General features: G+C 61.4%; 49 protein-coding genes and 2 tRNA genes (2 of these 51 running past the window's edge). 25 read left to right on the forward strand and 26 right to left on the reverse strand.

Annotated features, from left to right (window positions below):
* The 3 genes in view from ACN19L_RS09975 to ACN19L_RS09985 are tightly spaced (at most 3 nt apart) and all read right to left on the reverse strand, a layout consistent with a single transcriptional unit that may run on beyond the window.
* On the reverse strand, window positions 1-325 hold the 5' end (the start) of the coding sequence (locus ACN19L_RS09975; protein WP_426493335.1) for a hypothetical protein. The gene continues 1,085 nt to the left of window position 1, outside the view; the window shows 325 of its 1,410 coding nt (coding positions 1-325); the start codon lies at window positions 323-325; its stop codon lies off the left edge, out of view.
* The gene (locus ACN19L_RS09980) at window positions 276-833 is read right to left on the reverse strand and encodes an acyltransferase (protein WP_426493336.1); all 558 of its coding nucleotides are present in this window, start codon (window positions 831-833) and stop codon (window positions 276-278) included. Before ACN19L_RS09980 ends, ACN19L_RS09975 begins: the two co-directional genes overlap by 50 nt.
* A 3-nt stretch (window positions 834-836) precedes the next feature.
* Window positions 837-1,817, reverse strand: coding sequence for an AAA family ATPase (locus tag ACN19L_RS09985; RefSeq protein ID WP_426493575.1), 981 nt, complete (start codon window positions 1,815-1,817; stop codon window positions 837-839).
* A gap of 415 nt (window positions 1,818-2,232) precedes the next feature.
* Here ACN19L_RS09985 and ACN19L_RS09990 point away from each other — a divergent pair, with 415 nt between their 5' ends.
* Complete coding sequence (locus tag ACN19L_RS09990; RefSeq protein WP_426493337.1) at window positions 2,233-3,897, forward strand: hypothetical protein; 1,665 nt, start codon at window positions 2,233-2,235, stop codon at window positions 3,895-3,897.
* A gap of 84 nt (window positions 3,898-3,981) precedes the next feature.
* Here ACN19L_RS09990 and ACN19L_RS09995 read toward each other — a convergent pair.
* The 3 genes from ACN19L_RS09995 to mutS form a co-directional block, all read right to left on the reverse strand.
* Window positions 3,982-4,064, reverse strand: a tRNA-Leu gene (locus ACN19L_RS09995).
* A 140-nt stretch (window positions 4,065-4,204) separates the two neighbouring features.
* Window positions 4,205-4,280 (reverse strand) — tRNA-Gly (locus ACN19L_RS10000).
* Between the two features lie 275 nt (window positions 4,281-4,555).
* Complete coding sequence (mutS, locus tag ACN19L_RS10005) at window positions 4,556-7,273, reverse strand: DNA mismatch repair protein MutS (RefSeq protein ID WP_426493576.1); 2,718 nt, start codon at window positions 7,271-7,273, stop codon at window positions 4,556-4,558.
* A 201-nt stretch (window positions 7,274-7,474) separates the two neighbouring features.
* Here mutS and ACN19L_RS10010 point away from each other — a divergent pair, with 201 nt between their 5' ends.
* The 3 genes from ACN19L_RS10010 to ACN19L_RS10020 all read left to right on the forward strand — a co-directional run bounded on the left by ACN19L_RS10010 (window position 7,475) and on the right by ACN19L_RS10020 (window position 11,354).
* A complete protein-coding gene (locus ACN19L_RS10010; protein ID WP_426493338.1) occupies window positions 7,475-8,008 on the forward strand; it encodes an RNA methyltransferase in 534 nt (177 codons plus the stop codon).
* Between the two features lie 163 nt (window positions 8,009-8,171).
* The gene (locus tag ACN19L_RS10015) at window positions 8,172-10,871 is read left to right on the forward strand and encodes a T9SS-dependent M36 family metallopeptidase (protein ID WP_426493339.1); all 2,700 of its coding nucleotides are present in this window, start codon (window positions 8,172-8,174) and stop codon (window positions 10,869-10,871) included.
* A gap of 72 nt (window positions 10,872-10,943) precedes the next feature.
* A complete protein-coding gene (locus ACN19L_RS10020) occupies window positions 10,944-11,354 on the forward strand; it encodes a hypothetical protein (RefSeq protein ID WP_426493340.1) in 411 nt (136 codons plus the stop codon).
* A gap of 81 nt (window positions 11,355-11,435) precedes the next feature.
* Here the strand turns inward: ACN19L_RS10020 and ACN19L_RS10025 are convergent.
* The 3 genes from ACN19L_RS10025 to ACN19L_RS10035 all read right to left on the reverse strand — a co-directional run bounded on the left by ACN19L_RS10025 (window position 11,436) and on the right by ACN19L_RS10035 (window position 13,531).
* Window positions 11,436-12,190, reverse strand: a protein-coding gene (locus ACN19L_RS10025) for an IS5 family transposase (protein ID WP_426489868.1) whose coding sequence is annotated in 2 segments (ribosomal slippage) — window positions 11,436-11,860 and window positions 11,860-12,190 — 756 coding nt in all. Because the reading frame shifts where the segments join, the coding sequence is not laid out codon by codon here.
* Between the two features lie 28 nt (window positions 12,191-12,218).
* Window positions 12,219-12,989: a TerC family protein gene (locus ACN19L_RS10030; RefSeq protein WP_426493341.1), complete on the reverse strand. Its 771-nt coding sequence runs from the start codon at window positions 12,987-12,989 to the stop codon at window positions 12,219-12,221.
* 50 nt (window positions 12,990-13,039) lie between these two features.
* The gene (locus tag ACN19L_RS10035) at window positions 13,040-13,531 is read right to left on the reverse strand and encodes a YajQ family cyclic di-GMP-binding protein (protein ID WP_426493342.1); all 492 of its coding nucleotides are present in this window, start codon (window positions 13,529-13,531) and stop codon (window positions 13,040-13,042) included.
* A gap of 137 nt (window positions 13,532-13,668) precedes the next feature.
* On the opposite strand from ACN19L_RS10035, the gene ACN19L_RS10040 reads away from it, so the two are divergent.
* Together ACN19L_RS10040 and ACN19L_RS10045 are read left to right on the forward strand one after the other, a co-directional pair.
* Window positions 13,669-14,115 (forward strand): GNAT family N-acetyltransferase, encoded by a 447-nt coding sequence (locus ACN19L_RS10040; protein ID WP_426493343.1) that lies wholly within the window; start codon window positions 13,669-13,671, stop codon window positions 14,113-14,115.
* A gap of 151 nt (window positions 14,116-14,266) precedes the next feature.
* On the forward strand, window positions 14,267-14,734 hold the full coding sequence (locus tag ACN19L_RS10045; RefSeq protein ID WP_426493344.1) for a PaaI family thioesterase: 468 nt from the start codon (window positions 14,267-14,269) through the stop codon (window positions 14,732-14,734).
* 93 nt (window positions 14,735-14,827) lie between these two features.
* Here the strand turns inward: ACN19L_RS10045 and ACN19L_RS10050 are convergent, their stop codons facing one another.
* The 3 genes from ACN19L_RS10050 to ACN19L_RS10060 form a co-directional block, all read right to left on the reverse strand.
* On the reverse strand, window positions 14,828-15,817 hold the full coding sequence (locus ACN19L_RS10050) for an NYN domain-containing protein (protein WP_426493345.1): 990 nt from the start codon (window positions 15,815-15,817) through the stop codon (window positions 14,828-14,830).
* Window positions 15,818-16,463: 646 nt separating this feature from the next.
* Window positions 16,464-17,195: a metal-dependent hydrolase gene (locus tag ACN19L_RS10055; protein ID WP_426493346.1), complete on the reverse strand. Its 732-nt coding sequence runs from the start codon at window positions 17,193-17,195 to the stop codon at window positions 16,464-16,466.
* Between the two features lie 97 nt (window positions 17,196-17,292).
* Entirely contained in the window at window positions 17,293-17,505 is a 213-nt protein-coding gene (locus ACN19L_RS10060; RefSeq protein WP_426493347.1) for a hypothetical protein, read from the reverse strand.
* A 345-nt stretch (window positions 17,506-17,850) separates the two neighbouring features.
* On the opposite strand from ACN19L_RS10060, the gene mfd reads away from it, so the two are divergent.
* From mfd to ACN19L_RS10080, 4 genes are all read left to right on the forward strand, one after another.
* Entirely contained in the window at window positions 17,851-21,363 is a 3,513-nt protein-coding gene (gene mfd / locus ACN19L_RS10065; protein ID WP_426493348.1) for a transcription-repair coupling factor, read from the forward strand.
* A 156-nt stretch (window positions 21,364-21,519) separates the two neighbouring features.
* Window positions 21,520-21,912 carry a hypothetical protein gene (locus tag ACN19L_RS10070; protein WP_426493349.1) on the forward strand — a complete coding sequence of 131 codons (393 nt, stop codon included), beginning with the start codon at window positions 21,520-21,522 and terminating at the stop codon, window positions 21,910-21,912.
* Window positions 21,912-22,148 carry a type II toxin-antitoxin system HicA family toxin gene (locus ACN19L_RS10075; protein ID WP_426493350.1) on the forward strand — a complete coding sequence of 79 codons (237 nt, stop codon included), beginning with the start codon at window positions 21,912-21,914 and terminating at the stop codon, window positions 22,146-22,148. Before ACN19L_RS10070 ends, ACN19L_RS10075 begins: the two co-directional genes overlap by 1 nt.
* Entirely contained in the window at window positions 22,138-22,392 is a 255-nt protein-coding gene (locus ACN19L_RS10080) for a hypothetical protein (RefSeq protein WP_426493351.1), read from the forward strand. Before ACN19L_RS10075 ends, ACN19L_RS10080 begins: the two co-directional genes overlap by 11 nt.
* A 54-nt stretch (window positions 22,393-22,446) precedes the next feature.
* Here ACN19L_RS10080 and ACN19L_RS10085 read toward each other — a convergent pair whose 3' ends face one another.
* A complete protein-coding gene (locus ACN19L_RS10085; RefSeq protein ID WP_426493352.1) occupies window positions 22,447-23,055 on the reverse strand; it encodes a DUF4276 family protein in 609 nt (202 codons plus the stop codon).
* Window position 23,056: 1 nt separating this feature from the next.
* Window positions 23,057-24,316, reverse strand: a complete 1,260-nt coding sequence (locus tag ACN19L_RS10090; RefSeq protein ID WP_426493353.1) for an AAA family ATPase — start codon at window positions 24,314-24,316, stop codon at window positions 23,057-23,059.
* Between the two features lie 118 nt (window positions 24,317-24,434).
* Here ACN19L_RS10090 and ACN19L_RS10095 point away from each other — a divergent pair, with 118 nt between their 5' ends.
* Window positions 24,435-24,962 carry a hypothetical protein gene (locus ACN19L_RS10095; RefSeq protein ID WP_426493354.1) on the forward strand — a complete coding sequence of 176 codons (528 nt, stop codon included), beginning with the start codon at window positions 24,435-24,437 and terminating at the stop codon, window positions 24,960-24,962.
* 48 nt (window positions 24,963-25,010) lie between these two features.
* On the opposite strand, the gene ACN19L_RS10100 is transcribed toward ACN19L_RS10095, so the two are convergent.
* The 3 genes from ACN19L_RS10100 to ACN19L_RS10110 all read right to left on the reverse strand — a co-directional run bounded on the left by ACN19L_RS10100 (window position 25,011) and on the right by ACN19L_RS10110 (window position 28,639).
* On the reverse strand, window positions 25,011-26,639 hold the full coding sequence (locus ACN19L_RS10100) for an amidohydrolase (protein ID WP_426493355.1): 1,629 nt from the start codon (window positions 26,637-26,639) through the stop codon (window positions 25,011-25,013).
* Between the two features lie 143 nt (window positions 26,640-26,782).
* Window positions 26,783-27,886 carry a spore photoproduct lyase family protein gene (locus ACN19L_RS10105; protein ID WP_426493356.1) on the reverse strand — a complete coding sequence of 368 codons (1,104 nt, stop codon included), beginning with the start codon at window positions 27,884-27,886 and terminating at the stop codon, window positions 26,783-26,785.
* Window positions 27,887-27,991: 105 nt separating this feature from the next.
* On the reverse strand, window positions 27,992-28,639 hold the full coding sequence (locus ACN19L_RS10110) for a GAF domain-containing protein (RefSeq protein WP_426493357.1): 648 nt from the start codon (window positions 28,637-28,639) through the stop codon (window positions 27,992-27,994).
* Window positions 28,640-29,068: 429 nt separating this feature from the next.
* Between ACN19L_RS10110 and ACN19L_RS10115 the strand changes: the two genes are divergently transcribed.
* Window positions 29,069-29,401, forward strand: coding sequence for a hypothetical protein (locus ACN19L_RS10115; RefSeq protein ID WP_426493358.1), 333 nt, complete (start codon window positions 29,069-29,071; stop codon window positions 29,399-29,401).
* A 381-nt stretch (window positions 29,402-29,782) separates the two neighbouring features.
* Entirely contained in the window at window positions 29,783-30,094 is a 312-nt protein-coding gene (locus ACN19L_RS10120) for a hypothetical protein (protein WP_426493359.1), read from the forward strand.
* 328 nt (window positions 30,095-30,422) lie between these two features.
* Here the strand turns inward: ACN19L_RS10120 and ACN19L_RS10125 are convergent, their stop codons facing one another.
* Both ACN19L_RS10125 and ACN19L_RS10130 read right to left on the reverse strand, forming a co-directional pair.
* The gene (locus ACN19L_RS10125) at window positions 30,423-31,022 is read right to left on the reverse strand and encodes a DUF4136 domain-containing protein (RefSeq protein WP_426493360.1); all 600 of its coding nucleotides are present in this window, start codon (window positions 31,020-31,022) and stop codon (window positions 30,423-30,425) included.
* Between the two features lie 244 nt (window positions 31,023-31,266).
* A complete protein-coding gene (locus ACN19L_RS10130) occupies window positions 31,267-31,968 on the reverse strand; it encodes a DsbA family oxidoreductase (RefSeq protein ID WP_426493361.1) in 702 nt (233 codons plus the stop codon).
* Between the two features lie 82 nt (window positions 31,969-32,050).
* On the opposite strand from ACN19L_RS10130, the gene ACN19L_RS10135 reads away from it, so the two are divergent.
* Window positions 32,051-32,539: a YdeI/OmpD-associated family protein gene (locus ACN19L_RS10135; RefSeq protein WP_426493362.1), complete on the forward strand. Its 489-nt coding sequence runs from the start codon at window positions 32,051-32,053 to the stop codon at window positions 32,537-32,539.
* On the opposite strand, the gene ACN19L_RS10140 is transcribed toward ACN19L_RS10135, so the two are convergent.
* A complete protein-coding gene (locus ACN19L_RS10140; RefSeq protein WP_426493363.1) occupies window positions 32,536-32,982 on the reverse strand; it encodes a DUF2141 domain-containing protein in 447 nt (148 codons plus the stop codon). The genes ACN19L_RS10135 and ACN19L_RS10140 overlap by 4 nt on opposite strands.
* 91 nt (window positions 32,983-33,073) lie before the next feature.
* Entirely contained in the window at window positions 33,074-33,484 is a 411-nt protein-coding gene (locus ACN19L_RS10145) for a hypothetical protein (protein ID WP_426493364.1), read from the reverse strand.
* A 536-nt stretch (window positions 33,485-34,020) separates the two neighbouring features.
* Between ACN19L_RS10145 and ACN19L_RS10150 the strand changes: the two genes are divergently transcribed.
* Window positions 34,021-34,455, forward strand: coding sequence for an META domain-containing protein (locus tag ACN19L_RS10150; protein WP_426493365.1), 435 nt, complete (start codon window positions 34,021-34,023; stop codon window positions 34,453-34,455).
* Here ACN19L_RS10150 and ACN19L_RS10155 read toward each other — a convergent pair.
* Together ACN19L_RS10155 and ACN19L_RS10160 are read right to left on the reverse strand one after the other, a co-directional pair.
* The gene (locus ACN19L_RS10155) at window positions 34,452-36,974 is read right to left on the reverse strand and encodes a TonB-dependent receptor plug domain-containing protein (RefSeq protein ID WP_426493366.1); all 2,523 of its coding nucleotides are present in this window, start codon (window positions 36,972-36,974) and stop codon (window positions 34,452-34,454) included. The two genes, ACN19L_RS10150 and ACN19L_RS10155, sit on opposite strands and share 4 nt — an antisense overlap.
* A gap of 82 nt (window positions 36,975-37,056) precedes the next feature.
* Window positions 37,057-39,930 (reverse strand): hypothetical protein, encoded by a 2,874-nt coding sequence (locus tag ACN19L_RS10160; RefSeq protein WP_426493367.1) that lies wholly within the window; start codon window positions 39,928-39,930, stop codon window positions 37,057-37,059.
* A 143-nt stretch (window positions 39,931-40,073) separates the two neighbouring features.
* Here ACN19L_RS10160 and msrA point away from each other — a divergent pair, with 143 nt between their 5' ends.
* From msrA to ACN19L_RS10195, 7 genes are all read left to right on the forward strand, one after another.
* A complete protein-coding gene (gene msrA, locus ACN19L_RS10165; RefSeq protein WP_426493368.1) occupies window positions 40,074-40,757 on the forward strand; it encodes a peptide-methionine (S)-S-oxide reductase MsrA in 684 nt (227 codons plus the stop codon).
* Between the two features lie 322 nt (window positions 40,758-41,079).
* A complete protein-coding gene (locus tag ACN19L_RS10170) occupies window positions 41,080-41,739 on the forward strand; it encodes a hypothetical protein (protein ID WP_426493369.1) in 660 nt (219 codons plus the stop codon).
* 271 nt (window positions 41,740-42,010) lie between these two features.
* The gene (locus tag ACN19L_RS10175) at window positions 42,011-42,550 is read left to right on the forward strand and encodes a hypothetical protein (RefSeq protein ID WP_426493370.1); all 540 of its coding nucleotides are present in this window, start codon (window positions 42,011-42,013) and stop codon (window positions 42,548-42,550) included.
* A 280-nt stretch (window positions 42,551-42,830) separates the two neighbouring features.
* The gene (locus ACN19L_RS10180) at window positions 42,831-45,752 is read left to right on the forward strand and encodes a T9SS type A sorting domain-containing protein (RefSeq protein ID WP_426493371.1); all 2,922 of its coding nucleotides are present in this window, start codon (window positions 42,831-42,833) and stop codon (window positions 45,750-45,752) included.
* A gap of 178 nt (window positions 45,753-45,930) precedes the next feature.
* A complete protein-coding gene (locus ACN19L_RS10185) occupies window positions 45,931-46,416 on the forward strand; it encodes a hypothetical protein (protein WP_426493372.1) in 486 nt (161 codons plus the stop codon).
* Window positions 46,417-47,174: 758 nt separating this feature from the next.
* Window positions 47,175-48,332: a methionine aminotransferase gene (locus tag ACN19L_RS10190; protein WP_426493373.1), complete on the forward strand. Its 1,158-nt coding sequence runs from the start codon at window positions 47,175-47,177 to the stop codon at window positions 48,330-48,332.
* Between the two features lie 103 nt (window positions 48,333-48,435).
* On the forward strand, window positions 48,436-49,221 hold the full coding sequence (locus tag ACN19L_RS10195) for an amidohydrolase (RefSeq protein WP_426493374.1): 786 nt from the start codon (window positions 48,436-48,438) through the stop codon (window positions 49,219-49,221).
* A gap of 150 nt (window positions 49,222-49,371) precedes the next feature.
* Here the strand turns inward: ACN19L_RS10195 and ACN19L_RS10200 are convergent, their stop codons facing one another.
* The gene (locus ACN19L_RS10200; RefSeq protein WP_426493375.1) at window positions 49,372-51,666 is read right to left on the reverse strand and encodes a T9SS type A sorting domain-containing protein; all 2,295 of its coding nucleotides are present in this window, start codon (window positions 51,664-51,666) and stop codon (window positions 49,372-49,374) included.
* 64 nt (window positions 51,667-51,730) lie between these two features.
* On the opposite strand from ACN19L_RS10200, the gene ACN19L_RS10205 reads away from it, so the two are divergent.
* A complete protein-coding gene (locus tag ACN19L_RS10205) occupies window positions 51,731-53,035 on the forward strand; it encodes a UDP-N-acetylmuramoyl-tripeptide--D-alanyl-D-alanine ligase (protein WP_426493376.1) in 1,305 nt (434 codons plus the stop codon).
* A gap of 67 nt (window positions 53,036-53,102) precedes the next feature.
* On the opposite strand, the gene rfbC is transcribed toward ACN19L_RS10205, so the two are convergent.
* Both rfbC and ACN19L_RS10215 read right to left on the reverse strand, forming a co-directional pair.
* Entirely contained in the window at window positions 53,103-53,645 is a 543-nt protein-coding gene (rfbC, locus tag ACN19L_RS10210) for a dTDP-4-dehydrorhamnose 3,5-epimerase (RefSeq protein WP_426493377.1), read from the reverse strand.
* A gap of 51 nt (window positions 53,646-53,696) precedes the next feature.
* Window positions 53,697-54,815 (reverse strand): glycosyltransferase family 4 protein, encoded by a 1,119-nt coding sequence (locus ACN19L_RS10215; RefSeq protein ID WP_426493378.1) that lies wholly within the window; start codon window positions 54,813-54,815, stop codon window positions 53,697-53,699.
* Window positions 54,816-54,965: 150 nt separating this feature from the next.
* Between ACN19L_RS10215 and ACN19L_RS10220 the strand changes: the two genes are divergently transcribed.
* Together ACN19L_RS10220 and ACN19L_RS10225 are read left to right on the forward strand one after the other, a co-directional pair.
* Complete coding sequence (locus ACN19L_RS10220; RefSeq protein ID WP_426493379.1) at window positions 54,966-55,523, forward strand: hypothetical protein; 558 nt, start codon at window positions 54,966-54,968, stop codon at window positions 55,521-55,523.
* Window positions 55,524-55,691: 168 nt separating this feature from the next.
* Window positions 55,692-57,356, forward strand: the 5' portion of a protein-coding gene (locus ACN19L_RS10225; RefSeq protein WP_426493380.1) for a M16 family metallopeptidase. It continues 1,089 nt past the right edge of the window; only the first 1,665 of its 2,754 coding nucleotides appear in the window; the start codon lies at window positions 55,692-55,694; its stop codon lies off the right edge, out of view.

Consider the following 57,356-nt stretch of genomic DNA (forward strand, 5'->3'; position numbering starts at 1 on the left):
CCACCACCAGCACCCCGGCGCACAAGCCTGACCACCCCGCCAGCGCGGCCCAGTGCGCAGGCCGCAGCCGCCGCAGGAGCGTATTCACGCTGGAGAGCGGATAAGTCAGCAGTAGCGTAGGCAGGCCCAGGCAGGCCACTACGTGCAGCACCTGCCACTGCACCCAGAAGTTCTGGTAGCGGCCGTAATAGTCGGCCGGGGTGTGCCGGGCCAGCCATACCAGCGCCACCACGCTGGCCAGCGTGGGGAAAAACCGGATGAAAAACAGATAGGTACTAGTGCCCAGCAGCGTGCTGCGCGTAGGTGCTCCGGGCTTGGGCATCACAGGCGGCGGGGTCAAGGTGGCGGATGAGACGGGCGGGGTTGCCGGCCACCACGCAGTAGCCGGCCGGGAAGCTGCGCGTTACCACGGCCCCGGCCCCCACCACGGTGAAGTCGCCGAGCTGCACGCCGGGCAGCACCACGGCCCCCATGCCCAGCCAGCAAAACCGGCCGATACGCAACGGCTCAGCCGCTACCCGCTCGGCGTTAGCCACGGCATCGTGATTCGCCGAAATCAGGCCTACCTGCGGGCCCAGGTTGGTAAAGTCGCCTACGTGCACGCCGTTATCGGCGTTGATGTACACGCCGGGTGAGTCGCCGGGGAAGGTGCCACGGCCCACGGTGAGGCGCTCGGGGCTGTGAATGGTGCTGGTGTGGTGCACGGCCCAGCGCACACCCGCGTTCTGGCGCAGCACCCTTCTGTACAGCGCATCCAGCGCGTAAAAATGCAGCGGCATTTCGGGCCGCAGGCGCAATACCTGGTACAGCCATTTTTTCAGCCCGTGCTGCATGACTTAGCTGATGGGCACCTTGCGCAGAATGGCCTCAATCATGTCCTGCGTCCGCACGCCGTCGGCCTCGGCCTCGTAGTTGAGCAGAATGCGGTGGTTGAGCACGTCGGTGGCCACTTCTTTGATGTCCTCGGGCAGCACGTAGTCGCGCTCATCCAGGTAGGCTACGGCCTTGGCGGCGCGGTGCAGGGCAATACTAGCCCGGGGGCTCACGCCAAACTGCACGTACTGCTGGTAATCGGCCAGGTCGTAATCGGCCGGGCGGCGGGTGGCAAACACCAACTCAATAATGTATTTCTCCAGCGTTTCGGAAATCTGCACCTGGTTGATCTGCTGCCGGATGCCGAAGATGTCCTCTTTAGTCAGTATGGGACTTACCTCGCCCACGTAGCTCATGTTGGCCATACGGCGCATCACCTCCAGTTCATCGGCTTTCTTCAGGTAGTCCACGTACACTTTCATCATGAAGCGGTCCACCTGCGCCTCGGGCAACGGGTACGTTCCTTCCTGCTCCACCGGGTTCTGGGTGGCCAGCACCAGAAACGGCAAATCCAGCGGGTAGGTGGTTTCGCCAATGGTTACCTGCTTTTCCTGCATGGCCTCCAGCAGGGCGCTCTGCACTTTGGCCGGGGAGCGGTTGATTTCGTCGGCCAGCACCAGGTTGGCGAAAATCGGCCCCTTCTTCACTTCAAATACTGATTGTCCCTGATTATAAATCATGGTGCCCACCAAATCAGAAGGCAGCAGATCAGGCGTGAACTGTACGCGCTGAAAGTGCATGTCCAGCACCCGGGAAAGCGTACTGATAGTAAGGGTTTTAGCCAATCCCGGCACGCCTTCCAGCAGAATGTGCCCCCCCGTAAACAGGCCAATCAGCAGGCGGTTCAGCATATAGTGCTGCCCCACTACCACCTTCCCTACCTCAGCAAATACCTGCTTGATCTTCTGCGGATAATCGGGAGCCAAGCCAGACTGTGGAGGCATCATACAACTGCAAAACGTGTGGAAAGTGCTTAAAGGTAGAAAAACAGGGCTATTCCTCTACGACCGACCCTCACTTTTGCCACCAGCCGCCACAACAGCGTTGGGTTGCCCAAGCGGCAAACACACCGACAAGATACTTGCTTCCTGAAACACCCTTCCACCGAATCTATCCCGATTAGTTATTTTTATAAAATATTCACGTTCAATTATGATATATTTTATAAAATTAACTAGTACATTCCTTCTCTGTAGCTGTTGATTGTGCGTGCTGCCGGCCTTACGGGTCATGTAGCCTTCCTGCCGGGTCCTCCCTCGCCCCTCCCTTCCTGCCGTTTACGCCCGACGAGGCCCACGCTTGCTGATCAGTGGCAGGGGGCCATCTGATTTGCTGTCCCACTTTTTTCTCCTTACCTCTATGAAAACACTTACTCTCCTGCTGGCATTACTTCTAGCCGGCAACAGTGCCCTGGCGCAGATCAGCTGGCAGCGCATTACGCAGTTACAAAGCTCCGGAGGCGAAGTGCAGCTCCGTAGCGTGGCCCTCGACGCCTTTGGGGGCAGCGTGGTTACAGGCTCCTTTCAGGGCACCGTCCGCTTCAATGCGCTTACACTTACCAGCCGGGGCTATACCGATTTGTTTGTGGTGCGCTACGGCGCTGATGGTCGCGCCCTGTGGGCCGTGCAGTTTGGTCAGGCCCCGGGAGCCCCACCCTACTCGCAAGCCAGTGCCAGTGGCAGCGGGGTGGCACTGGACAGGGCGGGTAATGTGTACTTGCTGGGAAATTTTGCAGGGTACGTTTCCTACCCGGGCGGTACGCTGCACAGCTACGATGGCAGCTTTCAGGCGGGACTCATCGCCAAACTCAACAGCCGGGGCCAGGTGCAATGGGCCCAGCGCTTCGGCATTCGGCAGTTTAGCTGTTACGCCTATGCCATTGCCACGGATGCCAGCGGCACCAGCTACATCACGGGACAGTCGGATTACGGCAACATTGAGTTTGGCCGCAACGTGTACAGCCCGGGCAGCCGGCGGGTGATGTACGTGGCGGCTTACCGCACCACTGGCGAAGTGGCCTGGGCCAAGGTTTCGGGCAACTATTCCACCTACGGGGCCAGCGGCAGCGACGTGGCTCTGGATGGACGCGGCAACTGCTACGTGGGCGGGTTTTTCAACAATGATATGACCCTGGACGGCGCAGCCCTCACTACCGTTGGCGCCGATTCCTACCTGGCCCGCTTCTCGGCGGCTACCGGGGCCTTGCAATGGCTGAAGCAGGGCGGCGGCCCGGGCACGCTTTCCGCCAATAACAACGTGCGCATCGGCACCCTATCTACTGACCGCTTGGGCAACGTGTACGTGGCCGGTGAATTTTCCGGCGTTACGGCCCTCGGCGGCCAGCCTTTGCTGAGCAATGATGCCTCGCAGCCCGACTTGTTCATTGCCCGTTATACCCAGGCCGGGGTAGTGCAATGGGCCCGAAGTACCGGTACTACCGCCGCCGAATATAGCGCGCAGCTCACCACCGATGCCGACGGCTTCAGCACGCTTGTCAGCCGACGCTTAAACCAAAATCAGGAATCGAAACTGCTGTTGCACAGCTTCCAGCCTACCGGCACCCTCTATCACTCCGATGTACTCGGAACCACTGGGAACTGCCGGGGCTATGCCCTTACACAAAATCCCAAAGGCCTGCTTTACCTGGCTGGCACCCTTGCGGGTGCGGCCACATTTGGCGCCACGAATCTGCAAACTGCCAACCGCACGGATGGTTTTGTCGCTCAATTGAGCATTCGACAACCTACCATTGGCGGCCGCCCCACATTCGAGGTATTTCCGAACCCGGCGCGGGGCCGCATCGTGGCTCGGCTCAACTGGAGCGAAGCCGGTATGCAGTTGGATGGCTGGGCTACGCTTACCAACTCACTCGGCCGCCAGGTAGCATCCCAGGCAGTTCCCGGTGGTTCTGCCGCTCATACCCAAACCATATTCGACTGCACTTCCCTGCCCAACGGCCTGTATGTGCTGCAGCTCACTACTTCCGATGGAGCTTCTTACAGCCAGGGAGTGGAAATTCGCTAAATAGCTACCGCCGACCCGTCTCTGGTACAACCAGCATAGCAAAAGAGCCACACAGACTGTGTGGCTCTTTTGCTATGCTGGTTGTACCAGAGACGGGACTCGAACCCGTACGTCCGTGAAGACAAGGGATTTTAAGTCCCTCGTGGCTACCATTACACCACTCTGGCAATGCTGGTATTGGTTACCGCAACAAAGTAACGGCAAATTCAGCAAACGTTAATCTTACTTAGGAGCCTTTTCTGGCCCCACTGTCCGAATCCTGATTTACCATAAAGCAAAAGACCCTGCGTTACGGCAGGGTCTTTTTTGGAGCGGGAGACGAGGTTCGAACTCGCGACCTCGACCTTGGCAAGGTCGCGCTCTACCAACTGAGCTACTCTCGCTTTTGATCTTGGCGCCGTAGTGGCGTTTTGATGTGACAAAGGTAGTACAGGAATTCTTGAAGTCAAGAGCACCCCGTAAAAAAAACTGCTGTTTTTGCTCAATAACCGCATTGTCGCCTGATTTTCAGTTAGAAAAATTTTCAGCAAAATCACCTTGGATATGTCATCAGCCAGCCCACACTCAACATTTCGCCCCGCCCTCCCCGGCTTACCACACCAAAAATGCGGGAGCCAGTGGAAAGCGGGGCGAAAAAATGGTAGCAACCAGTGGCTGGTCACTTGCCAGCGGCGGCCAGCTTCAACTCGTTTAGTTTCAGCAGGGCCTCGATGGGCGTGAGCGTATTCACGTCAAGGTGCTCCAGCAGCTCCCGGATTTTCTCCAGAGCCGGATCGGCAGGCTCGAACATGCTGAGCTGCAAACTAGGCCGGGGGGCATTGTGCACGGCCGCAACGGGTTGCGCTTTGGGGCCTTTGGTAGCCGCTTCGGCACGAACCGCGGGAGCCTGACCGTTCAGGGGCACTACTTTCCCGCCAGTTCCCAACTCTTCCAAACCCGCCAGCACTTCATCGAACTCGGTGGGCTGGTTGGTATCCACGCCGGCGGAGGTGCGCTCCTGTTCCAGGTGGTGCATGATTTCGTTGGCCCGCAGCACCACCGAAGCGGGCATACCGGCCATGCGGGCCACGTGAATACCGAAGCTGTGCTCGGAGCCCCCCTCCCGCAGCTTGCGCAGGAACAGGATGCGGCCATCGGCCTCTTTCACGGCCACGTTGTAGTTGCGCACCCGCGGGCAGTCGTCGGCCAGCTGGTTGAGCTCGTGGTAGTGGGTGGCGAAGAGGGTTTTGGCGCGGGCCTTGGGCGAGTTGTGCAGGTGCTCCACAATGGCCCAGGCAATGCTGATACCGTCGTAGGTGCTGGTACCGCGCCCGATTTCATCCATCAGCACCAAGCTCCGGTCGGAGAGGTTGTTGAGGATAGAAGCGGTTTCGGTCATCTCCACCATGAAGGTACTCTCGCCCTTGCTCAGGTTATCGGAGGCGCCCACCCGGGTAAAAATCTTGTCGATGACGCCCACGTGGGCCGCGTCGGCGGGCACGAAGGAGCCGATTTGGGCCAGCAGCACAATCAGGGCCGTCTGGCGCAGCAGGGCCGATTTACCAGCCATGTTGGGGCCGGTAATCACCACAATCTGCTGCTCATCTTGGTTGAGGCAGATGTCGTTGGGGATGTACTGCTCGCCGGGGGGCAGCTGGCGCTCAATTACGGGGTGGCGGCCGGCCTTGATGTCGAGGTTGGTGGAGTCATCCACCACCGGCTTCACGTAGCGGTGCTGGCGGGCGGTGGCGGCAAAGGAAGCCAGGCAGTCGGCTACGCCAATGGCGCGGGCGTTCTGCTGAATCTGGGCCACGTACTCGGCGGCAAACAGCACCAGATCGTTGTAGATTTTCTGCTCGATGACGAACAGGCGCTCCTCGGCGTGCAGGATTTTCTCCTCGTACACCTTCAGCTCCTCGGTGATGTAGCGCTCCGCGTTTACCAGTGTCTGCTTCCGGATCCAGGTGGTGGGCACTTTATCCTTGTGGGCGTTGGTGACTTCGAGGTAGTAGCCAAACACCTTGTTGTAAGCCACCTTCAACGACGAAATACCGGTTTCCTGAATGGCCCGCTGCTGGAGCTGAAACAGGTAGTCCTTGCCCGAGAAAGCCATCTGGCGCAGCTCGTCCAGCTCCCGGTCTACCCCGTCGTTCAGCACCCCGCCCTGGTTGGTGAGGATGGGCGCATCGGCCTTGATTTTGGTCTGAATTTCCTCACGCAGGGCGGCGCAGGGGTTGAGCTGGTCGGCCAGCTTCTGCAGGGCGCGCACGCCGGAAGCGGCCAGCTGCTCCCGAATGGGTCCGAGGGCCTCCAGGGCCCGGGCCAGTTGCAGCAACTCGCGGGGGTTGATGCGGCGCACGGCCACCTTGGAAATCAACCGCTCCAGGTCCCCAATCTGGCGCAGGTGCTGCAGCAGGTTTTCCAGCAGCTCGGGGGTTTGCAGCAAAGCCTCCACCGTATCGAGGCGGCGCTGAATCTGGGCGGGCTCCTTCAGGGGCAGCACCACCCACTTGCGCAGCAGGCGGGCCCCCATGGGCGTCACCGTCTGGTCGAGAATATCAATCAGAGGTACGCCGCCGGGGTGCTGGGGCTGCACCAGCTCCAGGTTGCGCACCGTAAACCGGTCGAGCCACACGTATTTGTCCTCCTCCAGCCGCCCAATGCTGCCGATGTGGCCCACGTCGGTGTGCTTGGTTTCGGCCAGGTAGTGCAGGATGCAGCCGGCGGCCGTAATACCCTCGCGCAGCCCGTCAATCCCGAAGCCCTTGAGGGACGTGGTGTTGAAGTGGCGGGTAAGCAGGTCGTAGCCGTAATCGAAGCCAAACACCCATTCTTCCAGGGCAAAGTGGCAGTAGTCGGGCCCGAAGTTTTCCTCGAAGTCGCGGCGGCTTTTTTTGCAGAACAGCACCTCGGCCGGCTGAAAGTTCTGGAGCAGCTTGCCCAGGTACTCCAGGGTGCCCTGGGCCACTAAGAACTCGCCGGTGCTGATGTCCAGAAACGAAATGCCGGCCTCGTGCTTGCCCAGGTGCACAGCGCAGAGGTAGTTGTTGCTTTTGCGCTCCAGCACGTTGTCGTGCAGGCTCACGCCGGGCGTCACCAGCTCCGTTACGCCCCGCTTCACCAGGCCCTTGGCCTGCTTGGGGTCTTCGAGCTGGTCGCAGATGGCCACGCGCTGCCCGGCCCGCACCAGCTTGGGCAGGTAGTTGTCGAGGGCGTGGTGGGGGAAGCCGGCCAGCGGGGTTTCGGAGGAAGTACCCGCGCCGCGCTTGGTGAGGGTAATATCCAAGATACGGGAGGCCGTGACGGCATCCTCCCCGAAGGTTTCGTAAAAGTCGCCCACCCGGAACAGCAGCACCGCGCCGGGGTACGTCTGCTTCAGCTGGTAATACTGCTGCATCAGGGGCGTATCGGCTACGGGCGCGGGGCCCAGAGAGCCATGCGTACGGACGGGCTTTTTGGTGGAGTCGGCGGATTTGATTTTCACGGGGAAGTGTAGCGTAAGCTTTAGCTTGCGCCGTCAGAACGAATACAACTGCGTTTTAGCTCCGTTCCGGTCCACTTCACCGCCGGCACAGGCTAAAGCTTATGCTACAGTTTCATGCGCAAACTTTCGATGGAAGAGCTGAACCGGCTGACGGTGGCAGACTTCAAAAATACGCGAAAATTCCCCCTCACCCTAGTGCTCGACAACGTGCGGAGCCTGCACAACGTGGGCGCCGCCTTCCGCACCTGCGACGCCTTTGCCGTGGAAAAAGTGTGGCTCTGCGGCATTACCGGCCGCCCGCCCCAGCGCGAAATCACCAAAACGGCCCTGGGTTCCACCGAGTCGGTGGCCTGGGAATACGCGCCTACTACCCTGGAGGCGCTGCAGCGGCTGAAAGCGGCCGGCTACCAGCTGGTGGCCGTGGAACAAACCACCGGCAGCGTGCCCCTGCCCGAGTTCCAGGTAGCGCCCGACCAGCCCTACGCCCTGGTAATGGGCAACGAGGTATTTGGGGTGGAGGATGAGGTGCTGGCCCTGTGCGACGCGGCCGTGGAAATTCCGCAGTTCGGCACCAAGCACAGCCTTAATGTGAGTGTGGCGGCCGGGGTGGTGCTGTGGCATTTCATCAGCCGACTACCTGCAGTATAGCGAAGCAAATTTCCGAATTGATAGAAAATCATCAATAGATACGCACTTATCCCATCCTAACTTGTAAAAAGTAAGCCATTTGTTGCGTAAATTTGAAACGGACCACCCTATTCGGTGGTCCGTTTTGCATTGTTCGTCGCCGTTTCACACCTAACTATATCCGATGAAATCAACTTTTACTGCCTCCTTTACCCGGACGCTGGGCCTGGCCGCCATGCTGGCGCTGCCAGTTGTGGCTACGGCCCAGAAGGCCCCGGGCGAGCAGGCTCTCACGGCCCTGCAGGCCCGCAAAACCAGCCTGGGCCTGCAAGCCACCGACCTGGCTGATGCGGCCGTAACCAGCCAGTACACCGATACCGACGGCGTTACGCACGTGTACCTGCGCCAGCGGGTGCAGGGCATTGAAGTGTATGGCGCGGTGGCGGATGTGCACCTCAACCCGGCCGGCAAAGTAGCCGGCCTGCACAGCAGCTTCCGCCCTAATACCGTGACGGTGTCGCGTAATGCAGCAGCTTCGCTCACGGCCGAGCAGGCCGTAGCTGCCGCGGCCCGGGCCCTGGGCATGCCTGCCCCCCGCAACCTGACCATGCAGAAGGAAGGCGCGGCGGCCGAAGGCCTGGAGTTTACCAACGGCGGTATCTCGCTGGAGAAAATTCCGGTGAAGCTGATGTATCAGCCGCTGGCTGATGGCTCCCTGCGGCTGGTGTGGGACGTAACGCTGGCCCCATTGAACGCCGAGCATTACTGGAATGCGCGGGTGGACGCCGTTACGGGCACGTTGCTGGACAAGGTGGACTATACCGTTTCCGACAGCTTCAGCATGTCGCCCCTGATTCAGCCGATAGCGCAGGCTGCTTCGGCCGCGGCCCAGCCGGCTACCCCGGCTACGGCCGGCCGGCCCACGGCGGCAAACAGCTACAACGTGTGGCCCATTACGGTGGAAAGCCCCGCGCACGGTGACCGGCAGCTGGTTACCAACCCCGCCGACGCGACGGTTTCGCCCTTCGGCTGGCACGATACCGACGGCGTAGCCGGCCCCGAATACACCATCACCCGGGGTAACAACGTGCACGCCTACGACGACCGGAAAAACGCCAATACCTACGTGGCGGGCACCAACGTGAGCCCCGACGGCGGGGCCAACTTGGAATTTGACTTCCCCTTCGACAACAGCCTCACCGCTACGCCCGTCAGCAACCTGAACGCGGCCGTCGTCAACCTATTCTACTGGAACAACCTGATGCACGACATCATGGCCATCAAAGGCTTTGATGAGGTGAGCGGCAACTTCCAGGTGAAGAACTACTCCAACACCGGCCTGGGCAACGACGACGTGCGCGCCGAAGCGCAGGATGCTTCCACCGCCACCACGGTCAGCCTGAACAACGCCAACTTCTCCACCCCCAACGACGGCTCCCGCCCCCGCATGCAGATGTATCTGTGGCAGCAGTCGGAATCAATCGTAACCATTAACTCCCCGGCGGCGCTGGCCGGTAAGATTCCGGCCGTGGAAGGCAGCATCACCCGCCCGCTCCAGCGCACGGGTCCCGTTACGGGCCAGGTAGTGCTGGTGAACGACGGCAGCACTCTGCCCAATAAAGGCTGCAACGCGCTGACCAACGGCGGGACGCTGAACGGCAAAATTGCCCTGGTTGAGCGCGGCGACTGTAACTTCTCCGTCAAAATCCTGAATGCTCAGGCCGCCGGCGCCCGCGCCGTGGTGGTGTACAACAATAGCACAGCCGCTCCCAGCGTAATGGGCGGCGACACCACCGGCATCCGCATTCCGGGCGTGATGATTGCCCAGGCCGACGGCAACCGCATCATTACCAGCCTGCAGGCTGGCACCCCGGTAGAAATGACCCTGACCGGCACCGTGTACTACTACCGCGACGGTGACTTCGACAACGGCATTGTGGCCCACGAGTACGGCCACGGCATCTCCAACCGCCTCACCGGCGGCCCGGGCAACTCCAGCTGCCTCACCAGCGCCGAGCAGATGGGCGAAGGCTGGAGCGACTTCTTCGCCCTGTGGATGACCACCAAGCCCGGCGACGTGGGCACCACCGGCCGCGGTATTGGTACCTACGCCTCCTTTCAGGCCACCTCGGGCCGTGGTATCCGCCCCACGCAGTATAGCACCAGCATGCAAATCAACTCGGCTACCTATGACAACGTGGGTAAAACGGTAGCGGGTGTAAACTACAACACCTACGTGGATGCCGATGGTCGGACCCGCGTGCAAGTGCACAACATCGGCTACATCTGGGCAACTGCGCTCTGGGATTTAAACTGGGCCCTGATTGAGAAATACGGCTACAACGCCGATTTGAAAGCCCGCACCGGCGGCAACAACGTGGCCCTGAAACTGGTACTGGACGGCTGCAAGCTGCAGCCCTGCAACCCGGGCTTCATTGATGGCCGCAACGCCATTCTGAAAGCGGACTCCCTGTACAACAAGGGCGCCAACTCCGGCCTCATCTGGAAGGTATTTGCCCGCCGGGGCATGGGCTTCAGTGCCGTGCAGGGCAGCGCCAGCGTCCTGACTGACCAGGTAGCCGCCTTCGACCTGCCCGCTATCCTGAGCACCAGCAAGCAGCTCAGCGAAACGCTACTGGAAGTGTACCCCAACCCCGCCACCGACCAGCTGGTGGTACGTACGCAGGTAAGCAGCCGCGGGCCGGTACAGGTAGAGGTAGTGTCGCTGCTGGGCCAGCGCGTGAGCGTGCAGACTGCCACGGCCGCCCGCCTGCAGCAGGAAGGCGTAACGGTGAATACCAGCAAGCTGGCCGGGGGCGTGTACATCGTGCGCCTGACCACTTCGGAGGGTACCATCACCAAAAAAGTAGCCGTGCAGCACTAGTCCGGCTCCGGATTTTACGTAAGAAAACCCGCCTGGCAGCCGCCGGGCGGGTTTTCCTTTTTTCGAGTATTCATGGCTGATTCCCTTCGTTCCGATGCGGCCCTGCTGGCCCTGCGTCCCGCAATAGCCGCCGCCTCCAGCCCCGACGATACCCCGGTGGCTCACTTTCTGCACGCTACTCTGCGCCCCGTGCTCAAACTCCAGAACGAGGTACTGCTGCAGGTAGTGGCTGATTTTGTGCGGGACCACCACATTCCGCTGGCCACGGCCGCTCCCACCGAGCAGGCGCGGCTGCTGGCGGAACTGCTCGGCCGCAACACCAAGTTGCGCTACACCATTATCGGGCTGGTGCTGGGGCAGTTTACGCAGCCGGAACTGCACCTGTACCGCCAGCACCGCCCGGAGCTGAACCGCCGCCTGCTGGAACTGGCTACCCGCCGCGTGCAGGACCAGGCCGCTGCCGTGGGCGCACTGGCCACCTGAAGTGCCCAACGCAACGGGGCCCGGAGCAAATGCCCCGGGCCCCGTGGTGGTACGGCGCGCGTAGCCGGTGGTTAGGACGTGTTAACAGTCACGCAACCAGAGCACGGTTGCGGCGAGGTGAATAAAGGCCAGGAAATGAGCATCCAGCTTGTCATAGCGCGTGGCCAGGCGGCGAAACTGCTTGAGGCGGCTGAACAGCCGTTCGACCGGGTGCCGTTGGGCGTAGCGCAGTGGGTCATAGGCCCGGGGATACCGACGCTTGCGCCGGGGCGGAATGACGGCTTGCGTGCCGCGGCGGGCCAGGTCGGCCACCAGCGGGTCTGAGTCGTAGCCGCGGTCGGCGATGAGCCAGGTCGGGGCGAACCCGTCGAGCAGCGGCAGGGCTTGCGGCGCGTCGTGGCGCTGGCCCGCTGTGAGCCGGCAGCGCCGCAGGCGGCCCCGAGCGTCGGCCGCCACGTGCAGCTTGGTGGTCAGCCCGCCGCGGCTGCGGCCGAGGGCTTGCGGCCCGTTTTTTTGCGCGCCCCGCTCGCGTGCTGGTGCGCCCGTACGGTGGTGGAATCGACCAGCAGCGTATGCAGCGCCGCCTCGTCCTGCACGGCTTCGAACACGCGTTGCCACACGCCCGAGGCCGCCCAGCGCTGGAAACGTGTGTACGTCGTGTGCCAGTTGCCCCGCTCGGCGGGCAGGGCCCGCCACCGCGCCCCGTTACGCGCCAACCACAGCACGGCTTCCACGAACTGCCGGTTGTCCCGGCCCCGCCCACCGCTGGTGCCCGGCCGGCCCGGCAATAACGGCGCCAACCGCCCCCACTGTGCATCTGTCAACATCTGCTCCATAACGCAAGATAACCACTGTTAACACTTACTAGTCGTACTGCGAGTCGCGCAGGTGTACAGGAGTAGCTTTCTTGCGCAGGCGCATATTCAGCACCTCCACTATCAGGGAGAAGAACATGGCGAAGTAGATGTACCCCTTCTCAATTTCCTTGTGGAAGGCTTCCATCACCAGCATCACCCCAATCATAATCAGGAACGACAAGGCCAGCATTTTGATAGTGGGGTTCTTGTTCACGAAATCGGCTACTACGCCCGAGAAGGCCAGCATTACGCCCATCGACAGCACCACGGCCAGAATCATAATCAGCACGTTATCCACCAGGCCCACGGCCGTCAGAATAGAGTCAAAGCTGAACACGATGTCAATCAGGATGATCTGGAAGATAACGCTACCGAATGAGGTCTTGCCCTTGCTTTCTTCGGTTTCCTCTTCCTCGCCCTGCAGCTTGGTGTGAATTTCGGTAGTGCTCTTACCAATCAGAAACAGGCCCCCGGCCAGCAGAATCAGGTCCCGGCCGGTTACCCCGAAGGGCTCCGCCATCCAGGGCAGATTCAGGGTAAACAAGGCCGATTTCAGGCCCACAATCCAGCTGATGCTCAGCAGCAGCCCAATGCGGCACAGCAGCGCCAGCAGCAGCCCGATGCTGCGCCCCCGCTGCTGCTGCTCCCGGGGCAACCGGTTGACGATGATGGAAATGAAGATGATGTTATCAATACCCAGCACAATTTCCATGAACGTAAGCGTGAGCAGGCTTACCCAGGTTTGCGGGTTCGAGAAAACCGAAAAATCGAAGTGCATGAAATCAGGAGATGTGGTGATGAAGAGGAAAACAGGCCGGGTAGGCCCGCCTACGACTTCATGTTGATGAACTGCAGCGGCTGGCCGATGCTGGCCTGGCGCACGGCCGCAATGGCGGCCTGCAGCTCGTCAATCTTCTTGGCCGATACCCGCACCTGGTCGTCCTGCATCTGGGCCTCCACTTTCACCTTGGAGTCTTTAATGGCCTTGATGATTTTGCGACCCGCTTCTTTATCTACGCCAGCGCGCACTTTCACTACCTTTTTCACCAGCGCCCCGTTGGGCTGCTCCTCGGCCGAGAAATCCAGGGCCGTACCGTCGATGCCCTGCTTCACGATGCGGGTGAGCAGGATATTTTCCAGGGCCTGAATGCGCATAGAGTTTTCCGACGACAGGGTGATGGTGTTGGCTTTTTTATCCAGCTCGATGCCGCCCTTGGTGTCGCGCAGGTCGTAGCGGGTTTGCAGTTCTTTTTTGGCCGTATTCACCGCGTTTTCCAGGGTTTGCGGGTCTACTTTGCTAACGATGTCAAAAGATGCCATGAGGGAGAGAGAAAAAATCGGGTACAAAAAGGAGGGAAGTCAGGGCGCCAAAGATACGGAGGCCACCGCACGAGCCGCCGCCCGCGCGGAATTTGTACGTTACTTGCCCGCAATTCGCTGACCCTGATTTTCTGCCTGTGTCCATCCCCCCCATTTCTCCCCGTTCGGCCGCCGAGTGGACCGCTTACTACCAACTGCGCTACGCCGTACTGCGCCAGCCCTGGCAGCAGCCCGAAGGCTCGGAGCGGGCCGACGATGACGCCGCGCCGACCACCACGCACGCGCTCATCATGGCCCCCGAAGGCTACGCCGCCGGCGTGGGCCGCCTGCATCCCAGCGGCCCGGCCCAGGGGCAGGTGCGGTTTATGGCCGTGCACCCGGCCTGGCAGGGGCGGGGCGTGGGGCGGCAGGTGCTGGCGTATCTGGAAGCTGCCGCCCGCCGGCAGCACCTTTCGGAACTGGTGCTGCACGCCCGGGAAAGCGCCGTGCCCTTCTACGAGCGGCAGGGCTACGCGGTAGTAGCGCCTTCCCATACGCTGTTCGGCAGTATTCCGCACTTTCTCATGCGCAAAGTGCTCAGCTGAGCTTATTCTCTGGCTTTATCCGGGCCGCAGAGACATCCTGTAATGCAATGCCAGTTTTTCCGTGTGAGGCAGTAGCTATACCTACCCGGCAGAATCCCGCAGAAGTAGCTATTTTCCTGGCTTTTCGCCCTTATCCTCTTCCCCGCTCCGTATGGAACAGCTCCCCGATGCTCCCACCCTCATTGCCATCTACAACCAGATCAACCAGTACGGCCGCACCAACGGCATGGAGCTGAGCCTCACCCGGCCCGGGGAAGTGCGCTACACCATGACCATCCGCGACGAGCACCTGTCCTCCCCCGGCACCTGTCACGGGGGCGTGCTGGCCGGCCTCATGGACTCGGCCCTGGGCGCGGCGGCACTTTCCCTGGCTTTCACGGTCGGCGAGCTGGTGTCAACCGTCGAGTTCAAGATCAATTATCTGCATCCCGTGCGCCTGCACGACCACCTGGTAGCCCACGGCGTGGTGGAGCACAGCGGCAAAACGCTGGTGGTGAGCAGTGCCACCATTACCTGCCCCACCCGCGACAATCTGGTAGTGGCCCGGGGCCTGGGTACCTTCAACCGCTACCCAGCCACCAAGCGCGACTTCCACGATTTACTGTTTCCGCAGGAATAGCCGCGCTGCCGCACAGCAAAAAGCCGCCGAAAACCTGACGAATCAGGCTTTCGGCGGCTTTTCAACGTACCGAACCGCTATAATAAGGGCAGGTTACAGTCGTTCGGGCGAGTCAGCCGATTCGTGCTCGTGCTGGTCGTATTCATCGTTTTCGTCCAGCTCGGGGGCTTCCACTTTCCGTACGTTCCGGGCGCAGTCTTCGTCGCGGTGGTTGCGGCCCACCGTGAATTCCACCCAGTCACCTTCCCGCAGCTCGTTAAAGTCGCCTTCCGCCATATCGGCGTAGCTGAAGAACAGGTTGTTGGGTGGCATTACCACGAAGCCAAACCCGTTTTTCAGGTTTTTGATGGTGCTGATGCCTACTGTACCCACCGGGCCAGCCGCCGTGGGGCCCGTGGGGCGCACGGGCTTCACGCTCGGAAAGGCCGCGGGTTCGGGCGTATTCACAAACATGGCATCAATCAGCTCATCATTGCTGTTGAGACCCTGATCAATGATTTCGTGCATCTGAACCGGGTAGGTAGCCTGGTCCAGCAGCTGCTGCGAAGCGCGGGTAACGCGGTTTTCGCCCTTGAAATCAGTGTATTTGAAGTCCCAGTTCAGCAGCATCACGCGGGTACCTACCGTGTTCAGCTTCTTGATGAGCGGGGCATAATCCGAGTCGCCGGCAATGAGTACCACCACGTCGAAGCTCTTGTGGATAGCCAGCTCCAGGGCTTCCAATGACAGCCACACGTCGATGCCCTTCTCCTGCAACCGTCCGTCGCGGGTTTTCAGGGGCATGTAGTGGGTCTGGATACCCATGTTCATCAGGATATCGTCCAGCAGCCGGTCGTGAAAGAGGCGGTCTTTATCCCGGGCCTCCGTAGCCGAAAGCCGGCCCCGGAAGAAATGGGCGTCAATGATCTGGCTCAGACGTACGTCTACGTCTTCTTCTTCAGCTACCTGATGGCGGATAAATTCATGGAGCCCTTCTAAGCTGATACGGGCCTTACGGTCATGTTGGAAGTAGTAGTAATCACTGATTTTCAGGAAATAATTGCCGTCGTAGAAGACGCCGATCCTGATCAGAGGACTATTCATCTGGTTCATACAAGAAACGGTTTGAGCGCAAAAAGGTGTGTGTGAGTAAGAGCAGGCAGGTTGGTTCGGTGCGGCCCGGCAGGTAACAGGGGCCGGTCAAAGATACTAAGTGGCAAACTTACGGTATGGCAATAATCCATAGACTAATTTTTTTACCACCTCCGGATGTGAGTTGATAATGGGCGAAAGAACGGGTATCCTGACTTCAACCGGCAAAAACCGTTGCGCGGGATGAACAGTGGATGAAGCGTAGCGCATTATTGCTCATTCTGAGCATTCTGAGAATTTTCAGTAGAAGAAACAAATATTATGCGAACTCAACAATAGCAAATTACATATATTTTTGGTTTACGTCTGCAAAATGCAATTGCCATACATTTTGTCTAATAACCAGCGGCTATAACTTCTAAACGAGAATCATCGTAAAACGGCGGTTTATCACTTAAAAATCCAAAAACGAACGCAGATGCCGGAGGTATCTGCCACTCAAAAGTACTTGCCTTCTTTAGGGAAGGTGACAACTATTCGTCCGAAGTACGCATTCTACGGCTCAATCTGACCACTATCCGGACCAATGACCACTTGCGGCCGGTATAATTGCATGACAAAGATATAATTTAATGTTATTTAGAATCAATCTAACAGATTATGTTCCCAGCCACAAAGCCATTACCAGTACCCCGTAGCCCACGCAGATAGCTATTTCCAGCGCGTTACCACTCTTGGAGCCTGTCCGAATCAGTGGAATTTTCAGGCACACATCGGTGAGGGGCCGAAACCACTTCACTCCCGCCTTTGTGAGGGTATCGGCCAGCAAGTGCGATACGTAGCCTCCCCCGGCGAATAAGGCCACGCCATGCCAGCCCAGGCTCTGGTTGGCCAGGTGGCCGATGTAAGTCCAGAGGCCGGCGGCCCAGATGGTGTGCGTCCAGGAGCGGTGGGAGGTGAACGGGGCCACGGCTATAAACAAGCCCAACATACTCAGCCACACAAACCCTGTGTACAAGCCCGCCACTACCGTGCACAAGCCCGTGAACAGCAGGGCCAGCTTGCGAGTGGAGTCGCCCTGCATGGCAGCGCCAATAAGACCGAACGCCAGCGCCGCGGTGAAGCCCATACGCCGGTCGGGGCCCGGAGGCAGCTGGAAATGCGTGTACAGGGCCAGCCCGGCCGCTACCACTACAAACGCCCAGCGCACGTACTGCTGCGCAAAGCCCAGCCGCTTGCTCAAACGCGAACCGGGGTGGTCCAGATCGGGAGCCAGGGAGGAGAAGCCAGCCAGGGCAATGCCAGCGGGCGAAAACGGAATGCCGGGCACCAGCGCGGCTACCGCCACCCCGGTAATCAGGCCGATGGCCAAATGAGAAGAGCCGCGCACGGATAATCAGGATACCAGATACAACAAGTGACAAAGATACCACGCAATGCTACCGTCCGGCGCGTGAAGCGTATCCTTTATCCTGCGCAGTACGCCACTACCAGTTGCCGGAACTGCCCTTGAGCGTGGTACGGATACCTTGTACCTCGTTTTCGAGATGAGCCAGCCCTTGGCGGAAGGCGTCTTCCACGGAGGCTCGCTCCTGCTCAGGCAACGGACCGTTTTGCTGCACCTGTTCCCGAATCTGGCGCAGGTGGTTAAGGATAGAATCCCACTCGTCGGCGGGCTGGTTGGTCGCGGGGGTAGTCATGAGATAGGCAAAGGGCCGAAAAAGACAAAGACTAGCGCGGGTGGGGGTTGGGAAGGTACAACCAATCGGCCGGAATAGTTCGGAAACTTTCGCGGGCCGGCGGCGGTATTGAAGCACAGATGGGGCAGATGAAGTCGTGGATAGCGCAGATTCGTGCCGGCACATGATGAGATAAAACGGCGAAGCAGGCAGCTGGCAGAATCAACCATCTGTTATCATTCGTATTCAGCACGAATCTGCGCTATCTGCGGCTTTCTCTGCCCCATCCGTACTTCTGCTTTGCCCGACCGGATGTTCATTCGGCCGGGCTTCTACCTTTGTCTCCCTCTCCAGCCGATACTCGTTTTGAAGGTTTCTGATTTACTGAAGCTCTACGCCCTCGACCCCAGCGGCATGACGCTGGGCGCACGTTTGAACCCGGCCACCCGCCACTCCCTGCGGCCCGCAGCTGCGCCCGAAGCGCCTATACGCCTGCACCTGAAGGGACTGGTGGGCTCCCAGGATGCCGTGCTGGCCGCCGCGCTGCACCAGGAGTACCCCGACCAGCACCACCTGTTCATTCTGCACGACCGGGACGAGGCCGCCTACTTTCTGGCCGACCTCCAGCACCTGCTCCCCGACGAGGAGCCGCTGCTGTTCCCCACGTCGTATAAGCGCCCTTACTCCTTCGACGAGACGGAAAACGCCAACGTGCTGATGCGGGCCGAGGTGCTGAACAAGCTCAACACCCACCGCGGCCCCAAAGCCGCTGATGTGCCTGCGCAAACAGAGGGCGACGAGGCGGTTAAAGGTAAAAAGGGCGGCAAGGCCAGCGTGAAGGAAACGGCCGGGGCGCTTATTGTGACGTATCCGGAGGCCCTATTCGAGAAGGTAATCAACAAGAAAAGCCTGGTGGCCAACACCTTTCTCATCAAGGTGGGCGACAAGCTGGATGTGAACTTCGTGAGCGACATGCTGGCGGAGTACGACTTCGAGCGGAGCGACTTCGTGTACGAGGCCGGCCAGTTTGCCGTGCGCGGGGGCATTGTGGACATTTTCAGCTACGCCAACGAGCTGCCCTACCGCATTGAGCTGTTCGGGGACGAGGTGGAGACGATACGGACGTTTGACCCCGAAAGCCAGCTTTCCGTGGAGAAGCGCCAGCAGGTGAGCATCATCCCGAACGTGCAGACCAAGCTGCTGCAGGAGACGCGGGAGGCATTTCTGGAGTTTATCCCACGGAACACCGCCATCTGGGCCAAGGATGTGCGCCAGACCCTGGACGTGGTGGACGAGTACTTCGACAAGGCCGAGGCGGGCTTCCAGGAGCTGCTGGCCGTGGCGGGCGGCACCCAGGTGGTAAGCAAGCCGGCCGATCTGTTTGAGTCGGGTAAGACGCTGCGCAAGCTGCTGGAGGGGTTTGCGGTGGTGGAGTTCGGCAAACGGTTTCACTTCAAGACCGGGGCCGAGGAGCTGCAGTTCAGCGCCAAGCCCCAGCCCAGCTTCGGCAAGGACTTCAACCGCATTGTGAAGAACCTGCACGACAACCAGAAGAAGGGCTACACCAACATCATTGCCGCCGAGCAGGTGCGCCAGGCCGACCGGCTGCGCACCATCTTCGACGAGCTGGACAACAACGTGCAGTTTCAGCACCTGCTGCTGGGCCTGCGCGAGGGGTTCATCGACGAGACGCTGAAGCTAGTGGTGTACACCGACCACCAGCTGTTTGAGCGCTACTACCGGGCTCAGGAAACCCGCAAATTCAGCAAGAAAAAGGCCCTTACGCTCAAGGAGCTGCGCACCCTGGTGCCCGGCGACTACGTGGTGCACCAAGACTACGGCATTGCCCGCTTTGCCGGCCTCACCCAGGTGGAAATCAACGACCGGCTGCAGGAGGCCATCCGGCTGGTGTACCGCGACGACGACGTGCTGACGGTGAGCATCCACGCCCTGCACAAGATTGCCAAGTACAGCGGCAGCGAGGGCACGCCGCCCACCATGAGCAAGCTGGGCTCCCCGGAGTGGGAAAACAAGAAGAAGTCCGTCAAGAAGAAGGTGAAGGACATTGCGGCCGAGCTGATCCGGCTGTACGCCAAGCGCAAAACCGCGCCCGGCCACGCCTTCGCCCACGACTCCTTTATGCAGGCCGAGCTGGAATCCAGCTTTATCTACGAGGACACCCCCGACCAGGCCAAGGCCACCGAGGACGTGAAGCGCGACATGGAAGTGCCCCACCCCATGGACCGGCTAGTGTGCGGGGACGTGGGCTTCGGCAAGACGGAGGTAGCCATCCGGGCCGCGTTCAAGGCCGTGGCCGATGGCAAGCAGGTAGCCATTCTGGTACCTACCACCATCCTGGCCATGCAGCACTACAAAACCTTCCGCGAGCGGCTCGCCGATTTGCCCGTGACGGTGGAGTACGTGAACCGCTTCAAAACCACCAAGCAAATCAAGGAAACGCTGGGCCGGGTGGCCGAGGGCAAAACCGACATCCTCATCGGTACCCACCGCCTCACCAACAAGGACGTGCAGTTCAAGGACCTGGGTTTGCTGGTGATTGACGAGGAGCAGAAGTTCGGGGTAAAAACCAAGGACAAGCTCAAGGAGCTGAAGGTGAACGTGGATACGCTCACCCTCTCGGCCACGCCTATTCCGCGCACCCTGCACTTCTCGCTGATGGGGGCCCGCGACCTGTCGGTCATTGCCACGCCCCCGCCCAACCGCCAGCCGGTACAGACGGAACTGCACGTATTTGATGAGCTGCTGATTCGGGATGCTATTTCCCGGGAGCTGAAGCGGGGCGGGCAGGTGTTTTTCGTGCATAACCGCGTGAAGGACATCGAGGAGCAGGCCAGCATGATTCTGCGCCTCGTGCCCGATGCCCGCGTGACTTACGTGCACGGGCAGATGGACGGCGACCTGCTGGAAAAGCGCATGATGAAGTTCGTGGATGGCGACTACGACGTGCTGGTGGCCACTACCCTCATCGAAAGCGGCCTGGATATTCCCAACGCTAACACCATCATCATCAACCGGGCCCACATGCACGGCCTCTCTGACCTGCACCAGATGCGGGGCCGCGTGGGCCGCTCCAACAAAAAGGCCTACTGCTACCTGCTCACGCCCCCGGTGGCCGGCCTGCCCTCCGACGCCCGCAAGCGCCTGAGCACCCTGGAAGAATTCTCGGACCTGGGCGCGGGCTTCAACGTGGCCATGCGCGACCTGGACATCCGGGGGGCGGGCAACCTGCTGGGCGGCGAGCAGTCGGGCTTCATCAACGACCTGGGCTTCGAAACCTACCACCAGATTCTGGACGAGGCGGTGCAGGAGCTCAAGGAAACCGAATTCCGCGACCTGTTCCTCGGCGACCCCACCCAGCGCCTGCAGGAAGCCGCCGGCACCGGTCGCCCCAAGGAGTGCAACATCGAGACGGACCTGCAAATCCTCATCCCCGACCAGTACGTGAGCAGCGTATCCGAGCGCCTGCAGCTGTACAGCAAGCTGGACCGCGCCAAAGGCCCCGAGGAGCTGCGCAAGGTGCTCACCGGCATGGTGGACCGCTTCGGGCCGCTACCCCAGGAGGTGGAGCAGCTGGCCGACATTGTGCGCCTGCGCTGGCAGGCCTGCCAGGTGGGCTTCGAGAAGCTGACGCTGAAGAAGAACCTGCTGAAAGGCTTCATCCCGGCCGCCAACAACGAGCCCTACTTCCAGGGCGCCACCTTCGGCAACATCCTCAGTTACGTGCAGACCCACCCGCGTTCTGCCTCCATGAAGGAACGCAAAGAGCAGCTCATCCTCAGCATCGAAGACGTGAAAAGCGTACAAGCCGCCAAACGGATTCTGAGCGAGTTGGGCAGTGAGGAGACGGTGGGGGTGTAGGAATGAACCATCAATACCAGACCGTCTTAATTTGGCAAGTTCAGCATGACGGTCTGACATTGATATTCTGATTGCGCGGGAATCAAACACTTCTTTTATCCTGTTGTTCCACACAGCAGCAAGCGCTAACTTGCTCTACTTAAATTCAACAAGCTCGTGGCAAAACTGAAGTATCGGGGCACCTTAAAAGGGCCCGACGGTAAAGTAATGGAAGTAGGTCTATCCCTGCTCTCCTACCGCGACGAAGACCTGCACGTTATCTTCTCGCCCGCGCTGGATATGTTTGGGTATGGGCACACGGATAAAGAAGCACGTGCCTCGTTTGATGAGACGCTCAGTGAGTTCCTGCGCTACACGCGCAACAAAGGAACCTTACAGGACGAGTTGGCCCGCTTAGGGTGGAAAATGGCCGGCCGGGCCAATAACCGCACGTACAAAGCTCCTGACTTTAGCCGCCTGCTTCGCCAGAACGACCAGTTGCAGGATATCGTCAACCACAAAGAATTCCGGAAGTACGACCGGAAAGTGGAGCTTCCTGCCCTGGCCTGATGACCGTCAAGACCCTCCGCAATGTAACCATCCGGGAATATCGCACCTTTCTGGAGCGGATTGGTTGCCAGCACACCCGCACCACCGGCGGGCACGAGCACTGGACCCGCAAGGATCTGAACCGCCCTATTACCTTTCAAACCCACATCGAGCCCGTACCGGAATTCATCCTCAAAAACGGCCTGCGCATTCTAGGAATGAGCAAGAACGAGTTTTGGACCACACTTGAGCAGTAATTTCGAGAAGCTGACACTGAAGAAGAACCTGCTGAAAGGCTTCATCCCGGCCGCCAACAACGAGCGGTACTTCCAGAGCGACACCTTCGGCAACATCCTCAGCTACGTGCAAACTCACCCCCGCTCCGCCTCCATGAAGGAGCGCAAGGAACAGCTCATCCTCAGCATCGAAGACGTGAAGAACGTCCAAGCCGCCAAGCGCATCCTGAGCGAGTTGGGCAGTGAGGAAACGGTGGGGGTGTAAGCTTTCAGTTTCAGTAAAAAGCCGCGCTTCCCAGTGGAGGCGCGGCTTTTCGTTTTACAGCTGGGCTAACCCTTCGCAGAAGTGTTGAAAGCTGGCGGAGGTATTACGGGCCGGGTCAAGATGCGGGGCAATGGTTTCAGCCCATTCTCGCTTGCGTTTACCAGTGGTGTACAAGCCCGCTGCTTGCAAAATGCGCCACAACACCTCATTGGGTTTCGGGTGAGACTCCGGCTCCCGGTCAACTCCTTTAAAATGATGCGGCTTGACTCTGGGGAAAGCTACCATAATGGCGTCCCGGTCGCCCAAGAACCATGCCTCCAACTCTTGAATGGCTAACGCATTGAAAACCTGAAAATCGGCACCTTCAGGCACTTGGCTGAACGTCGCCAAGCCGGTAGCATTGGCAGCAGCTTCCAACGCAGCAAGTCGCCGTTCCGCCACTCCATCCGCATCCAGCAGTACTACAATGCGTAACGCCTGCTGTCCGGGTTGGCTCATGCGTTTTCGGTAGCCGCGCAACAAGGTGGGTAGATGCTCCAGCAGGGCTTGCCAGCCGCCTAGCGCCCGAAAGCGCGGGACGTAGTGCGGGGGCAGCAACCGCGGCAGCAGTTGGCGCAACGCATCCTCCGCCGACTCTTCCTCAAGCAGAAATTCAACCTGCATGCTATTCCTGCTTGCGATATGTAGGAAACCAAGCCAGCGGGTCGCCAACGTCAAAAAAATTGCGCGCCCACAAGTAACCTAATTTAGATCCTTCCTCAACCATTGCCACTACATCGGGCATGTCAGCCAGCCTAATGGATTGCGTGTATCCAGCCTCACCACGATGTAAAATCCAGACTTGTTCTGGTTCCAGCGCGTCTATCAGGAAGGGCGAATGAGTAGCAACCAAAAATTGCCGCATTTCAGTGGCCTTAACCAATTCTTCAGCCACACGAAGCAATAGGCGTGGATGCAGTTCATTCTCGGGTTCTTCTATGCCAACTAACCCAGTGGCGTTGGGCTCATAAAGTAATGTGAGCAACACCGCTAACTTCATGGTACCACCCGACATATATTGGGTTGGCATGGGCTTCTCAAATCCAGCATCCCGGAATCGTAGTAATAGTCGTTCGTCGGATGTTATTTCGGGTACAATGTCAGTCAACCATGGCACCCACTGCCGCAACTTTTCACTGATGCGAACTAGGGCCTCCGGGTGCTTGGTGTACAGGTAATACAGCACATTGGGCAGGTTGTCACCGTTAGATGATAGTTTCTCTCGCGGCCCCGCATCGGAATATCCTTTTAGATGTTCGTCAGTGAATTCGATATGGCGGTAGGAGGCAAGAACTTTAGTTAATGCTAACGTTTTAGGTGCAACGTCAGCTCTTTCAATAGGGGAGATGTGCGTATAATATATAATTGGGTCTGATGATGGACTAGTGTAATAACGGCCTTCATTACCGTCCCTTTCATAAATATTGATTCGAAAAATATTCTCGTATCCTGGAGTTTGTAAAGGGTTAGGCTCCGTACTTACTAACTCTATTATTCTTTCTAATGGTGCGCCGGGTTCTGTTAGCTTTTCTTCGGATACGAATACCGTTCCTCCCGCCTCATCAATGCTTAATAAATAACGTAAACGAGGTGTTTCATCACTAATAAAGCACTCTACTTCAAAAGATATAGATTCATCAATTTCCCGCGTGCGCATGCCGGCGAAGCGGTTGCGCTTTTCCCAGGCTTGCTGCAGGTTGCCGCTCACCGCTTCGGCCAGAAACGCCAGCGCGTCGAGCACCGTGGATTTGCCACTGCCGTTGGGGCCGATGAGCACCGTCAGCGGCGTCAGGTCGCGCAGCTCCACGTCGCGCAGGGCGCGGTAGTTTTTGATGCGCAGGTAGGTGAGGCGGGGGAAACCGGCAGCGGCGGCGGTATCGGGCATGGGGCAAAACGGTAGTTGCCACAAAATACGTGGGTTTGAAAGAATGTGAGTAGTATGTTCGCCAGGTTCATTGGCGGCATCTCTTTCTTTATGGCTGTATCCTGCCACTCTAGTTACTATGCTTCGTCATTTTCGGCCTATCAACTGGCGCTTACTGCTTCTGCATTTCCTGGCTACTTTCCTCCTTATTATGGGAGCCCGCCAGCTGTATGTTATCCCGTATGTGTCTTTTCTGGAAGTATACCAGCGGGATGGAATAGAGGCAATGCAAAAAGCCTCCGGACAATCCATAGGTCAGCTTACTTTCGATTTAGTGGCCGCTCCACTTTATGCTCGGTTTGCTGCTGTTCTTATTAGCTGTCTGCTCTCAGCCCTAGTTGTGTGGCACCGGCGCGAAAGCAAGCTGATACCCGTGCTGCTCTTCGTATCGACCATCATCAGCGGCAGGACGGGCTACGAGAAAAGCAGCTATGTACACACGGCGCTTGCCTTCCTGCGCAGTCCCTTGGAAGCAGAACCCAAGGAACTAGGCCTAGCCGTAGTCGGCGGAATATTGATACTGCTGGGCCTGCTCCTGTTCCTGCTTACTTGGCGACGACCTCAAGCTAAACTAGATCAGTCCTTCGCTTCCAGTCACCACCGCTAATTCCACCACGCGCCTCCGTCACTACTTATTGTCATGTGGGCAATAGGCCTACTTCAGTTCTTTCGCATCGTACACCACCTGCCCGCCAATTACCGTCAGGAGGCTGGTAGTGCGGGGTAGCGCCGGGGGCGGCACCGAGAAGATATCCTGCGACAGGACCACCACATCGGCCAGCTGGCCCACGGCAATCCGGCCTTTGTTGACTTCCTCAAATTCGGCGAAGGCCGAGCCATAGGTGTAGGCCTGCACGGCCTGCTCCCGGGTAATGGCCTCCTGGGGCTGGGCCGGCGTGAGGCTGGCCATCATAATGTTCAGAAACGGGTTCAAAGGCCCATCGGAGCCCAGGGCCACCGGCACCCCCGCCGTGAGCAGCGACTTGAGCGGCTGCATGGTGTGGCCCCAGCGCTGCTGAAACAGTTGGGGCTCGGCGAAGTGCATGGGGTTCTGCACCACTACCACGCCCAGCTTTTGGGCCCGGGGCAGCAGGTCGGCCACTACCCCGTCGCCGTGCTCGATGCGCACGCGCCGGGCGGGCCAGCTGGTGGCAGGGCCGTGGTTTTCGAGGGCCTGCAGCACCACTTCAGCGCTCCGGTCGCCGGCGCAGTGCACCAGCAGCTGCTGTTTCAGCTCTACTGATTCCTGCACCATGCGCGCCACTTCGGCCTCCGTAAAGTTCAGCCGGCCTTGCCAGTTGGGCCGGTCGAGGTAAGGCTGGCGCAGGGCCGCGCCCCGCTCGTAGGGCGTGCCGTCGAGCACCCACTTCATGCCGCTGGCCTTCACCTTGGCGTTGGGGGCGGCGGGCTTGGGTAGCTGGCGTACTTCGGATAGGTCGCGCTGCTGGGTGGTGGTGGGAGAAAACGGAATGGCCCGCACCCGAATGGGCAGCCTGGCCTGATGTAGCAGGCGCACAAACCGCTCAAACGGCAACGGCGAAAACAGCTGCATGGAGGTAATGCCCAGCCGCACGGCTTCCTCGGAGAGCTGCCGCAGCTCCGCCACGGCCGCCGAATCGGGCACCTGGGGCGTGAGGGTACGGCTGGGCTGCCACTGCGCGTACTCCCAGAAGCGCCCGTTGAGTTGGGGCGGGGTGGTGGCCGTGTGCTCAAAGTAGCCGCCCAGCGGGTCGGGTTGCTGGTCGGTGAGGTTGAGTTTCTGCAGCCCCAGCGAATTGGCAATGAAGCCGTGGCCGTAGTAGGCGCGCAGCAGCACCGGGTGGCGGGGGGCCAGTTGGTCGAGGGCGGCGCGGTTTACCTGTTCATTGAGAATTACCGTGGCGCCCATGGAGCCAAATAGCCAGGTACCCGCCGGAGCCTTGGCCGCAGCCGCCGTGAGGGCCTGGGCGGTTTCGTCCCAGCTGGGCTCCATGGTTTTGAACGTGAGGTGTACGCCGGGCGCATCGGGGCTGAAATGGTTGTGGGCGTCGTTAAAGCCGGGCGTGATGGTGCGGCCCTGCACATCGAGGCGGCGCGTGTTGGGGCCGGCCAGCCTGGTAATTTCCGCCGTGGTGCCTACCGCCACAATCCGCTCCCCCCGGATGGCCAGTGCCTGAGCCTGGGGCCGGGCGGGGTTGGAGGTGAATACCCGGCCGTTGACCAGGACGAGGTCGGCGGGCTGCTGGGCCCGGGCCCCGATGCTTAGCAACACGAAACTCCACGCGACTACCAACAGCTTTTTCATCAGGCAGGTGGCTTTCGGTTACAAGCAAATAGTTGCTTTGTTGAATATACCGAAAATCACCTGACAGCAAGTAAATCAGCTTGTTCCAACTGGCGTCCACTCAAAGGCTACCAAGCTCCTCCGTCCATCAGCAACACTGCTGCTTACGTCCAGTACAGTAGTGGAGCCTGGGGGAAGCGGGCCGCCCACTCCTCCTGGAAAAACTCCCGGAGCTGGCGCATATCGGTGGGCTGGTACACGTATTTGGTGCCGCCGAACTTGTTGCGCTTTACGGCCCGGGTTTCCTCGGCTAAATCCAGGGCGGTATTAGGGTACCAGCCCAGCAGCACCTGCTTGGAGCCCGATGTGAAGCGGTGGGTAATGCACTCCAGCGTCAGGTCGCAGGGGAAGTCGAGGGTGGCGGCCAGCCGATCCAGCAACTGGCGGTAGGCCTCCTCCCAACCGGGAAACGGCATAATGGGGGCTAACACCACGCCCACCGGGTAGCCGCCCCCACCCTGCTCTCGGGGTAACGCCAGCTGCCGCAACGCCTGCAATCGGGCTTCCACGGAGGCCGTGCCGCCTTCCAGCTGGCGCACCAGGGGCTCGGCGTTGAGGCTGAAGCGGGCCCGGGTACGGCCGTGGTGGGGCAGGTGCAGTAGCGTGTCCACGTGGTTGTATTTGCTCACGAAGCGCAGGTGCGCGCCCTCCCGCTGCCCGTAGTAGCGGATGCACTCGGCCAGGGAGCCGGTGAGGTGCTCAATGCCCAGCACATCGGTGTAGCAGCTCACCTCAAAGGACGTGACGCGGCCGGCCTGCTCGTACTGCTGAGTGTTTTGGAGCAATTGGGGCAGGTTGGCAAAGGCCTTCACCACGGGCGGACCGCTGAGGCTGCCCGCCAAGTAGCAATACTGGCAGTGGGCAGGGCAGCCTTCGGCCAGGTTCATCTGCCAGTCGGCGGAAGGGGGCGTGGGCTGCAGGCGCAGGGCGCTGGGTGGGGCGCACACCACGGCCAGGGTGCTTTTGGCCCGGCGGTAGGTTTCCCGGTCGTCGGCCCCACGCAGGCCGGTGATGCGGTTGGTTTTCAGCAATTCCACGTCCAGCCCCTGGTCGGTTACCCGCGCCAACATCTGCTGACCAAAGGGCTGGTCGAGGGCATCAGGCGTGAACACCACCCGCTTGGGCAGCCACACCTTAGCGGCGTGGGTGCGCACGGCGGGCGTGGGCTCCAGGATAGCAAGCGAGGGAAACAGCTGGGTTTGCGGCATAGTCAGGTATAACACCCACCCCGCCCGGATAGCTCCCCGGAAACTGATTCTTTCCGACTAAAAAGCCGCTTTTCACCTTAACAAACCAGCCTCAACATTCCCTGGCTATTCCGGCAAAATCCGCAGCACATCGGCCACTTCCTGCAGGCGCTTGGCAATGGGTTCCAGCAGCTCATCGGGCACGGGCACCTGCCCGGCACTGCGGGCTTTGAGGTAGCGCACCACGGCCATCTGGTTGTGCAGGGTTTCTTCGGCCTCGCGGCGCAGTTGCTCCCAGCCGGCAGCGTCGGCACTGCCCAGCACCTGGCGGCGGGCTTCCAGGGCCAGTATCACCAAGTCGGCGAGTTGCAGCAGCAGTTGCTGCTCAGCTTCGGTGAATTCCCGGGGCTCGTAGGCTGCCAGGCACATAGTTCCCAGACATTGCCCCTGCCGGGTGCGTATGGGTGCGCCGGCGTAAAACTGCACCTTCAGCTTCCGCATTGCCTCGGTGTTGTAGGCATCGGTGGGCAGTAGGTGATTACATACCAGTACAGGCTCAGCAGCTGTAATAGCGCGGGGACACAGGCTTTGCTCAAGAGGCAGAACCTGCTGGGCTTCCATGCCTACACTGGCTTTGTGCCACACCTCCTGCTGGTGCACGAAAGCAATGCGCGCTATTGGCACACTAAAAATATACGCGGCCAGCGCCACTAAATCGTCGAACAGCTTCTCCTGGGCCGAGTGCAGAATATCGTACGAGTCGAGTGCTTCCAAACGGCTATGGTCATCAGTCAGCATTCGGGTACAGCAGTTGGTACTACCAGGCCGCACGAGCCATCCTTACAAACATACAGCAGGAACTCACCTATAAGAAGCTGAACGGGCAAAAAGAACAAAACTTAATTATCCTATGGCTGAGCCGATTTCTTCAGTTACTGGTGTCACGGGAAGTACACGCACTGCAATACCATCAAACGGCCATGCAACCGCACAATAAATAGCACTATTTCAATTCACCAAATTTAAATACACTAGCCAAATCGGCAGACGACCACAATGCTAAAAACCGGCAACACAAGCTCCTGCGTAGCATATTCATAATTATGGCTTTCTCGATTGATTATCAACCACCTCATAAAACCGAGCGTATAGAAACTTATTGTTTTAGTCTTTTTCCGCATTCACCACTCACATCCTCACGCCATGAAAACCCTCCTCCTTTCTGCTACTGCGCTGCTATTCGGTATTTCTGCCGCTTCGGCCCAAACCACGCCCACTACATCGGGCACGGGCACCACATCGGGCACCACCACACCCCAATCACCTACTTCTACCCAAACGCAGGGGACAATGGGCAACTCGTCTTCGGGTACCATGCAGGGCACCATGAACGGGCAAGGCACCAACTCGTCCAGAAACTCAACCCGGATGAACCGCACCAATGGCACTAACCGTACGGGCAACCGGGACAAAACCATGCAGAAGTCGCGGAATGCCAGGGACAAAAAGGCTACTCCCTCCAAGGGTTCTACGTAGTAGGTGCAATGCCTTGCCAGTACGCTAGCACTCGTCGCGTCTCTACTTACACGGTAAGGCCGCACCTTAAATCAGGTGCAGCCTTATGCGAGACAAACTACTGCTGAATCACCCGGCGTTACGTCCTGAAACAGCGTTGTTTTCCTGCTCAAGCGTATTTTGCGGTTAGCGTAGCAAACTACTTCCTAGCAAGTTACCCGGGTTAATGAGCCTCAATGAAGGGGACCTTGCCAAAAGGATGTTTGGCTGACCTAGTAGAGCAGTTATGCGCCATGTATAATTATGGCTTTTTGCGGCGAAGAACAGCTCCTTATCTGGCCAAGGCGTATAGCTACATGGGCATTGGGCCCGTTACATCGGTATCTCTCTACCATTTTTGTCATGAAATTTCTCTTTGCTTCCGCCGCAGCACTGCTGCTTGGCCTATCGGCCGCTTCGGCTCAAACCACTCCACAGTCTACATCCACTACTTCACAAGGTACGCTGGGTACCACCAACCGGGGTACGGCACCTAACACTGCTACCGCAACGGAGCAGATGACTGCAACCGACCAAGCCATACAGCAAGCAGATGGCTCAACTCGCATGAACCGTACGAACAAACCCGGACGAATGAGTGCTAAGGACAAATCGATGAAAAAGTCGCGGAACGCCAACACCCGCAAGACAAACGCCAACGGCTCCACATACTAACCGCCGCTGACCGTACGTAGGACACTACCTGGCATACGGGTAGCGTCCTTTGGTTAAAGGGTACCAGTAAGGCCATATTCCAATCAGGAGTATGGCCTTGCCTATTGGGCCGGCACCCGGGTAGGTATGAGCGCATGGGTGCTGGAACAGCATAAGCCAAATGCGGCGTGCGTAGCCTACACAAACGGCTCGTAATCTGACTTCAACGGCCGGATGCAGCCGAACGGCAGTTTTATCTATGTGCTGGCTTTATCTGGGTAACGCTAAACACACGAAAGCCGCGCCTGGTGAGGCGCGGCTTTCGTGTGTTTAGTGGGCGCGGGTTGAACTACTGCTTTTCCACCGGAAACTTATCCAGGATATCCTTGGCGGCGTTGGCAAACTCGCTCCCCAGGCGGGCAGGATTGTTCACGGCATCGGCTACCGAGCCGCGCCACACCAGGTTGTTGCTGCGGGCATCGACCATATCCAGAATCATGGTGCCTTCCTGATAGGTTTCGGTGCGGTAGCCGGTGTTGTAGTATGGGGTAGTGTACCAGTAACCATAGTTAATGGGCAGATAGGCTCCGCGGTACGAAAAGGCATAAGGGAAAGCATAGCCAGCGGCTGGCGGATTGGCTACCGTCCGTTCAGCTTCCTCAATATACAGATGGTAGGTAAGATAGAAATCCGGTTTGGCGCGGCCCTGCACCGGCCGGATACCCCGTTTGGCCATCTCCGCGTTAATAGCATCCTGAATCTGCTGGTCGTTAAGAGTACTCTGGTAAATTGGATTCCGGGAGTCGGCCGACTTCACCTCGGTTTTGGCCCAGTCGTAAGTGCGGTACTGGCTGAAATCGACGCCGGGTTTCTGCTGTACTGCTACCGGAGCCGAGCAACCGGTTAGCAGCACTACAAGCAGGAAAAGAGCTGCAAGGGTGGTTTTCATACGGAAAGGATCTAAATCAAATGACAAGAACTTCCCTGCTATACTAGCCTGGCGGGCCAGGAGTTACCAATAGCGGCCACGCAGTGCCCCGCCTGCAGGACTGACTCCCAGCCTCCGCGTAGGTATTCTCCCCAGAAAACACGGCCACCCAACCGCCCGAAACGCCACGCGGCATCCCGCAGCCAGGTAAACAGAAAGACCACCCCGCTAGCGGAGTGGTCTTCCACGCAACGCCCAAAGAAGGCTAACAAGCCCCGCCATCAAGGCCACAGGCGGCACCCTCGGCGCCGGCCAGCTGCACTGGCTGCGGCCGGCCTTCCTGCCATACTTTCTCCAGCACCTCCTGAAACAGCTCGGTGGGCTGTGCTCCCGAAACGGCGTATTTATCCTCAAAGACAAAATACGGCACACCCCGGATGTTCAACTGCTGTGCCTGGTACTCATCGTAGCGCACAGCCTGCTCAAACTGGTCGGAGGCGAGGAGCTGCTCTACTTCAGCGGCTGGTAGCTGTAATTCGGCCCCGAGGCGGGTGAGCGTGGCTACATCATTAATATCGAGTCCTTCTTCCAAATACGCTTTAAACAGGCGCTCCTTGGCGGCATCCTGGCGGCCGTGCTGAGCGGCCAAGTGCACCAGGCGGTGGGCCCGCAACGAATTGGCGGGTACCACCCGGTCAAAGTCAAATGCCAGGCCTTCCTGGGCGGCCGACTGAGCCATGTTGGCACTCATCTGCCGGGCCCAGGCTTCTGACTGGCCGTATTTGTGGGCCAGGCGAGCGTACTGGCTTTCGCCGGGCGTAGGGTTGGCCTGGGGGTCCAGTTCAAAGCTGCGCCACTGAATTTCCACGTCCTGGGCGTGGGGGAAGGAAGCCAGGGCTTTTTCCAGGCGGCGCTTGCCGATGTAGCAGAACGGACACAGAATATCCGACCAGATTTCTATTTTCATGGTGCTTGTGCGTTAGTTCACTTTCAAAACCGCTACAAGCCCGATTCATGGTAAAAAGTTTACCGCTGGTTCCCCGTTGCTCATGACTACCTGCCAGTTTACGGCCCTATTGGAAGCCGGGGGCCCCAGCTTTATGCCCACCCAGGTGGTGGTGATTCCGCCGCTGGAGCTGGCGGCACTGGGCGGCAAAGCAGTAAAGCGCGTAATGGGTACACTCAACGGGCACCCCGTTCGGCTGGGGCTGCTACCGCTTAGGGGTGGGGGCCGCTACCTGATGGTGAATAAGGACCTCTGCCAGCGCATCGGCGCGCAAGTGGGGCGGCAGATTACCCTTGTTCTGGCCCCCGACCCACACCCCGATCAGGTGGACCTGCCTTCAGAACTGGCAGAAGCTCTGGCGGCCTGGCCCGAAGCTGATATGCAGTTCCAGCGGCTTTCCGGCAGTATGCGTCGGGCCGTGGCCCGGCACGTGGACACCGCCCGGCTCGCTGAAACCCGCGCCCGCCGGGCAGTAGAGCTGGCGGAGCGGCTGGCCCAGGGCGGGCATCCCTTCCGGAAAATACAGAGCTAGTGGGTAAGGCTGATGCGCACGACCGTGCCGGTTTCGGCTACCGTAAACTTGCATTCATCGAAAGCGGGCGGGGCAAACCGGGGGTGCACGTTGTTGGAAAAAGCGAAGGGCTCGGTAGGAATACCCATCAGGTTCTTATCCAGCTTATCGTTGTTGTTCACGTCCTGGGTAATAGCCACGGCCCAGTCGCCGGGCGGCAGCTCCACGGGCAGGCTCACCTGCCGCTGCCCGCCGGGCTGTACTACCCGCATGAACGCGTAGCCGCCCTTGGTCAGGAACTTCTCCCGCACGTTGTAGAAATAGAGCTTCACAGCTGAGGTAGAAGAAGCCAGTGCCGACACTACCACCGTGACGGATGGCCTGGGACTGGCGACCGGGCCGGCTACCGGCCATGCGGCCAGCAGCAGCCCGGCATACCAGTTGAAACAACGTGCTACTTGCATGGCCGAAAAAGACAGTGGAACAATGCCCCCAACAAAGCCCCCTCCGGAAACATTCAGTTACGGGCCGTCATCGGCCATTGCAGTGCGCACGCTAAGGAGCCTGTTGCAACCATTCCACGGCCGGGGCATACTCCTCAAAGGTCAGAATCAAAGGCCAGGTGGTTACGGCAATGGAGTTTTCGGCGTAGGAGCGGCCCTGGTGAACGGGGGCATACACCCAGGCCAGATAATGCAGGCCCGCCTCAAACAGCCGATCCATGATCTGGTAGCTCCGCTGTTCTTCCTCTGTCAGGTCTAGGCTCACAATGGCCGAATTATCGTTAAGCAGCCGCCGGTACTGGCCCGTGCGCACGGCATCCAGCACCCTTTCGGCCCCCGCGCGCACGGTGTCCAGCGTGAGGCGGCCCTGCCACTGTGCGTGCAGCAGTTCATTGGCCATATCATAGGTCAGCAGCAGAAAGGGTTCATTGAACAGTACCTGCCGCACCGGGGCAGCTTTCAAGCCAAGGGAAGGAGAAACGGAAACGGGCAAGGTATCTTGCCGGTCCTCTGCTGCTTTGTCCGCTGCAGAGGCCGGTAGCTTATCGGTTTCCGAAATATTTCCAGCGTCGTGCCCCATACTGTACCGGCCGTACCAGCCGAATGAAATATACCGGAACTTCGGTGCAGTATTTACCTGTCCGCCACAGAAAATTTTGTTTCGGCCGCAGCCTTCCGACCGAAGTCAGTGGGAGAGTAAGCGGATTTTTATTTGCTACTATTCAACAACTTATATTGAATCTGATCAAAAAGTCTGCCTGAGCAACTTACAACGTCATGCTCCGGCAAGCTCAGCATGACGTTCCTTCGGCTTGCTGAGCAGCTTCACTGTATAGCCTAAGCACAGTTACTCCCTGGCACGGATTTTTACGGGATAGTGCTGAACTCATCTCCGGTGGCGGGGCGCAAGCCACCCAACTCCGGGCGTACAGTATGCAACCATTCAGCTCGGGTTGGCCTCCATCCCATACAGCTCTCACCCCCGGTCTTCGTTTTCTTATGAAACTGCTCCGCCTCACCGTTCCGGTACTGGCCGCCCTGCTCAGCAGCTGCGCCAAAGACAATGAGCCGATGCCCGCCCCGGTGTACCTACTGGACCAGCGCTGGAAGCTGATGGAGCTGGTGGGCCAGCCTGTATCCGTAGCCGATGCCAACTCCGGCACGGACTTGCTGCTGAACTCAGTGACAGGCACCAACGGAGGCCGGGCTTTCTGCAACCAATACGGGGGCAGTTACACCCTGACCGGCAACAGCGCTGAGCTCACTTTCAGTCCGCAATTCAGTACCTACGCCACCTGCGCCATGCAAAGCCAGGAAACCAAGTATCTGGAGCTGCTGCCCAGCGTTACGCGCTACACCATCCGGAACCGGCAGCTGGCCCTCTACGACGCCACTCACCCCGAGCCCCGGCTGGTATTTAACGCGGCCGATTAACGGTTGGCTTCCACTACCAGCCGGGCCTGCGCTACCACGGGCTCCCCACCGGCGGTTACACCTTCCAGGCGGGCCAGGAAGGCCCCGGCGGCGTCGGCCGTGTAGAAGGAGAAGCGCGCCTGCCCGGAGGCGGGCACATGTAGCATGGGCTGCCAGAACAGGGTCGTCAGGCGGGGGTCGGGGCGGTTGGCGGGAGCCGGCACCTCATAGCGCGGGGCGTAGAACTCCCGGGTACGGTAGTAGGCCGGCAGGCGACGGGTTGCCACGCCAGGCAAACCCGCCCGCCCCGATGTGTCGGAGCCTTCTTTGGTGAACACTGCCACTACCCCATTGCTGCCCCGCGAGCCGTAAATACCCGCTTCAGCCCCCTTCAGCACTTCTATCCGCTCCACATCCTGAACAGGTACACTCAACAATCCGTTTGCGTCCAGCGGCATTCCATTCAGCAGATATAAGGCATCCGAGGATTGCGTGATGGAGGATAAACCACGGATTGTAACGGAGTAATTCAGGCCGCCGCCATTCACCAGCACGCCCGCCAGCCTGCCCCGCATCAACTCAAAGACGTTAAGAAATGTATTGGCCTCCGGAATGTCCTTTGTGTGCAATACAGCGGAGGCCTTCCCATGTAAGGAACGGGGGTCGACAGGGTCCGGACGCCGGCCTTTGATGGTCACGTTGCGCAGGACGATGCCGCTGGTCGTATCGGGCCGGAACTGGCGCTCCAGCACCTGCTGGCGGCGGCTCTGCAGCCCGTAGGCAGTCACCGTGTTTTCTAGGTCGGTAAAGGCGGCCAGGGGCGGCCGCGGGTGCCAGTTGGTGGTGCCGGGCACGGGCCACCGGTCCCAGAGCCGTAGCTGTAGATTGTTGCCACCCTTGGGGGTGCGGGCCTGCAACAGCACTTGTGCCGTATCAGTCCCGGAAAAGCCCGTCAGCAGGAAATATCCCTGGTCGTTGGCCTGCAGCTCCATCACTTCCGGCACGCCTTTCCGCAGCAGCAGCAGTGGGCCGTTGGGTACGGGCTTGCTGCCGCGCACCAGCTGCCCACCCAGCGAAAGGGTACGCTCCAGCGGAAAATCGAAGCTGTTGATAGCGGGCTCGGTGCTTGTTACCTGCCGCCACACAAACCGGCTCCAGCCCTGTGTGAGTAGTAAATCATCAAGCGCCTGGCGGGTGGCGGGCGTCGTGTTGCGGAAGTACCAAGCGGGGTTTTCCACGTAGCCGCGCAGCTCGGAGGTCAGCAGCAGGTGCGCCTGCATAGTGGTTTCCTGCCGGCCCTGCTCAGGAAGCCCCACCTGAGCGGCTACGGCAACGGATACATCGGCGGCTACGGGCTGGCCCGCCGCGTCGCGCAGGGTTACCTCCACCGCAACGGGTTGCCGCGCGCCGTACGCGGCTTTATCAAACTGCAGTTGCGCGGTGGCTTGCGCGGCGGGCAGGGAAAATACCAGCCGCTCAGCGCGGGCGGTGTTCTGGCCATCCAGCAACGTTACGTGCACCAGCCCGGCGGGTAGCCGGTTCTTCGGAATGGGGGCGGCGTAGGTTTCGCCGGGGACAATGGTGCCGGCGCCGGCGTACACCGGGGTGCCGCGCACGTGGGCCACCACCTGCAGCGGCTCCGGACCAGTACCGCCGGGCCGCCGCACGTACACCATGTACCGGCTGCCCAGGTCACGCACCGTCAGCAGCCAGCCGCTAGGCTGCGCGGCCGGCAAGGGATATTGCGCCTCCGTATCATCGGGCAGCGTTACCTGGGCCTGGTATTTGCGGCCGGGCTGGGGCGTAAATGCGAAAGAGCTCATACCCAGCGCCGGCGTGCTGAACTCCGCTACTCGCTGCTTGCGGTCATCCAGAATTACGCCGCGCAAAGCTATGCCCTGGCCGCTAGCAGTTACGGCCTTTACGCCCACTATGGACTGGGCTCCTTGCACGTACTCGCCGCCTTCCGGAAAAAACTGCACATCGGGCTGGGCGGCGGCGGCTACCACCCGGCTGGTTTGCCGGGCCAGGGCCGCCTGCCGCAGCATGGATACCGGCTCCGCGCCTTCGGCCGGGGCTACGGCCTGCCACACGGGCACGCGCCGCGTGAACAACAGCTCCTCGGGCCAGTTGCGCATCCAGCTGGTGTAGGCCCGGATGGTGTAGATGCCGGTGCGCAGTGTATCGGGCAGTACAATGTCGCCCTCGGCCATGCCCTGGCGCAGCCGGAGCGTGCGGCAGAATGCTACCGTCCGCTGGGGCGTTACCACATCCACGTACAGCACCCGGCTCAGGGTATCAAGCTGGTGGGTGCCGGCGCCCACTACGTAGGCCTTAAACCACAGGGTTTCGCCGGCGGCGTAGGCATCCTGGTTGAGGTGCAGGTAGCTGGTTTCAGGCTGCGTTTCGGCATAGAAGCGCTGGACCAGCAGCAACAGTTGCTGCGGGTCGGGCAGGGCGGGCCGAAAGGCCATAGCCACACTTGCTACAAGTGCGGCTCCGCTACCCAATAGCATCATCCGGCGTATAGTTTTGTGCATAGCTCTCAATGGGATAGTTCAGGTAAACGCTGGCGCCGAACCCACGCCGACACCCTAATATAGTCGCCAGCAAATTTCCGGCCTAAAAGCCTACGTTCAGCACCAGCGGCTGTAATTGCCAGCGTTGGTAGTAGGAGTCGTACACGGTGCGCAGGCCCACTTCCAGCGGGGTGCGCAGCCGCAGCGGGTTGAACACGGCCGACACATCGAAGCCGGTGGAGTAGTAGCGCCCCCGGAAGCCCGGTTGCGCGGCCTGCACGCCGTCGTAGAATATGTTGCCCTTCAGGCGCTGCACGTACAGCACCCGGCCCAGCTCCCAGTGCACATCGGCCAGGGGCAGGCGGTACTCGGCACTGTAAGAGGTGAGGCGGTTGGTGCTGAGGTAGGGCAGGTTGCGGGGGTAGAAGATGGCCGCCCCAAACCGGTATTCCTGCTGCTGCTGGTACTGGTAGCCCGCCCGCAGCCGCAGGGCGTGGTGCCAGCCAATACCCGGTAGAAACAGGCTGCCCTGCGCCCCCAGCTGCCGGGCTTCCAGCCCCCGGCCAAACGGCGTGTCCCGCACCGTCAGCAGCACGCTCTGCCCCCAGCGCGGGGCCACGTCGCGGGTGCTCTGGCGCAGGGTGCGGGAAAAGCTGAGCGTGCCCAGTAGCACGTTCAGGGGTTGGGTGGCTACTTCAGTAATCGGGCGGCGCGTAAACGGGTAGTTGCGGGCCTGCTCGTGCTGATAGTAGGCCCCCACCGTGAGGGAGGTGAGCATACGGGAAGTAGTAAGCACCAGCGGCAGACGGGTACCCAGGCTCAGGCGGTTGTACTGCCAGGTTTCCTCCCCACCCCCGCCCACTGGCAACGCCCCGATGGCCCGGCGGCCGCCGTGCTCCACGCTACCATCCAGCACCGGCCCCAGGCCCTGGTAGCTCACATCGGCAAACACCCGGCCGGTGCGCTCTACCCCATCATAGCCCACGCCCGCAATGGCCTGGGTGGTACTGAGCACGTCCTGGGCCCGGATGCCGAGGTTGAGGCCGTTGCCCGAGGGGCTCTGCACCAGCCCCCAACCGTAGAGGTTGGGCGCATGGGGCAGGCGGCGGTAGCGCCGGGCTAGCAGCGCAGGCCCGACCACCGAATCCTGGGGCACAATGCCCCCCACGGTGCGGGCACCCGGCTCCCGGGCGGTCAGCTCGTCGGCGTAGCGGTTGGGGGCCGGGGCGGCCGGCGCAGCGGGCAGCCACTGGGCTGGGCTGAGCGGCATTTCCAGCACCCGGCTGCCCTGGGCCCGGATTTCGTGGAAGGCGAGGCGCTGACCATCGGGGCTGAGGGCGGGGTGGTAGCTGCCCACGGGGCGGTTGGTTACCTGCCCCACCTGGCCGGTGCTGATGCGCACGGCGTACACTTCCTCCTGCCCCGAGCGGGGCGAGGTGAACAGCACGAAATCGGGGCCGGGCTGGGGCTGGGCGATGTTGTCGTTGGCGGCGGGCAGCAGCACCCGGGCCTGGCCGGTTTCGATGTCCAGCAGCTCCAGGCGCTTACCGGCCGTTTCCAGCCGTACCACGGCGGCTGTGCGCCCATCGGCGGCGAAGCGGGGGTGCAGGTAGGGCTGGTTTTCGGGGTTCGGGAAGGTGCGCAGCTCCTGGCCGGTTTCGGTATCGAGCAGGTGCAGGCGGTGCTGGTAGCTGGAATCGGTGCTCACGGCCAGCAGGCGGCGGCCATCGGGGCTGAGCACGGCGGTAGTGTAACGGGTGCGGCGGCCGGGGCGGCTTACCTGGCCGGTGGCCACGTCCAGCACCCGCAGCTCGGAGTACACCTGCTGCTGCCAGCGCGGGTGGTAGCGGAATTCCAGCCAGGCCACCTTGCCCCCGCCCGCCGAAAGCTGCTCCGCGTTGTGGTGCAGGCCCATCACCCACAGCTCCCGCTCGGGGCGGCCCCGGCGCAGCGCCACCAGTCGGGGTGTGTGGCCCAGGCCGGTTTTCAGGGCCACCAGGGTGCTGTCGTCGAGATACTGGGGAAGCTGGTATTCGGTAAATACTTTTTCGGTGGCCGCCACGGGTAGCTCGGTGGCAGGCGTAAGGGGGCGGGCGGCGGCTTCCGCGCGCCAGAGGCTGTCCAGCTCCTGCACGGTGCGCTGGTACAGGTCGTCGGTGCGCAGGCCGGTGGTGCGGCGCAGCTTATCCGAAAACGACAACGGGTACACCGGGAAGCGGTAGTAGCGGTTGAGCACGGTGCCCCATACGCCGGGGTCGGGGGCGGTACGCTTGAGGCGGCTAGTCAGAAAATAGCCCAGCACGTAGTGGTTGGGCACATTATCCCGAAAGGAGCCGGCCACGGCCTTGGCGTAGGAGTAGCGCCGCCCGGCCAGCAGATTGGCCCGGAAGTAGGCTTCGAAGTTGGGAATCCGGCCCCGGCCGCTGCGGGTGAGGGCTGTTTCGGTGCCCACGGCGTCGCCCTCGGCAAACCAGTCGGGCACGCCCAGGGTGGTAAGGCCCAGCCCCCCATAGCCGCCAAACAGGTAGCCCAGCTGCCCCAGGCCCTGGTGGGCCTTATCGAATTGCACCACGTGGCGGTACTCGTGCACGGTCAGCTCATCCAGCCAATCCAGCGTGCCGGGCAGAAACGGGTCCTGAGGGAAGGTGGTGTAGAACTCCGAATGCCGGGGCAGCAGCGTCACGAAGCCATTGCCGATGGTATTGCGGGACTGTAATACCACCGTAACGGGCCGGGCGGCCAGCCCCAGCGAGGCCCCGCCCGGCTCGTGCACCTGCTCCAGCCGGGCGGCCGTGCGCCGGGCCCGGGCTTCAAACCCTTCGGGGTACACCACCCGGAAATGGGGCGTACGCACCTCGTACCAGCGCACGGCGGCGGACACTTGCTGCTCAATGGGCAGCAGGGTTTGGGCCGAACTCAGCAACGGCAAAACCGCCAGCCCCAGGGCCGGCCACAGCGTACGAACAGGGAATTTCACGGGAGCAGGCAGTGTTATACTGCCCGAAGAAACCACCCCGCCGGCCCGAAACCAAGTTTATCTGGCGGCGGGGGTGCGTCCGCCCCGGGAGTGGCTGCGTACGTACGGTTTTCCCTTCTGCTTTGTCCTTGATTTTCTGCCCCATGAATATGCTCAGAAACGGCCTCGCGGCCCTGTTGATTACGTTACTGGCCTCCTGCTCGGAGCGCCGCCCGGCTGAGGCCCAGGCGGAGCCCGGCTCCCTCACCCGCTCCACCGCTGCGCCCGCCCCGGCCAATACCGCCGGCCTGGCCGTGGCCACCTTTGCCGGGGGCTGCTTCTGGGCCACGGAGGAGGTATTCGAGGAGCTGCGGGGCGTGAAGGCGGCCGTGTCGGGGTACAGCGGAGGCACGGTGGCCAACCCCAGCTACGAGGAAGTGGGCACCGAGCGCACCGGCCACGCCGAGGCTGTGCAGGTGTACTACGACCCTAAGCAAATCAGCTACCAGCAGCTGGCCGACGTGTTCTTCAAGGCCGCCCACGACCCCACCACCCCCAACCGCCAGGGCCCCGATATGGGGCCGCAGTACCGCTCGGTGGCGTTCTACCGCACCCCTGCTGAGAAGAAGGTGCTGGAAGAAAGCATCAGCCGCGTGAATGCCAGCCGACAGTACGGCAGCCCCGTCGTGACGCAGGTACGGCCCTACCGGCAGTTCTGGCCCGCCGAGGGCTACCACCAGGGCTACCTACGCCTGCACCCCCGGGAAAGCTACATCCAGAACATCTCCATGGTGAAGGTGGAGAAGGTACGCCACACTTTCCCGCAGCTGCTGAAGAACCCGCTGTAGCGGATTGCTGATTGATATAGTACACCTGTCATCCTGAGCAGCGCGAAGGACCTTGACCCCACTGGAACGAGTCGTTCATACGATTGTCGTTCAGGTGGAAGAAAGCCCTTCGCGCTGCTCAGGATGACAGGTTTTCTTTTGCCACCATTCCCCCGCTCAGCACAAATTTTTCTCCGCTCCGGAACTTTTTTCTGAAAACTGGCACCGGGTTTGCAAACCGCTTAGCATTCCACTTCTGGCCAGAAGCTGAACCACTTGCCCGCCCCGGTTGCTGCCGGCGCGGCGGGCCTATCCTATCCGGTTATTTCTCAGCTTCTGCCTCATGAAAAAGCTTCTCCCCTTCCTGCTGCTCCTGTGCCTGGCCGCCTGCGCCCCCCGCGTGTACACCGCCCGCGACTTCCGGCAGCAGGTGCAGCCCCGCCACCGCACGGTGGCCATTCTACCCTTCAACGTGCAAATAAAGCCCGCTCCGCCCCTGCCCGGGCAGCGGCCCCGGTTCAGCCAGCGCGAGCTGGCCGAGCAGGAATACCAGACCGGCCTGGGCGTGCAGGGCAACGTGTACAGCTGGCTGCTGCACCGCGGCCAGCGCAAAGACGGCTATACCATAGAATTCCAGGATGTGGCCCGCACCAACGCCCTGCTGCAACAGGCCGGCCTCAGCTACGAAGAAATGCAGACCCGCCCCCGCGAGGAGCTGGCTAAACTGCTGGGCGTGGATGCCGTGGTAACCGGCCAGCTGCTGCTCAACAAGCCTCTGCCGTTGGCCGCCGCCGTGGCCATCAACGTGCTCACGCCCTTCTACGCCATTTCCGATGAGGTAACGGCTTCCCTGAGCCTGCACGACCAGCAGGCCGGCCGCCTGCTCTGGCGCTACGACTGCCGCCTCCAGGGCGGCGGGGGCCTCACCGACAACGCCCAGAACCTGACCGACGCGCTCATGCGCAACGCCGCCAAGCGTTTCCCCTACCAGCGTCGGGGCTAATACGTCTGCCCTTCGCCTATAAAGCCGCCAGCTGCCCCCGCGCAGGTGGCGGCTTTTTTGCGCCTCGGGTGCGCCACTTGCGGCCGGAGTAGCCCCGGCGCGCGGCTTTGGGAGGTAACAGCCCCGTTTTTAGCATCTGCTGCTCGCGTTGTAATCCGCCGTCTTTCGCGTAGCTTGGCCGTACCGTTCTGCTTCTCTATCTACCTATTGCTAGCTTCCCCCACTGCGGCGGGCCTGTCTCATCCTTTCATCTTTTATCCCGTTTCGCTCCGTGAAACTCACTCGCCCGCCCCTCTACCTGGCCCTGCTGCTGCTCACGCAGTGTAGCAGCTGCAAGGAGAGCGACCCCGCACCCGCCCCACTACCCGAACTGCCCCCCGCCACCCAGACCGGGGCCCGCACTTTCGGCTGTCTGGTCAATGGCAAGCCCTTTGTCGCAAAGGGGATAAATCTTGTTAGGGGAGAGTGGCTATCTAACACTGATTGGGTGGTATCTGCTGGCGCCCGTAGTCAAAACGATAAATTTAATGTGTATATGATTTTGACAGATTCTCTTCTGCCTGTTGCCAAGCCCTACCCATTGCGTTCGGTTAGTTCTAATTATCCCACTTCTAAATTGGTGGGATTCACAACTAACGCTAACACAGAACAATGTGATTATAAGGGTACACGAATCCGCACGGGCACGTTGACAATTACTCGTTTTGATGCCGTGGCCCGCATCATGGCTGGCAGTTTTGCCTTTACGCTCTACGAGCCCGGCTGCGACTCACTGCGCGTCACCGACGGACGCTTTGACGTCCAATTCTAATCCTTCTATCCCCGTTTTTCTTTCCTGCTCTATGCGGTATCTTCTATTACTGCTGGCCGCGCTGTGCCTGGCCGGCCCGGCCACGTTTGCCCAACGCCCTACCTCTGCCGCCATTGCCCCTGCCTCGTTGCCGGCGACGGTGTCGCCCTAGCACCGCCACCAGGATTCCGTCTTTCAGGCCCTGGATCGCGCCCCTGTCAGCACGGGTCTATTACTTGACTACGGCCACAGCTTCCTTGACCCGGCCAACTACCAGGGTGCCCTGCTCGATAGCAACTACGTGGACCTGGGCTCCTGGCGTCTGCTCTATGCCGGCCTGCACGCCAGCGTCTACAACGCCAACGTGACGCTGCCGCCCCTGCCCGCCGCTAACCAGGCCCTGGCCGACGCCCGCCAGCCCGGCCGCGTGGGCCTGGCCCTACTGCTGGCCCGCTACCAAACCATCCGCTCCGATGCGGCCACCCTGAACCTACTGCGCGTGCAGAATAACCAGCTCTACGACGTGCCCGGCCGCACCCAGAGCCCCTACCTCACCCGCACCGCCGTGGCCGTGGCCCCTACCGAGGCCCTCATCACCACCCGTACGCCTACCTTCTGGCCGGGAGCCGCCCTACGGTTTACCAACGCGGCCCCGACTATTCAGCGGCTGGAGGCCGATTTCGGGGATGGGCAGGGCTACCGCACCCTGGCCTGGGACCAGGCCGTGCCCGTGAGCTACGCCGCCAACGGCACCAAAACCCTGCAATTCCGCCTGACCTGCGCCGATGGCAGCGTGCTGCTCAGCCACTCCCAGCTGGTAGTGAACGAGCCGCCCGCCGCCCGGTATCCGGCCCAGGCCCTAACCCGCCCGACCAGTGAGTTATTTATGGATGTGCGCCCCTACAACGGCCGGGCTGCTTCGGCGCAGGTTACCGTAGCCCTCGCCACCAATAACGCCACGGGCCAGATTCGTAAGCCGCTTATCGTGGTGGAAGGCTACGATGCCGGCAAGTTCGTGGATGGGGCTGATTTTACGTATCGGGATTTTGTGACAGGTGATATATTCGGTGGTATTCTAACTCCATATTTCAGAACCATTCCCGGCGACAGAGACAACTTCAACGACCAGCTTAGTGAAGTTGGCAGCTACGATTTGGTGTTCGTGGATTTCGATGAGGGGACGGACTACATTCAGCGCAACGCCTTTCTGGTGGAGCGCATTATTCAGTGGGTGAACGAGCGGAAGCAGCCCCTGGCCGGCGTACGGCAGCAGAACGTGGTGGTGGGCATGAGCATGGGCGGCCTGGTGGCCCGCTACGCCCTGCGTGATATGGAAGTGCGCCTGGCCAACGGCACCTCCACCGTGCCGCACGATACCCGCCTCTACATCTCGCACGAGGCCCCGCACCAGGGAGCCAACGTGCCCCTGAGCGTGCAGTACATGGTGCGCGGCGTAGCGAGTATCGTGCTGGTACCCACCATCTACTTCAATACCGGCACGCTGTACAGCGGCCTCAATGTAGGCGACCTGAATACGCCGCTCAAAGGCTTCCGCGACCTGCTCAACCAACCAGCTACCCAGCAGCTGCTCCTGGTGCAGGCCTCGGCGGCGGGCCAGGCCGTGCACGATGCCTGGTTGCAGGAGTACAATCAGCTGGGCTACCCGCAGCAGTGCCGCAGCGTAGCCACCAGCAACGGCTCGGAGTGCGCTACGCCCCAGCCCTATCCGCCCTACGCCGAGCTGCTGCGCCTGCAAGGCAGCGGCTACCTCAGCAAGCAGCTCAACCAAACTATCCGGATTGCTACTATAATGGCTGGCAATACCCTTGGCATAGCAGTAAGTCTGCTGGGCGGCGGCCCTTTGGGTTACGCCGTTGTATCGGGTGCTTTTGCACTGTTTTCCCTGGGCAATTACAACGGCGAGGTTGATTTCGTTCTGCGCGCTCTGCCCAGCCAGCAGCAGCAGAATATCTACCGGGCCCGGCTCTACCTGCGCAAGCGGGTGCTGGGCATCAACATCCGGGTGAAGCAGTACACCGAAGACCAGAACTCCCAGGCGTCCATGCTGGCCTGGGATACGGCCCCCGGCGGGCAGTACGATATCAACGCCTTTGCTGGCGGCCTGCTTGACCAGGTGCGGGGCAATTTTCCTATTCCCCTCGCGCAGTATACCGTGCAGCCCACGTTTTGCTTTGTGCCCACCGTTAGTGCCCTGGATATCGGCAGCAACGCAGTAGCACAAACCCCGCAGAGCCTCACGGCTTCTTACTCCCCCAGCGCCCCACCCACCGCCCCCTACAATACGCCCTTTGCCAACTTCGTCACGGCCGGGCGCGGGCTGGAAGGCCACATTCAATGGACGGGTTTGAACAGCAAATGGGCCTACAACGAAATGGAGCAAACCCCAACGACGGTCAATTGCCTGGCATTCTGCCAGGCTCAGCCTACCATCAGCGGAGCGAATGAGGTCTGTTCCAGCACCACCTATTCCATTGCCGGCTTGCCGCCCGGCGTAACTGTGCAGTGGTCTGCTCAGCCTTTCGGCGTGCTCACGTCTTCCTTTAGTACCGGGCCTACCTTCACTGCTACGCGGAACTCCGACGGCGCGGTGGTACTACAAGCTACGCTCATCAGTGAATGCGGCCGAGTTACGCTGAACCGCCGGGTAACTGTCGGTGCCCCCGCAGAGTTCGAGCTTGACGGGCCCACGGAGCTGACGGACTGCGACCCGGCCGGCACCTACCAGATTACCCCCTTCGACCCCAGCCTCCAGTACACCATTACCTCCAGCGGCCGGGTGCGCCACCGCACCTTGCAGCCCGATGGCAGCTTCCTGGTATTCGCCCAGGCCACCGGCACCGGCGAGGTGCGCGTAACGGCCGCCAACGCCTGCGGCACCCGCCTGACTTCTCTGCGCATCAACGTAACCAGCTGCGGCTACACCTACTACACCGTGTACCCCAACCCCGCCCAGGATGAGGCCACCGTGCAGGCAACCGACGCGGAAGCAACGGCGGCCCGCTCCGCCCCCGCCGGCCAGCCTGCCGAGGCCCCGGAATTTGAGGTAACGCTCTACAACGGGCAGGGCCAGGTAGTGTACCAGGGCCGCAGCCAGGGCAGGCGGGCCCGCCTGCCCCTGCGCCAGCTGCCGGCCGGCCTCTACCAGCTCCACGCCGGTCAGGGCGCGCAGCAGGAGCGCCACACGTTGCAAGTCACGCACTAGCCGGTGCTCAGCTGCGCCCCGCGGGCTGGCCGCCCGTCATGCAGAGCGCAGCCGAAGCATCTCTCCCGCTTCGTTGAGTCGGTGCAGACGAAGCGGGAGAGATGCTTCGGCTGCGCTCAGCATGACGGTCTCTTTAGCTTCTCACTTTTTCCCTTTCACCTTTTATTTCTTATCCCCCATGAAACAAGGCTACCGTATTTCCGCCGCCCTCCCCGCCCCCGATAAGCAGGCCATTCTGGCGGCTTTGCGCACCATCGAGCAGCAGCTCAGTTTTCTTATTACCCTGGCCCCCGAAGACAGCCGGGGCCTGCGCAACCTGGGCGTGGATGGCATTCCCTACGCCCAGGCCGGCCTGGACGCGGTGCGCGCCAGCGTCGACTTCACCCGCCGCTCCTTCGATTTGCCCGAGTTTGAGCGCGACGTGCAGCTGCTCGACGACCTGCGCGAAATCCGGGCCGTGCTGCGCCCCCTGGCCCAGAAGCTGGAAGACACCTACCGCTTGGTAGGGGCCGATGTGATGGTGACGGCCGACGATATTTACGAAGACCTACGCCGCGACAACGGCGAAACCGCCGCCGTGCTGCCCGCCCTCAGCCAGATGCGCAAGCGCTACCAGTACCGCACCGGACCCGCCGACCGCGCCCAGCCCGTCCCCGGCAAGTAGTCCCCGCCGCCCCGTGCGCGGGCAGTCGTCCCGAGGGGATTCCGCCCCCGTCCGGTCCGGTACCGGGCGGGGGCGGTTGCGTACCGGGCCGGCGCGGTCTGGAACCGGAAGGGTGCGGTTCCAAGCCGCGCGGTTGCGGCGGGCCAACCGCCCCGGCGCGGTTCCGGACCGGGAGGGCGCGGCTGGCAACCGCCCGGCGGCGGTTGCGTACCGCACCGGCGCGGTTCGGAACCGGGCCGGCGCGATTCGGACACTGATACGGTGCGGTTCGGAACCGGGAGGGCGCGGCCGGCAACCGGGGGGAGGGCGTGGGGCTGTAGAGACGCCTGCTTGCGTATCCCCGTGGAACGAGAAGGCGGCAACGGCGCGGCCGGGGAAACTTCCCGCCGGTCCGGCGGCTGGAAGCCGTCGGGCCGGTTGCCGCAAGCTGAGGTTGTTACGGCAGCGTGCGGACGGCAGCTAACGGCAACCGGCCCGACGGGCTCCGCCCGCCGGACCGGCACACCGCTCACGAAACCGCTATAAAGCGGGGCGCGGGGCCGGAGATGTAAACAAGAACGTCATGCTGAGCTTGCCGAAGCATCTCTACCGAGGGTAATCTAATGGTCTTGCGAAGCGGCAGAGATGCTTCGGCAAGCTCAGCATGACGTTCTTTACCCCTTTCCAGATAACATCGACGGGGGCCGCAATTCCCCGTCTTGCCCTGAGTATCTTTCAGCGGCCTGCTTTTCGTTTGGGCTACCTCAACTTCGCCATTCATGCCCACGCCTCCCCTGCTCTCCAAATTGCCCGATGTGGGCACCAGTATCTTTTCGGTGATGACCCAGCTGGCCCAGGACAGCGGGGCCATCAACCTGGCCCAGGGCTTCCCGGATTACGACCCGCCCCGGCCGCTGCTGGAGGCTTTGGCCCGCCACGTACTCACGCCCGGCCACCAGCAGTACGCCCCCATGCCCGGCCTGCCCCGCCTGCGCGAAGCCATTGCCGATAAAACCGCCCGCCTCTACGGCCACCGCCCCGACGCGGCCACCGACATTACCGTGACCAGCGGGGCCACCGAGGCCCTGTACGCGGTGCTGGCCGCCGTGGTGCGCCCCGGTGATGAGGTAGTAATTCTGGAGCCCGCCTACGATTTGTACGGCCCCGCCGTGCGCCTGCAAGGGGGCGTGCCGGTGTACGTGCCCCTGACGCTGCCCGATTTCCGGCCCGACTGGGACCGGGTGGCCCAGGCCCTCACGCCCCGCACCCGTTTGGTCATGATCAACTCGCCCCACAACCCCACCGGGGCCGTGCTGACCGCCGACGACCTTGATACCCTGGCCGGCCTGCTGCGCGACACCGATACCCTGCTGCTCAGCGACGAGGTGTACGAGCACATGGTATTTGATGGGGTGCCGCACCGGAGCGTGACGGGCCACCCCGAGCTGCGGGAGCGGGCCTTCGTGCTGTCGTCATTCGGCAAAACCTACCACGCCACCGGCTGGAAGGTGGGCTATTGCGTGGCCCCGCCGGCCCTCTCGGCCGAGCTGCGGCGGGTACACCAGTTCGTGACTTTCAGCGTGAGCACGCCCACCCAGCACGCGTTGGCCGACGTGCTGCCCCTTACTGAGTTGTACGACGAGCTACCCGCGTTTTACCAGCAGAAGCGCGACCTGTTTCGGGAGTTGCTGGCCTCTACGGGGCTGCGCCTGCTGCCGGTGCCGGGCGGTTACTTTCAGGTGGCCGATTTCAGCGCCCTGGCCCCGGAACTCTCGGATGAGCAGTTTGCCCGCCGCCTCACCCAGGAAACCGGGGTGGCCGTGGTGCCGCTCTCCGCCTTCTACCATAACCGCCACGACGATAAGCTGGTACGTTTTTGCTTTGCCAAGCAGGAAGAAACGCTGCGGGCGGCGGCCGAACGGCTGCGGGCATTGTAGCCCTATCCTCAGGGCTGGCCTGGCCGCCCTATCCATTCCCCTTGATTAAACAGGCTATTCTGCGTATACTTTCCTGTTCATCTATCCGCTACCACCTGCTGCCATGACCGATTTAACCGTTTCATTCGTGCAGGCGGCCCTGCGCTGGCACGAGCCGGCCGCCAACCGCCAGGAAATGAGCCGTCATATCGACGAAATTTCAATTCCGACGGACCTGATTGTGCTGCCGGAAATGTTCACCACCGGCTTCAGCATGGAGGCCGCCACTTTAGCCGAGCCGATGGACGGCCCTACGCTGGAGTGGATGCGCCTGATGGCCGACGCCCGCGACGCGGTAGTCACTGGCAGCCTCATCGTGCGCGACGAGCAGGGCCGCTACTACAACCGCCTGCTGTGGGTGCGGCCCGATGGCTCAGTGAGCTATTACAACAAGCGCCACCTGTTCAGGATGGCCGGGGAGCATGAGGTGTACACGGCCGGCACCGAGCGGCTGATGGAGGAATGGCGGGGCTGGCGCATCTGCCCGCTGGTGTGCTATGATTTGCGCTTCCCCGTGTGGAGCCGCAACCCTCTCGACCAGCCCTACGACCTGCTGCTGTACATGGCCAACTGGCCCGCCGCCCGCCGCACCGCCTGGATTACGCTGCTGCGGGCCCGGGCCATCGAAAACCTGGCCTACACGATGGGCGTGAACTGTGTGGGCACCGATGGCAACGGCCTCACCTACGCCGGCGACTCCGCCCTGCTGGATATGCGCGGAGAATACCTGGTGGAAGTTGGCAACCAGGAAACCAGCATCACCCGCACCCTGCGCCACGACGAGCTAACGGCTTTTCGGGAGCGTTTTCCCGCCCTCCAGGACGGCGACGCCTTCGAGCTGAAAGGATAAGGGCATGTTTTGTAAATAGAAAAGAACGTCCTGCCGAGCTTGTCGAAGCATCTTTCTCAAACGAGTTCATACAACCAGGGCGGGGAAAATGCTTCGACAAGCTCGGCAGGACCGTTTCGGCGTTTTCAGACGCCGGCTGTCTCCGCCCGCCTATTTCACTTCCAGCCGCTGCACGGTGGTTTCGCCGGTGAGGGTCTGGCAGCGGATGAGGTAGATACCGGCCGCCAGCCCGGCTACTTGCAGCTGGTGCGTGCGGGCGGGGGCCGTGGCCGGCTGCACTACCCGGCCGGCCAGATCCAGTACCGTTACGCGCACGGGCCGGGGGGCTTCCAGCGTAGCCGTGAAGGTGGCCGGGTTGGGGTAGAGCTGCACCGGCAGGGCCGCCCGGGTGGCGCGGACGGTGGTTACGGTGCGGTTGCGGCCCCGAAAGCTGACGACGCCCCCGCTTTCCAGGCCCATAAATAGCTCGGGGGCTCCGTCACCGGTTACATCGGCAGCGGCCAGGGCGTAGCGGTGCAAGTTGGCCCGGCCCCACTGCCCCGGCTGAAACTGCGCTGTGAGGACATTGTAAAAGACATCGGCGCGGCCCAGAAACGCGCCGGCCTGCGCCTGCGCGCGCACGTCGGTGTACAGTTGCACGTCGCCGTAGGTATCGGCAGTGAGCAGGTCAGGGCGGCCGTCCCCGTCAAAATCGGCCACAACGGGGCTGAGGTAGGTGGGCCGCCCTCCGGTGCCGGTACGCAGGCGGCCGAAGTCGTTATCCTGCACCGTGAACGTCTGGCGCAGGGTGGCGGCCCCGATGTTGCGGTAGTAGCGCAGCGACTGGCCGGGGTACTCCTGGGAGTTGGCATTGGTGCCCAGCAGCAAATCCACCAGTCCGTCCCCGTCCACATCAGCAAAGGCGGGCATATCAAAGGCCCGCTGGGGCATGTTGGCGAAGGTGGCGGCCGTACTCAGGCTGAAGGCCACCGGCTGCCCCGCCCGGGCCGTATTGAGCACGTAGGTGATGGGGTTGAGCGTAGAGCCCTGGGCAAAGGACGAATACACCAAATCCAGGGCCCCGTCCCGGTTCAGGTCCACCAGCACCGGCTTGATGAAGCCTAGCTTGCGGCTCAGCAGCCCCAGGTAATCGGTGGTAACCAGTTGAAATACCGGGGCCGTGCGGGTGCCGGTGTTGCGGTAGTAGCTCAGGCTGGCCCGGTAAAAGCCTTTGGCGTTGTTGCGGCTCACGCCGCCCAGCAGCATATCTACCAGCCCGTCCCCATCCATATCCCCAAACGTGGGGGCGGCCATTTCGCTTACCTCCAGCATGTCGCGCTGCAGAAAATCAATTTGCTCCCGCACCAGCGCAGGGGCCGCACCCGTGCCCGCGTTGCGGTACAGCTGCACCGACTGCCGGGTTTCCACGGTATCGGTGTTGTCGTAGAGGTTGGCGGCCACTACCAGGTCGGGCCGGCCGTCGAAGGTCACATCCACGGGGTAGGCGGCCGGGAAGTTGGGCAGCCGCACCGGCGTGGCACTGAACGGGGCCAGCGCGTTGGTACCGGCCGCCGTGAAGCGGGCGGTCTGGGCCGTGCCCTCGTTGCGCAGCACCGTCAGCTCGGGGCAGTTGTCGCGCCCGGTCAGCAGGTCCTTGTCCCCGTCCCCGTCCAGGTCGAACAGGGCAATGTTGAAGCCGCCGGTATGCGCGGGCCGGGGCAGGGGCCGGCACTGGTCGGGGGCAAAGGTGAAGCTGCCGCACCCGGCCAGGCAGGCTGTGAGCCCGCCCCAGTAGCTGCTGGCCTCCCGAAACTCCAGCCCTCCGCAGCCGGTGGCGGTGGTGTTGCGGTAGTAATAGATGGCGGGCGAGGTGGCGGCAAAATCATACGCCAGTACATCCAGGCGGCCATCCCCGTCCACGTCCTCCACGGCGGGCGTGTTGTAGCCCCCCACCGCAATATTAATGGCCCCAAAAGTATCAAGGTACGAGAGCAGGGACGTCACCAACCGGAAGCCGGGGCGGCCGGCGGCATCGGCCACGTTGCGTAACACGCGGATATTGCTGCCCGAGGCGTCGGCCGTGAATAGGTCGGGGCGGCCGTCACAGTCGTAATCGCGCAGCAGCACCCAGCCGTTGAGGTCAGCCGGAAACAGCGCGGCGTAGTCGGGCGCAAACTGCCAGGCGCGGCCGGTGGCCGTAGCTACGCTCAGGAACGGCAGCACGCGGTTAGTGGCCCTATCAAACACCACCAGGTCGGGCTGCTGGTCGGCGTTGAGGTCGAGGTTGGAGAACTGGGGCGAGTTGAGCCCCCCGGCCCAGGCGTTGGGCAGGGTTTCGGAGCCGTGCACTACTTTTGCCCCGGGCCAGTAATCAAACCCAAACTGCCCCGTGCTCTGTCCCGAGGCCCGGTAGCACCCACTGCCCATCAGCGTCAGCAAAACGCCCTGAAGTAATAGTTTACGCATCAAAAAGGCGACATTAGCGGCTTCCGTTCAGTTCCTATTGCTCTCAAATTACGCACAAACCCGTATGGTAGATATTGCGGCGCTCTACGCCCGGTTCCAGCAGGCCACGGCCGTCAGCACCGATTCGCGCCAGCCCCAGGAGGGCACGCTGTTTTTTGCCCTGAACGGTCCCAGCTTCCGGGGCCGCGACTTTGCCGCCCAGGCCCTGGCCGCCGGGGCCCGCTACGCCGTGGTGGACGATGAGGCCCTGGCCACCCAGGACCCCGCCCGCTATACCTACGCCCCCGACCCGTTGGCGGCTTTGCAGGAGCTGGCCCGCTACCACCGTCGGCAGCTTATTCTGCCGGTGCTGGCCATTACCGGCTCCAATGGCAAAACCACCACCAAGGAGCTGGTGCACGCCGTGCTGAGCCGCCGTTACCGGGTGCAGTACACTAAGGGCAACCTCAACAACCACATCGGCGTGCCGCTCACCCTGCTCAGCATCCGGCCTGGTGAGCATGAGCTGGCTATTGTGGAAATGGGGGCCAATCACCAGGGCGAGATTGACCTGCTCTGCCGCATTGCCGAGCCCACCCACGGCCTCATCACCAACATCGGCAAGGCCCACCTGGAAGGCTTCGGGGGGGTAGAAGGCATTGTGAAGGGTAAGGGTGAGCTGTTTCGTTATCTGCAGCAGGTAGGCGGCACGGCCTTCGTGAACACCCTGGACGCGCGCCTGCCCGGCATGGCTGCCGACGTGGCGGACCGCATCACCTACCCCGGCCCCACCGACACCTACCCCGCCGAAATCCTGAGCACTGAGCCGCTGGTTACGCTCCGGCTGTTCGAAGGCACCGTGGTGGAAGCGCAGATTACGGGCGGCTACAACTTTCCCAACCTGGCTGCCGCGGCAGCAGTGGGGGCCTATTTTGAAGTACCCGCCGCCGATATTGCCCAAGCCCTGGCCGGCTACGCACCCACCAACAACCGCTCCCAATTGGTGCGCACCGCCCACAACGAGGTGCTGCTGGATGCCTACAACGCCAACCCCAGCAGCATGGCCGCCGCCCTCCACAGCTTTGCCAAACGCCCGCTGGGCACCGCGCAGCGCAAGGTGGTTATCCTGGGGGATATGTTTGAGCTAGGGGAAGACAGCCCGCGCGAACACGCCGAGCTGGGCCGTCTGCTAGCCGGTTTGCCCTTTGATACCGTACTTCTGGTTGGGAAGGAAATGCAACATGCCGCGGCTACCACTAGTGCAGCGCATCATTTCCCCACCAAGCCCGAGGCCGCCGCCTGGCTCCGGGCCAACCCGCTGCGGGGGCGTCAGGTGCTTATCAAAGGCTCCCGGGGTATGGGCCTGGAAACCCTGCTGGAGCTGGTATAGGGTGAACTGGTGAGTTCGTTGTTCTACCGGACTTGATGGTAGAACAACGAACTCACCAGTTTACCCATCAAAATGGGCTTTCCAGCTCAGCCAGAGTAGGCAGCACTTGGTCTTTAGCCGAAATGGTGGGGTTTTCCACGCCCCACTGAATGTTCAGGATCGGGTCGTTCCAGAGTAGGCCGCCTTCCGACTGAGGGGCGTAGTAGTTGGTACACTTGTAGAGGAAGAGTGTGTTGTCTTCCAGAGCCGTAAAGCCGTGGGCAAAGCCTACCGGCACGTACAGCATGTTGTACCGCTCGGCGTCGAGCACCACCGATACGTGCCGGCCATAGGTAGGCGAGTTGCGGCGGATGTCCACAATTATATCGAGGGCACGGCCTTGGGCTACGCGCACCAACTTGGCCTGGGCGTAAGGCGGTTTCTGAAAGTGCAGCCCCCGCACCACGCCCCGGTCGGAGCGCGACTGGTTATCCTGCACCCAGTCGCCCAAGATACCGGCCGCCTCCATTTTCTGGGCACTGAATGATTCGAAAAATGCCCCCCGGGCATCACCAAACACGCGGGGCTGGATTTCCACCACGCCCGGAATATCGAAGTACTTAAATTCCATAGAAGCAACAGCTGGAGACAAAGCGGCAACCGCGCCGCAAGTTAGGCAGATTTAGCGGCGGCGCGTTACCTGCTGCACCACATCAAGGTACTTCTGCAGCACAATTTGCTCATCGAATTTGGTTTCGGCCAGGCGGCGACCGGCGCGGCCCATGTCGGCCAGGGCGGGGGCGGGCAGGCGTAGCACCTGCAGCATCTTGGCGGCTAGGTCATCAGCGTTGCGCACTTGGCAGAGCAGGCCGTTCTGGCCATCTACCACGGTTTCGCGGCAGCCGGGCACATCGGTTGTCACGATGGGCTTGCCCATGGCGGCGGCTTCCAGCAGGGTTTTGGGCGTGCCTTCCCGGTAGGAGGGCAGCACCACGCAATCAGCCTGCCGGATCTGGGCGGCTACGTCGTCGGAAGTGCCCAGGTACTCGATGTGGCCGGCCTGCAGCCACTCTTCAAACACACTGCGCTTCACGCCCACGCCCCCGCTTTCATCCACCCCGCCCAGCAGCTGCACCCGGGTGCCGGGCACGGCTTCGCGCACCAGGCGGGCGGCCTCAAAGTACTCTTCCACGCCTTTTTCGTAGAGCACCCGGGCAATCATCAGGAACACGAACGGCTCCTGGCGCTGGTAGGCGGGGTCGGGGCGGAAGCGGTGGGTATCCACGCCGGAACCAGGCAGCAGGTCGGTAATGCGCGGGTCCACTAGGCCGTTTTGCAGGAACAGCTGCCGGTCATCATCGTTCTGGAAAAACACCCGCTTGGGAAACCGGAAGGCAAACCGATAGAGTCCTAGCGCCACCTTGCTCACCAGATTTTTCACGATGAACACCGTGCCCAGCCCCGATACGTTGTTCACGCTGGGAATACCGGCCAGCCTAGCCGCAATAGTACCGTAGATATTGGGCTTGATGGTGTACTGCAGCACCACATCGGGCCGCTCCCGGCGGTAAATCTGGTAGAAGCGGCGGGTAAGCGCAGCATCCTTCACGGGGTTGGTGCCTTTGTTTTCCATCAGAATGGGCACGTAGCGGCAGCCCAGCTCGGTTTCCAGCCGCTCGGAGTAGGCGTCGGGCGGGGCAATGGCCAGCACCTCGTGGCCGGCGGCCTGCAGGGCCTTCACCAAGCTCCGACGAAAATTCCAGATGTTCCAGCTGGTATTGATAACTAGGGCAACGCGCATTCCGGGGGTGCTACAGGTAAATGGCAGAAGTAAAATCGGGCAAAGATACGGGGTGCCCGGCCGCCCTATACGTACCCGCCCGGTTTTCGGCCGACGGACGGCGGCCGTGCCGTATTTTTAGGCCGCCTTCATCTTCCACCCGTTTCTGCCTTGGCTACTCCCGTCCTGCTGTTGTGCCTGCACGCCATTGTGGCGCTGGTTGTGTTCCTGTTCTTCGGCTACAAGCTACTGCTGCTACTCACGAGCCGGCGGGAGCAGCTGCGCCACCTGCGCGCCCGCACCCGCTGGGCCGACAGCCTGCTGCTGGGGCTGCTGCTGATTTCGGGTGGGGCGGTGTGGGCTGTTGATTCGGGCCGGGGAGTTGGGTTTCCGGTTACGCTGCTGGGCACGCTGCTGCTGTTGGTAGCGTATGTATGGATGTTGCGCCGCGAGAAGGGGCACTTGGCCCTCGGCGACCTGCTGGGGGCCGCCGTACTCTACGGCGCTACGCTATACCGCACATTTCCGGCGCTGCTGCCCGGGGTATCTGCCGCGGTAGCAACCAACGCTCCGGCTCCCGGCCGCGCCGAAGCTACTGCCACTCCTGACGCCGTGGTTCCAGTGGATTCAACCATTGTGGCTGCCAATTCCAGCATGTCGGTCGACTCCGCTCAGGCACCTGCCGCCGATTCCTCCGCTACTCCGGCTTCAGCGCAATCAGGCTTATAGTATTAGCCGGGGCAGTAGCCTGTCAGAACTTCTTTTTTCCACATGCTTCACCCAAAAGCCCCTGTTAGTAAATGCATCTGGCTGTTTTGTTGAATATCCTGTGGCTTCTATACGCTATTCTGTGTCTTCACCGTTGCCTGATTGTTTAGTCCTATTCCCTTTTTCAGTATGAAATTACCTTTCCTCCTGGCGCCGCTGGCGCTGAGCCTGCTGGCCCCGGCGGCCCGGGCCCAAACCGCCCCTGCCCTGCCCGCGGGCGTTACCAAAACCACTGCCGTGGAAGGCATCACCGAGTATCGCCTCGACAACGGTCTGCGGGTACTGCTGTTCCCGGATGCCTCCAAGCCCACGGCCACCGTCAACATCACCTACCTGGTGGGCTCCCGGCACGAGGGCTACGGGGAAAGCGGCATGGCGCACCTGCTGGAGCACATGGTGTTCAAGGGCTCTACCAAGCACCCCAACGTGCCCCAGGAGCTGACCGAGCACGGTGCCTCACCCAACGGCACCACCTGGTACGACCGCACCAACTACTTCGAAACCTTCTCGGCCACCGAGGAAAACCTGAAGTGGGCGCTGGATTTGGAGGCCGACCGCATGGTGAACTCCTTTATTGCCAAGAAGGACCTCGACACCGAGTTCAGCGTAGTACGCAACGAGTTTGAGAGCGGGGAAAACTCGCCCACCCGCGTGCTCATGGACCGGGTGCTGAGCACGGCCTACCTTTGGCACAACTACGGCAAGAGCACCATCGGCTCCAAGGAGGACATTGAGCGGGTGCCTATCGACAACCTCAAGGCCTTTTATCAGAAGTACTACCAGCCCGACAACGCCGTGCTGCTGGTGGCCGGCAAAATTGACCCCGCCAAAACGCTGGGCCTCATCAAACAGTACTTCGGCGGCATTCCGAAGCCCACGCGCCAGCTGCAGCCCACCTACACTGTGGAGCCTACCCAGGATGGGGAGCGAAGTGTAAGCCTGCGCCGCCCCGGCGACACCCAGGGCCTGGCCGCCGCTTACCACGTACCCGCCGCCGCCCACCCCGACTACCCCGCCACCGACGTACTGGTGGAGGTGCTCACCAACGAGCCTTCGGGCCGCCTGTACAAAGCCCTGGTGGAGCCCAAGAAAGCCGCTGCCGCCTGGGGCTTCACGCCGGGCCTGCACGACGCGGGCTTTGCCTACTTCTACGCCGACGTGCGCCAGAACCGCTCCCTCGACTCGGCCCGCACCACCATGCTCACTACCCTGGATGAGGTAGCCACCAAAACGCCGCCTACGGCCGAGGAAGTGGACCGGGCCCGCACCAAGCTGCTGAAAAACGTGGAGCTGATGTTCCAGAACAGCGAAAACCTGGGCCTGAGCCTGAGCGAGTACATTGCCAGCGGCGACTGGCGGCTGGTGTACCTCTACCGCGACGCCCTGCGCCGCGTAACGCCCGCCGATGTGCAGCGCGTGGCCACCGCCTACTTCAAGCCCAGCAACCGCACCGTGGGCCTGTTCCAGCCCGACAACACGCCCAGCCGCAGCCTTATTCCAGCCACGCCCGACGTGGTGGCCCTGGTGAAGGACTACAAGGGCGAAGCTGCCGTGGCCACCGGCGAGGCCTTTGATGTAGCCCCGGCCAACATTGACGCCCGCACCAAGCGCGGCCAGGAGAAAAACGGGCTGAAATACGCTTACCTCAACAAGCAGAACCGCGCCAACGCCGTCAACGCCACCTTGCAGCTGCGCTACGGCACCCAGCAGGCCCTGCAGAACAAAGCGTTGCTGGCCAGCCTCACGGCCTCCATGCTGGAGCGCGGCACCAAAACCCGCAGCTACGCCCAGATT

The organism is Hymenobacter sp. 102 (genome assembly GCF_049949205.1).
Lineage (GTDB): Bacteria > Bacteroidota > Bacteroidia > Cytophagales > Hymenobacteraceae > Hymenobacter.

Excerpts from the sequence above, each read along its gene's own strand:
- ACN19L_RS10205 (WP_426493376.1), top strand. The coding sequence starts at position 51,731 with ATGGTAGATATTGCGGCGCTCTACGCCCGGTTCCAGCAGGCCACGGCC.
- ACN19L_RS10190 (WP_426493373.1), top strand. The coding sequence starts at position 47,175 with ATGCCCACGCCTCCCCTGCTCTCCAAATTGCCCGATGTGGGCACCAGT.
- ACN19L_RS10120 (WP_426493359.1), top strand. The coding sequence starts at position 29,783 with ATGAAATTTCTCTTTGCTTCCGCCGCAGCACTGCTGCTTGGCCTATCG.
- ACN19L_RS10075 (WP_426493350.1), top strand. The coding sequence starts at position 21,912 with ATGACCGTCAAGACCCTCCGCAATGTAACCATCCGGGAATATCGCACC.
- ACN19L_RS10215 (WP_426493378.1), bottom strand. The coding sequence starts at position 54,815 with ATGCGCGTTGCCCTAGTTATCAATACCAGCTGGAACATCTGGAATTTT.
- ACN19L_RS10185 (WP_426493372.1), top strand. The coding sequence starts at position 45,931 with ATGAAACAAGGCTACCGTATTTCCGCCGCCCTCCCCGCCCCCGATAAG.
- rfbC (WP_426493377.1), bottom strand. The coding sequence starts at position 53,645 with ATGGAATTTAAGTACTTCGATATTCCGGGCGTGGTGGAAATCCAGCCC.
- ACN19L_RS10050 (WP_426493345.1), bottom strand. The coding sequence starts at position 15,817 with ATGAATAGTCCTCTGATCAGGATCGGCGTCTTCTACGACGGCAATTAT.
- msrA (WP_426493368.1), top strand. The coding sequence starts at position 40,074 with ATGAATATGCTCAGAAACGGCCTCGCGGCCCTGTTGATTACGTTACTG.
- ACN19L_RS10100 (WP_426493355.1), bottom strand. The coding sequence starts at position 26,639 with ATGAAAAAGCTGTTGGTAGTCGCGTGGAGTTTCGTGTTGCTAAGCATC.
- ACN19L_RS10130 (WP_426493361.1), bottom strand. The coding sequence starts at position 31,968 with ATGAAAATAGAAATCTGGTCGGATATTCTGTGTCCGTTCTGCTACATC.
- ACN19L_RS10090 (WP_426493353.1), bottom strand. The coding sequence starts at position 24,316 with ATGCCCGATACCGCCGCCGCTGCCGGTTTCCCCCGCCTCACCTACCTG.
- ACN19L_RS10200 (WP_426493375.1), bottom strand. The coding sequence starts at position 51,666 with ATGCGTAAACTATTACTTCAGGGCGTTTTGCTGACGCTGATGGGCAGT.
- ACN19L_RS10155 (WP_426493366.1), bottom strand. The coding sequence starts at position 36,974 with ATGCACAAAACTATACGCCGGATGATGCTATTGGGTAGCGGAGCCGCA.
- mutS (WP_426493576.1), bottom strand. The coding sequence starts at position 7,273 with ATGCAGCAGTATTACCAGCTGAAGCAGACGTACCCCGGCGCGGTGCTG.
- ACN19L_RS10105 (WP_426493356.1), bottom strand. The coding sequence starts at position 27,886 with ATGCCGCAAACCCAGCTGTTTCCCTCGCTTGCTATCCTGGAGCCCACG.
- ACN19L_RS10140 (WP_426493363.1), bottom strand. The coding sequence starts at position 32,982 with ATGCAAGTAGCACGTTGTTTCAACTGGTATGCCGGGCTGCTGCTGGCC.
- ACN19L_RS10125 (WP_426493360.1), bottom strand. The coding sequence starts at position 31,022 with ATGAAAACCACCCTTGCAGCTCTTTTCCTGCTTGTAGTGCTGCTAACC.
- ACN19L_RS10170 (WP_426493369.1), top strand. The coding sequence starts at position 41,080 with ATGAAAAAGCTTCTCCCCTTCCTGCTGCTCCTGTGCCTGGCCGCCTGC.
- ACN19L_RS10150 (WP_426493365.1), top strand. The coding sequence starts at position 34,021 with ATGAAACTGCTCCGCCTCACCGTTCCGGTACTGGCCGCCCTGCTCAGC.
- ACN19L_RS10035 (WP_426493342.1), bottom strand. The coding sequence starts at position 13,531 with ATGGCATCTTTTGACATCGTTAGCAAAGTAGACCCGCAAACCCTGGAA.
- ACN19L_RS10085 (WP_426493352.1), bottom strand. The coding sequence starts at position 23,055 with ATGCAGGTTGAATTTCTGCTTGAGGAAGAGTCGGCGGAGGATGCGTTG.
- ACN19L_RS10020 (WP_426493340.1), top strand. The coding sequence starts at position 10,944 with ATGGCTGATTCCCTTCGTTCCGATGCGGCCCTGCTGGCCCTGCGTCCC.
- ACN19L_RS09990 (WP_426493337.1), top strand. The coding sequence starts at position 2,233 with ATGAAAACACTTACTCTCCTGCTGGCATTACTTCTAGCCGGCAACAGT.
- ACN19L_RS09980 (WP_426493336.1), bottom strand. The coding sequence starts at position 833 with ATGCAGCACGGGCTGAAAAAATGGCTGTACCAGGTATTGCGCCTGCGG.
- ACN19L_RS09985 (WP_426493575.1), bottom strand. The coding sequence starts at position 1,817 with ATGCCTCCACAGTCTGGCTTGGCTCCCGATTATCCGCAGAAGATCAAG.
- ACN19L_RS10060 (WP_426493347.1), bottom strand. The coding sequence starts at position 17,505 with ATGACTACCCCCGCGACCAACCAGCCCGCCGACGAGTGGGATTCTATC.
- ACN19L_RS10015 (WP_426493339.1), top strand. The coding sequence starts at position 8,172 with ATGAAATCAACTTTTACTGCCTCCTTTACCCGGACGCTGGGCCTGGCC.
- ACN19L_RS10010 (WP_426493338.1), top strand. The coding sequence starts at position 7,475 with ATGCGCAAACTTTCGATGGAAGAGCTGAACCGGCTGACGGTGGCAGAC.
- ACN19L_RS10115 (WP_426493358.1), top strand. The coding sequence starts at position 29,069 with ATGAAAACCCTCCTCCTTTCTGCTACTGCGCTGCTATTCGGTATTTCT.
- ACN19L_RS10135 (WP_426493362.1), top strand. The coding sequence starts at position 32,051 with ATGACTACCTGCCAGTTTACGGCCCTATTGGAAGCCGGGGGCCCCAGC.
- ACN19L_RS10030 (WP_426493341.1), bottom strand. The coding sequence starts at position 12,989 with ATGCACTTCGATTTTTCGGTTTTCTCGAACCCGCAAACCTGGGTAAGC.
- ACN19L_RS10045 (WP_426493344.1), top strand. The coding sequence starts at position 14,267 with ATGGAACAGCTCCCCGATGCTCCCACCCTCATTGCCATCTACAACCAG.
- ACN19L_RS10195 (WP_426493374.1), top strand. The coding sequence starts at position 48,436 with ATGACCGATTTAACCGTTTCATTCGTGCAGGCGGCCCTGCGCTGGCAC.
- ACN19L_RS10095 (WP_426493354.1), top strand. The coding sequence starts at position 24,435 with ATGCTTCGTCATTTTCGGCCTATCAACTGGCGCTTACTGCTTCTGCAT.